This window comes from Actinomyces sp. HMSC075C01, from assembly GCF_001812965.1.
GTDB classification, from domain to species: Bacteria; Actinomycetota; Actinomycetes; order Actinomycetales; family Actinomycetaceae; genus Actinomyces; species Actinomyces acetigenes.
The window spans coordinates 77,936-122,136 of record NZ_KV810987.1; the positions used below are offsets into that span (position 1 = coordinate 77,936).

At 68.1% G+C, this 44,201-nt stretch carries 29 protein-coding genes; 12 read left to right on the forward strand and 17 right to left on the reverse strand.

All coding sequences use genetic code 11. The features are described from left to right. Nucleotides 1-198: 198 nt before the first annotated feature. The 5 genes from HMPREF2883_RS06010 to HMPREF2883_RS06030 form a co-directional block, all read right to left on the reverse strand. Complete coding sequence (locus tag HMPREF2883_RS06010; protein ID WP_070659693.1) at nucleotides 199-1,266, reverse strand: LLM class flavin-dependent oxidoreductase; 1,068 nt, start codon at nucleotides 1,264-1,266, stop codon at nucleotides 199-201. Between the two features lie 55 nt (nucleotides 1,267-1,321). Beyond that, complete coding sequence (locus HMPREF2883_RS06015; protein ID WP_070659695.1) at nucleotides 1,322-2,590, reverse strand: glycosyltransferase; 1,269 nt, start codon at nucleotides 2,588-2,590, stop codon at nucleotides 1,322-1,324. Nucleotides 2,591-2,708: 118 nt separating this feature from the next. Next, nucleotides 2,709-3,212 carry a methyltransferase family protein gene (locus HMPREF2883_RS06020; protein ID WP_070659922.1) on the reverse strand — a complete coding sequence of 168 codons (504 nt, stop codon included), beginning with the start codon at nucleotides 3,210-3,212 and terminating at the stop codon, nucleotides 2,709-2,711. Between the two features lie 19 nt (nucleotides 3,213-3,231). Further along, nucleotides 3,232-4,914: an MDR family MFS transporter gene (locus HMPREF2883_RS06025; RefSeq protein ID WP_070659697.1), complete on the reverse strand. Its 1,683-nt coding sequence runs from the start codon at nucleotides 4,912-4,914 to the stop codon at nucleotides 3,232-3,234. 49 nt (nucleotides 4,915-4,963) lie between these two features. Next, nucleotides 4,964-5,740 carry a TetR/AcrR family transcriptional regulator gene (locus HMPREF2883_RS06030; RefSeq protein WP_141759045.1) on the reverse strand — a complete coding sequence of 259 codons (777 nt, stop codon included), beginning with the start codon at nucleotides 5,738-5,740 and terminating at the stop codon, nucleotides 4,964-4,966. A 287-nt stretch (nucleotides 5,741-6,027) separates the two neighbouring features. On the opposite strand from HMPREF2883_RS06030, the gene HMPREF2883_RS06035 reads away from it, so the two are divergent. Beyond that, nucleotides 6,028-7,227: a Fic family protein gene (locus HMPREF2883_RS06035; RefSeq protein WP_081384615.1), complete on the forward strand. Its 1,200-nt coding sequence runs from the start codon at nucleotides 6,028-6,030 to the stop codon at nucleotides 7,225-7,227. Nucleotides 7,228-7,248: 21 nt separating this feature from the next. On the opposite strand, the gene HMPREF2883_RS06040 is transcribed toward HMPREF2883_RS06035, so the two are convergent. From HMPREF2883_RS06040 to HMPREF2883_RS06050, 3 genes are all read right to left on the reverse strand, one after another. Then, nucleotides 7,249-7,698 carry an RpiB/LacA/LacB family sugar-phosphate isomerase gene (locus HMPREF2883_RS06040; RefSeq protein ID WP_070659699.1) on the reverse strand — a complete coding sequence of 150 codons (450 nt, stop codon included), beginning with the start codon at nucleotides 7,696-7,698 and terminating at the stop codon, nucleotides 7,249-7,251. Nucleotides 7,699-7,859: 161 nt separating this feature from the next. Continuing rightward, a complete protein-coding gene (locus HMPREF2883_RS06045; protein ID WP_256277359.1) occupies nucleotides 7,860-8,231 on the reverse strand; it encodes a HigA family addiction module antitoxin in 372 nt (123 codons plus the stop codon). Further along, a complete protein-coding gene (locus HMPREF2883_RS06050; protein ID WP_070659704.1) occupies nucleotides 8,158-8,439 on the reverse strand; it encodes a type II toxin-antitoxin system RelE/ParE family toxin in 282 nt (93 codons plus the stop codon). The genes HMPREF2883_RS06045 and HMPREF2883_RS06050 overlap by 74 nt, the downstream gene beginning before the upstream one ends. Nucleotides 8,440-8,770: 331 nt before the next feature. Between HMPREF2883_RS06050 and HMPREF2883_RS06055 the strand changes: the two genes are divergently transcribed. Then, on the forward strand, nucleotides 8,771-9,841 hold the full coding sequence (locus HMPREF2883_RS06055; protein ID WP_070659705.1) for an alpha/beta hydrolase: 1,071 nt from the start codon (nucleotides 8,771-8,773) through the stop codon (nucleotides 9,839-9,841). 38 nt (nucleotides 9,842-9,879) lie between these two features. On the opposite strand, the gene HMPREF2883_RS06060 is transcribed toward HMPREF2883_RS06055, so the two are convergent. Beyond that, entirely contained in the window at nucleotides 9,880-11,826 is a 1,947-nt protein-coding gene (locus HMPREF2883_RS06060; protein ID WP_070659708.1) for a restriction system modified-DNA reader domain-containing protein, read from the reverse strand. A 411-nt stretch (nucleotides 11,827-12,237) separates the two neighbouring features. Between HMPREF2883_RS06060 and HMPREF2883_RS06065 the strand changes: the two genes are divergently transcribed. Then, the gene (locus HMPREF2883_RS06065) at nucleotides 12,238-14,784 is read left to right on the forward strand and encodes a bifunctional lysylphosphatidylglycerol flippase/synthetase MprF (protein ID WP_070659710.1); all 2,547 of its coding nucleotides are present in this window, start codon (nucleotides 12,238-12,240) and stop codon (nucleotides 14,782-14,784) included. Beyond that, nucleotides 14,777-16,255, forward strand: coding sequence for an alpha/beta hydrolase (locus HMPREF2883_RS06070; RefSeq protein WP_070659712.1), 1,479 nt, complete (start codon nucleotides 14,777-14,779; stop codon nucleotides 16,253-16,255). The genes HMPREF2883_RS06065 and HMPREF2883_RS06070 overlap by 8 nt, the downstream gene beginning before the upstream one ends. 58 nt (nucleotides 16,256-16,313) lie before the next feature. On the opposite strand, the gene ppdK is transcribed toward HMPREF2883_RS06070, so the two are convergent. The 8 genes from ppdK to HMPREF2883_RS06110 all read right to left on the reverse strand — a co-directional run bounded on the left by ppdK (nucleotide 16,314) and on the right by HMPREF2883_RS06110 (nucleotide 30,768). After that, nucleotides 16,314-19,019, reverse strand: a complete 2,706-nt coding sequence (gene ppdK / locus HMPREF2883_RS06075) for a pyruvate, phosphate dikinase (protein ID WP_070659714.1) — start codon at nucleotides 19,017-19,019, stop codon at nucleotides 16,314-16,316. A gap of 726 nt (nucleotides 19,020-19,745) precedes the next feature. Further along, the gene (locus tag HMPREF2883_RS06080; RefSeq protein ID WP_070659715.1) at nucleotides 19,746-20,201 is read right to left on the reverse strand and encodes a universal stress protein; all 456 of its coding nucleotides are present in this window, start codon (nucleotides 20,199-20,201) and stop codon (nucleotides 19,746-19,748) included. A 28-nt stretch (nucleotides 20,202-20,229) separates the two neighbouring features. Beyond that, nucleotides 20,230-21,642, reverse strand: coding sequence for an MFS transporter (locus HMPREF2883_RS06085; RefSeq protein ID WP_070659718.1), 1,413 nt, complete (start codon nucleotides 21,640-21,642; stop codon nucleotides 20,230-20,232). A gap of 202 nt (nucleotides 21,643-21,844) precedes the next feature. After that, nucleotides 21,845-22,954 carry a putative glycoside hydrolase gene (locus HMPREF2883_RS06090; protein ID WP_070659720.1) on the reverse strand — a complete coding sequence of 370 codons (1,110 nt, stop codon included), beginning with the start codon at nucleotides 22,952-22,954 and terminating at the stop codon, nucleotides 21,845-21,847. Next, complete coding sequence (gene pelF, locus HMPREF2883_RS06095) at nucleotides 22,951-25,335, reverse strand: GT4 family glycosyltransferase PelF (RefSeq protein WP_070659722.1); 2,385 nt, start codon at nucleotides 25,333-25,335, stop codon at nucleotides 22,951-22,953. The genes HMPREF2883_RS06090 and pelF overlap by 4 nt, the downstream gene beginning before the upstream one ends. Further along, nucleotides 25,332-26,705, reverse strand: a complete 1,374-nt coding sequence (locus HMPREF2883_RS06100) for a hypothetical protein (RefSeq protein WP_256277360.1) — start codon at nucleotides 26,703-26,705, stop codon at nucleotides 25,332-25,334. The genes pelF and HMPREF2883_RS06100 overlap by 4 nt, the downstream gene beginning before the upstream one ends. Before the next feature lie 651 nt (nucleotides 26,706-27,356). Next, nucleotides 27,357-29,957, reverse strand: coding sequence for an ATP-dependent Clp protease ATP-binding subunit (locus HMPREF2883_RS06105; protein ID WP_070659726.1), 2,601 nt, complete (start codon nucleotides 29,955-29,957; stop codon nucleotides 27,357-27,359). 178 nt (nucleotides 29,958-30,135) lie between these two features. After that, nucleotides 30,136-30,768 (reverse strand): SRPBCC family protein, encoded by a 633-nt coding sequence (locus HMPREF2883_RS06110; protein ID WP_070659929.1) that lies wholly within the window; start codon nucleotides 30,766-30,768, stop codon nucleotides 30,136-30,138. 253 nt (nucleotides 30,769-31,021) lie between these two features. Here HMPREF2883_RS06110 and HMPREF2883_RS06115 point away from each other — a divergent pair, with 253 nt between their 5' ends. The 8 genes from HMPREF2883_RS06115 (at nucleotide 31,022) to HMPREF2883_RS06150 (ending at nucleotide 44,062) form a co-directional block, all read left to right on the forward strand. Then, nucleotides 31,022-33,124, forward strand: coding sequence for a hypothetical protein (locus HMPREF2883_RS06115; RefSeq protein WP_070659728.1), 2,103 nt, complete (start codon nucleotides 31,022-31,024; stop codon nucleotides 33,122-33,124). 476 nt (nucleotides 33,125-33,600) lie between these two features. Next, nucleotides 33,601-34,293, forward strand: a complete 693-nt coding sequence (locus tag HMPREF2883_RS06120) for a hypothetical protein (RefSeq protein WP_081381350.1) — start codon at nucleotides 33,601-33,603, stop codon at nucleotides 34,291-34,293. 35 nt (nucleotides 34,294-34,328) lie between these two features. Continuing rightward, nucleotides 34,329-36,374, forward strand: a complete 2,046-nt coding sequence (locus tag HMPREF2883_RS06125) for a hypothetical protein (RefSeq protein WP_070659732.1) — start codon at nucleotides 34,329-34,331, stop codon at nucleotides 36,372-36,374. Between the two features lie 32 nt (nucleotides 36,375-36,406). Further along, complete coding sequence (locus HMPREF2883_RS06130) at nucleotides 36,407-37,549, forward strand: hypothetical protein (RefSeq protein ID WP_141759046.1); 1,143 nt, start codon at nucleotides 36,407-36,409, stop codon at nucleotides 37,547-37,549. 19 nt (nucleotides 37,550-37,568) lie between these two features. Beyond that, nucleotides 37,569-39,653: a hypothetical protein gene (locus HMPREF2883_RS06135; protein ID WP_070659734.1), complete on the forward strand. Its 2,085-nt coding sequence runs from the start codon at nucleotides 37,569-37,571 to the stop codon at nucleotides 39,651-39,653. Continuing rightward, the gene (locus HMPREF2883_RS06140; RefSeq protein WP_070659736.1) at nucleotides 39,650-40,603 is read left to right on the forward strand and encodes a YncE family protein; all 954 of its coding nucleotides are present in this window, start codon (nucleotides 39,650-39,652) and stop codon (nucleotides 40,601-40,603) included. The genes HMPREF2883_RS06135 and HMPREF2883_RS06140 overlap by 4 nt, the downstream gene beginning before the upstream one ends. A 97-nt stretch (nucleotides 40,604-40,700) precedes the next feature. Beyond that, nucleotides 40,701-42,833, forward strand: coding sequence for a PQQ-binding-like beta-propeller repeat protein (locus tag HMPREF2883_RS06145; protein ID WP_070659738.1), 2,133 nt, complete (start codon nucleotides 40,701-40,703; stop codon nucleotides 42,831-42,833). 443 nt (nucleotides 42,834-43,276) lie between these two features. Then, nucleotides 43,277-44,062, forward strand: a complete 786-nt coding sequence (locus HMPREF2883_RS06150) for a hypothetical protein (RefSeq protein WP_256277361.1) — start codon at nucleotides 43,277-43,279, stop codon at nucleotides 44,060-44,062. Nucleotides 44,063-44,201: the final 139 nt, after the last annotated feature.

Sequence of the window (44,201 nt, forward strand, 5' to 3'; positions counted from 1 at the left end):
AGTGCCTCAGAAGCCACGACACTCACATGTCTCACAAGCGAGGAGACAGCACCGGCCCTACTCCACGAGGGCGGGGTGCTCCTGAGTACGGCTCAACGCCCCGCCAGACCTCTCCCCCTCGGCCCGCCCTCGTAGAGCAGGTCGGCCCGAGGCGAGAGTCGGGCCGACCGCCGGATGGGGCCGCGGCCACTGCCGACGTCACGCCTCCAGGGAGTAGCCCGTCACCGGCCCGGCGGTGTTGGGCTGCCAGCCCAGCGCCGGGGCGACGTGCTCGGCGAAGGCCTGCAGGATGTGGAGGTTGAAGTCGACGCCGAGCTGGCTGGGGATGGTGAGCATGACGGTGTCGGCGGCATGGAGCGCCTCATCCTGAGTCAGCTGCTCGATGAGGACGTCGGGTTCGGCGGCGTAGGTGCGCCCGAAGGTCGACTGCAGGCCGTCGATGACGCCGATCTGATCGTGGGAGTCCTCGCCGCGCAGGGCGAAGAACCTGCGGTCGGTCTCGGAGACGATCGGGAAGATGGAGCGCGAGACGCTCACGCGCGGAGTCCAGTCGTGGCCGGCTTCCTTCCACGCCTCGCGGTAGCGGCGAATCTGCTCGGCCTGGAGGTGGGAGAAGCCCTCCCCGGTGGCCTCGGTCAGCAGGGTCGAGCTCATGAGGTTCAGGCCCTGGCGGGCGGTCCACTCGGCGGTCTCCCGAGAGCCCGCACCCCACCAGAGGCGGCGATCCACGCCGGGTGCGTGCGGCTCGATGCGCAGGCGGGAGCTCGCGCCGGGGGCCATACCGCCGCTGGTGTCGAGGTCCGCCTGCGGGACACCCCGGACGGCGTCGAGGAACTGGGCGGTGTGGGTGTGAGCGACGTCGGCTCCACGCGGGTCGGCGCCGCCGGCGTAGCCGAAGGTCTCCCAGCCGCGGCGGGCCTGCTCCGGTGAGCCTCGGGAGATGCCGATGGCGATGCGCTGGTCGGTGAGCAGGTCGAGGGCGGCGACCTCCTCGGCCAGGTAGAGCGGGTTCTCGTAGCGCATGTCGATGACGCCGGTGCCGACCTCGATGCGCTGGGTGCGGGCGCCGGCCGCGGAGAGCAGCGGGATGGGGGCCGCGGCCTGGCGGGCGTAGTGGTGAACGCGCCAGTAGGCGCCGTTGACGCCGATCTCGTCGGCGCCGACGGCGATCTCGACGGCGTCCTTGAGCGCCTGGCCGGCGTCGGGGTCGCCAGGGCCGCGACCGTGTCCGTAGTGTCCGAAGCTGAGGAACCCAAATGCTTTCATGCAACCTTCAACTACGAGAATAGTCGGATCATTCCGTCCGGCCACGCGAGCCACGTCACCTGGATCCGACCGATCCCCCTCGGCTCAGCACCTGGTTGATGCGGGCGATAGCGGCGGCGCAACCATCCTCGTCAGCCATCACCTCGCCCAGCGCTCCGGCGGTATCGGCCAGGGCGTCAGCGGCACGCAGCCTCTCAGCAAGAGCCTCTCCGGTGATGCGCATGAGTGGGCGCGGTGCCACGCCCAGCTCACGGAGGCGACCGGCCCAGAAGGGCTGATCACCGAAGAAGGGGCTGATGACCTGCGGAGTCCCCGAATGGAGTGCGGCGCCCACAGTTCCTACCCCACCGTGGTGGACGATGGCCGCGGCTCTCGGTAGGAGCCCGTCCAAGGGAGCCTCCTCGACGGCGAGAACGTCACCACCTCCCGACGCGCTCAGCCCTGACCATCCGGCCAGGAGGATCCCCCTGCGTCCCGCACGGCGCAGACCATCCATCACTTCTCGGGCGAGCCGCGTCGGGTCGTCGTGCCTCATACTTCCGAAGCCGATGACCACGGGTGGCGGCCCGGCAGCCAGGAAGCGTTCGACGTCCGGCGGAAGAGTCCTGGTGTCACGCGACCGCCAGAACCCGAGGGGGCTCTGGGAGGAACGCCACTCGGGCGGTGCCGCCAGCAGGCGGGGGCTCCAGGCACTGAGAATCCCCCGCGAGGCGACGATCCTGGAGAAGGGAATCGGACTCGTCTTGAGACCGAGACGCGCCGACCGCCACTGAGCCACCATTCTTCGCCATGGCGCCTCGGCCGCCCCGACCAGTAACCACGAGGCGCGGTACAGCAGCCGCGGCGTACCAACCGGGGCGAACGGAGCCCGGAAGGCGCTCGTCGGCGGCCCGGTGGGGATGAGCTGAGCGGGCAGTCCGGGGACCTTGAGCCTCTCCGCGACGCTCGCTCCACCCAGGGCCTTCTGGGTGAAGACGACAATATCGGCCCGGCCGGACTCCCCGTGCGCGAGCTCCGCGAGGTCATCCAGCCACCGCCGCATCAGCGGGCGTATGCGGCCCAGCGAGCGCACGGCACGAACCGGTCCCGCTCCCACGAGCTCGTCCTGGAGATCGAGGATGCTGTCGTCCAGGCCGATGAATTCCACACCGAAGCGCGCAGCCAGGTTGTCGAAGCGCCTCGGCGCCGCGACAACGGGACAAGCCCCGGCTTCGGCGAGGGCGTGGGCCAGCACCAGGAACGGCTGAACGTCGCCGCGACTCCCGGTGGTGATGAGCAGCGCTCTGCAGCCGGCGATCAACGAGGACGAGTCGGTCGTACTCATGAGGTCCCTCCTCACCGCAGGAGCCTAGCAGCTCAAGCCCCATCAACCAGGCCGATCATTAATGTTGGCGACCTCGTCCAGCAAATCGTTGCCATCATTGCCGAGGGGCTTCCCCTCGTTAGCAGCCCGCCCTCGGCTCGCGACTGCGGTCGCCCGGCGACGAGCCAGGGACGTTCAGCCAGCGGGGAACGGCCTCCTTGTAGTCGAGGTAGTCCTGCCCGAACCTCTCCTCCAGGGCCTTCTCCTCGGCCGGGATCTGGTGGTGGTCGATGAGCCAGACGAAGCCGGCCAGCGGGATCAGCGCGGACGGGCTCCTGCGCGCGATCGCGTGCGAGAGCAGCAGGCCTGTCAGGCCCAGGTACATGGGATTGCGCGTCAGCCGGTTGGGGCCGTCCGCAACGAGGTGCTGGGCGCGCTCGACTCTCACCGGGTCGACCGTGGTGCGGTGGCGAAGAAAGTTGCCCGCGCTTCCGGCCAGCAGGCACAGTGAGCCCCCGACAACGGGAGCGGCCGCCGCCATCGACGACGGTGTCACTGTCTGACCACGAGTCATGGCGCACTGCGCCGCCCCCGCCATCGCCAGCAGCACTGCCGGGGGCGGTCGCCTAATGATCTGTTCCATCACCGGGTCATCCTCTCACCTACTGCGCCTCACCCCTCAACGCCGTCGACTCGCTGACCTCGATCTCAGCCTCAGCCGCGCCCTCGGCCTCAGCCTCGGCCTCGGCGACCTGCTCCAGCGCGGTCTTCTGGGACAGGGGCACCTCGGGCAGGAAGAGGGCGACGACGGAGGTCGCGACGAACAGCGGGATCATCCAGCCGAAGATCGGCAGGAGGGCGTCGGCGTAGGAGCCGGCCACGGCGTCGTGCAGGGCGGTGGGCAGCTGGTTGACCAGGGCGGGCGTGAGCGAGGAGGTGTCGGCGTCCTTGAACTGGGCCAGCGCCCCCAGGACGGCCGGGTCCGCGCTGCGGGTCAGCGCGCCGATCCGATCGGTGAGGTGGGAGGTCAGGCCGGAGGAGAAGGCCGCGCCGATGAGCGAGGCGCCCAGGGACACGCCGACCTCACGGAAGAAGTTGTTGCCGCTGGTGGCCGTGCCCAGGTGCTTGGCCGGCAGCGCGTTCTGCACCACGGTGACCAGGAGCTGGAAGAACAGCCCGATGCCCGCCCCCATGAGGAAGGTGGCCGCGGAGATCTGCCAGACGGGCGACGTCGTCGACAGGCGGGAGAGCCAGAAGGCGGCGCCGGCGGCGATCAGGGGCCCCACGACCGGGTAGATCTTGTAGCGGTCGGTGCGCGAGACGAGCACGCCGGAGAGGATCGAGGAGGTGAGCATCCCGATGGTGATGGGCACCAGGAGCAGGCCGGAGGCGGTGGCCGAGTAGCCGTAGACCATCTGGAGGTAGGTGGGCAGGTAGCTCATGACGCCGATCATGCCGCCCATCGCGAGCATGCCGACGAGCGTGGAGACGAGGAAGGTGCGGCTGGTGAGGATCGTCCAGGGCAGGATGGGGTCGGTGGCTCGCGTCTCGACGAAGCCGAACAGCCCCCAGCAGACCAGGCCGACGACCCCCAGGCCGATGATGACCGGGCTGGTCCACGCGTACTGGTTGCCGCCCCAGGTGGCCATGAGGACGATGGCGACGGCACCTGCGTTCATGAGCGCGAGCCCCCACCAGTCGATGGGGCTGGTCAGGCGGCCGGCGGGCAGGCGCAGCACCAGGAGGATGGCAATGAAGGCCAGGACGCCCAGCGGCAGGTTGATCCAGAAGGTCCAGCGCCAGGAGACGGAGTCGGTGAGCCAGCCGCCGATGATGGGCCCCAGGATGGAGGCGACGCCGAACATGGCTCCCATGGGGGCCATGTAGGTGCCGCGCACGCGCGGCGGGATGAGGTCGCCGGTGATCGCCTGGGAGGAGATCATGAGGCCGCCGCCGCCCAGCCCCTGGATGAAGCGGTAGATGATGAGCTGGGTCATGGAGTCGGCGGTGCCGCACAGGGCCGAGCCGGTCAGGAACAGGCCGATGGCCACCAGGAAGAGGTTCTTGCGCCCCACGAGGTCACCGAGCTTGCCGTAGACCGGCATGGCCACGGTGATGGCCAGGGTGTAGGCGGTCAGGATCCAGGCCATGTGGGCGGCGCCGCCGAGGTCGCCCACGATGGTGGGCAGGGCCGTGCCGACGATCGTCTGGTCCATGGCGGACAGGAACATGACGATCAGGAGCGAGGCGTAGACCGCCCAGAAGCGGCGGTCGGGGCGGAACTCCGCCCCCGGTTCGTGGAGGGCGGTGCCGGCGGAGGCCGACGTCGAGGTGCGTTGAGTCATGAGTGTGGCCTTGTCGGTTGAGGGCGAAGGATGGACACGGTCGGTTCAGTCAGCTGCGAGAAGGACGGGCAGAGCCCCCGCGCGGCTTCCCCGGCGGGCTCGACGGCACCGGGTCGCCGGCAGCGGTGGGGGCCGCGGCGTCGGACCGAGGCGGGGAGACGACCTCGGAGATCGCCTCGACCATGGCGCGGACGGCGTCAACCAAGCTGGTCTGGGGGCACTGTCCTGAGACCTCGGGGTTCACGGGGCTCTCGGAGACCCCGGGGTTCTCTGGGCGCGCTGCGGCTTCACGGCGTTCCTCCCAAGGGTGGGAGCGCCCGCACCACAGGTCCAGGGAGCTGCGCTGGATGGCCATGGCCAGGGCGAGGACGGCGCGGGTGCGCGGGTCGTCGGGCTCGGCTCCCAGGCGGCGGCCGGCGGCCTCCGCCAAGGACTGGGCGACGATGCGCAGCCGCTCGTGGACGGCGCGCTCCACCTCGGGGTTGTCCCGCACGATCTCCGGGAAGGACAGGAGCCAGCCGCGCTCGGACTCGACGGCCTCGGCGCCGGAGGCGAGCAGGTCGCCGAGGTCCTCCAGGAGGCTTCCGGAGCCGTTGACGAAGGCCTCGACAACCTCGGGCGCCGGGGGCTCCGGGCCGACGACGAGGAGGTCGGCCTTGGAGGAGAAGTGGTTGAAGACGGTGCGCCGGGAGACTCCGGCCAGGGCGGCGACGTCATCGACCGTCATCGCGGCGTAGCCGCGCTCCCGGGTCAGGGTGAGTGCGGCGGCGCGGATGGCGGCGCGGGTGCGTCGCGCCTGGGTAGCGCGCAGGTCGGCTCGTGTCACATCACCAGGTTGCACTCAGTGCATGATTACACTCAATGCAGTTCAGTGCGAGGTTCCTCACGGCGGTGCCGGCTCATGCCGTCCGCTCCACCGGCGACCGCAAACCGGCCACCAACGTTGCACAAGCAAGCCGTTTGTGACACCTTAAGACTTAAGGTGTCATCGAGACCTCGGACATGACACGTTAAGGAGGATGAGTGGGGCAGTGGATCATTGGTCACAGGGATAACCCGCACAGCACCGGACTGAGCCGTCGTGACCGCCGCTCAGGCGAGTACCGGGCTTACGTGCCGGATCCACTCATCGGCTCCGGTCTGAGGCTCAGTCCTGACATCGAGGCGCTGGCGGCCCAGGCCGAGCAGCGAGTTCGTACGCTCACCATTTCTCCCGCCATGACTGCCGTCTCGAGGTTTCTCCTGCGCAGCGAGGCGATCGCCTCATCGCGGATCGAGGGGATCGCGCCGTCGGCCCACAAGGTCGCGCTGGCGGAGCTCGGCCAGCATGAGGAGGTCAAGGGGCTCAGCACCCAGGCACGCACCGTCGCCAACAACGTGACGCTGGTTCGCGCGGCCGTTGAGGAGCTGAATGACACGGCGCCGGTGGACGTTGACCGGCTACTGGCCCTGCATCGCAGCCTCCTACCCGATTCACCGGAGCATCATGGAATCCGAACGGTTCAGAACTGGCTGGGGGGATCCTCGTATCACCCCATTGAGGCGGACTTCGTGCCGCCTCCACCGGATCTGGTTCCTGGTCTGATCGAGGACCTGTTGCGGTACCTCAACGGCGCCACGCATGCTCCGCTCATTCAGGCGGCACTCGTCCACGCGCAGTTCGAGACGATTCACCCGTTCACGGACGGTAACGGCCGCGTGGGCCGGGCACTCATCCACACGGTACTGACTCGCCGGGGGCTGCTTCCCGGCATGGTGCTGCCGACGAGCCTGGTCCTGTCGACGCTGAGTCATCGGTATGTCGAGGCGCTCTCCGCCTATCGGGGAGAGGACGCCGCTGATGAGGCTGAAACCTCCCCCGGCCAGCACGCATGGATCGCCTTCTTCCTTGAAGCGGTCATACTGGCATGTGACCAGGCGGAACAGATCTCTTCCGAGCTCGACGACGTGCGCTCCGACTGGGCAAGCGCGCTTGAGGCGTGGGCCAGTCGGGAGGGCACCGGTCGCCGCCCGCGCAGCGACTCGGCGACGTCGCGCATCCTTGAGGGACTACCCGCTACCCCAGTCCTGACCATCTCGACGGCGTCGCAGGTCTACGGGATCTCGCGCACAGCGGCGACGCGAGGACTTGAGACGCTCCGGGCTGCCGGGATCCTCACGACGGAGTCGATCGGCGCAGGGCGCCGCGCGTACACGGCCCGCGCGGTGCTGGACACCATCACCTGGGCCGAGCGCCGCCTGGCCAGCACACGCTTCGACACCAGAGTCTCCGCACCGGCGCGCGCGGTTCCGGCGCGGCCCACACCTCGTTAGGCGGCTCGCGCGGGGCCGCCGTCAGGAGTGGAGGCGCGCCTCGTAGGCGGCGATCTCACCAACCTTCGGGCCGTAGCTGCTGGTGGGGTCATGGCGCAGGTCGAGCCAGATGTCGATGAGCGCCCAGGCGGCCGGGGCCGCGATGACGTTCTGCCCCATGCACAGGATCTGGGCGTCGTAGTTCTCCACCGAGCCGCGCACGGTGAGCAGGTCGTGCGCGGTCGCCGCACGCACCCGCGGCACCTTGTTGGCCGCGATGGCGGTTCCCACGCCGGTGCCGCAGATGAGAAGCCCGCGGTCGGCTCGCCCCTCGGCGACTGCCCGGGCGATCTGGAAGGAGACCTCCGGGTAGGTGATGTCCGGTGTGGACAGGTCGAGGACGTCGCTCACGCGCCCGTCCCCGGCCAGTCGTTCCTTGAGAACGTCCTTCAGGAGGGCTCCGTTGCCCGGGGCACCGATGGCGATTCGCATGCGCCCAGTCTCTCAGGCCTCGCCGCCCAAGGCGAGCCCTCAGGGGATTCATATGGTCTCACGGCTCTCGTCGACGCTACGAAAGGCGACAGGAGTACTGCGCGGCGAGCATAAACAGACGTTCTTCTTCCGGGGCCTTCAGTCGGCCGCCCTGCCGGCTATCAGGCCACTCGCAGAGGAGTGATGGCATCAATCTGCATCGAAAGACGGTCCTCCGCCACGTCAAGGTCATACTGGGTCTGCAGGTTCAACCAGAACTGCGCTGAAACCCCGAAGTACTTGCCGAGCCGCAGCGCCGTGTCCGCAGTCACCGCACGCTTGCCGTGCACGATCTCATTGATACGCCTCGGTGGCACACCGATAGCAACAGCCAGCTTGTTCTGGGTGATACCGAATCCCTCGATGAAGTCCTCCATGAGGACCTCCCCCGGATGAACAGGGGCGAGCTTGTTGTTCGTTTCAGTGGTAGTCAACGATCTCAACCTCCTCCGCTCCAGCGTCAGTCCATACGAAGCAGATCCGCCACTGGTCATTCACTCTGATGCTGTGCCGGCCGGCCCGATCACCTTTGAGCACCTCGAGTCGGTTCCCCGGCGGCACTCTCAGCTCATCAACAGACTGCACAGATGCGATCTGACGTAACTTACGCAAGGCAACTCGTTGTATGCGAGGGTCAATCGACGGAACTCGTTCTCGGTGCCACAACCGCTCAGTGTCCTTACTACCGAACGACCTGATCACACCTGCAGTGTATAACGTATGGCGTCATACAGGCCAGGCTGGTTTCCATGGCCCGCGGTTTCAGTGCGTCGACCCCCTCCCCTGGATCAGGTGGTCAGGAGGTCGTAGGCGGTGACGGCGCAGACGCCCAGGAGGAGGGAGGATGCCGAAGGCGGTCGTCAGGGTCGATGCTGAGGCCCGCTTCGTCAGCGGCCCGCCGAGGAGCCCACCCACCTCACTTCGACCGAAACTTCAGAAAAGACGCGGCTCCGGGTCGTTTGTGAAGTTTTGGTTGGTGAGTGAGAGAGGCGTCGCGGAGCCCCCGTCCGGAGAGCGGTGCCATCATGGGGTCGTGAACGCAACGACCGAGCACGCACCGGTGGACGCCTGGGGGCCGGACTTCCTGGGCCCGGGCTTCGAGGCCCGCACCCTGGAGCTGCTGCCCGACGACGAGGACGACGGCGCCGTCGCCACCCTGGTGCGCCACCTGCCGGCCCTCGACCCCGGCGCCCTGCCGGGCACCCCCACCACCCCCACCTTCATCTACCTCTACCTGCACGGCTGGAACGACTATTTCTTCCAGACCCACCTGGCCCGCGAGATCTCCCGCCTGGGCGGGGCCTTCTACGCCCTGGACCTGCGCCGCTACGGCCGTTCCTGGCGCGAGGGCCAGATGCTGGGCTGGTGCACCTCGCTGACCGACTACGACGAGGACCTGGGCCTGGCCCTGTCCGCCATTCGCGCCGACCAGGGCTGGGAGACCGAGGTCGTCCTGTCGGGTCACTCCACCGGCGGACTCATCGCCTCCCTGTGGGCCGACCGCCACCCGGGGGCCCTGCGCGCCCTGGTCCTCAACTCCGCCTGGCTCTCACTCCAGGGCTCCGAGCTCGTGCGCACCGTCGGCGATCCGGTGCTGCGCACCCTGGCGCTGCGCGACCCGCACATGTCGATCCTGGACGGCTGGGTCGACCCGGCGCGCGTCTTCTCCATCACCGACGGCTGGATCCCCGAGCGCGACGGCGAGCTGCCCGATCCCGCCTGGGCCGACGACCCCTACGTGACCGGCTGGAACATCAACCCCGCCTGGTCGATCAAGCCCTCGGCGCCCGTGCGTGTCGGCTGGCTCCAGGCCGTCATGGAAGGTCACAACCGCGTCGCCCAGGGCCTGGATATCCGCTGCCCGGTGCTGTCCATGGGCGCGGCCTCCACCCGGCTCGGAGTGACGTGGATGCCGGAGTCCAGGAGCGCGGACACGATCATCGACGCCGACGCCACCGCCCGCCGCGCCGTCATGCTCGGCAAGCTGGTGACCATCGCCCGTTTCCCCGGCGGGGTCCACGACCTCACCCTGTCCGAGCCGCCCGTGCGTGAGCAGGTCTTCTCCGCCCTGCGCCGCTGGATGTCCGCCTACGTGCTGCGCTGACCCGGTCCGACGACGGCCGGCGGCCCAGGCCAGGGGCTTCAGAAGCTGCGGTCGGCCAAGTTGTCGCGCAGGTCCCCCAGGTGAGGGCCGTGCACCCCCACGCGCCACACGCGCCAGCCGTCGGCGTCGGTGACTGCCTGGGCGGCGTTGGCGGCCGACGTCGGGTCGGTGAAGGAGCGCCCGTCGGACAGGGTGATGACGCCCTCCACCGACAGGATCGCCTCGTGGTAGATGCCTCGGCGCAGCCGCTGCCAGACGATCTGGGTCGGTTCGCCCAGCGAGGCCGCCACGGCCGCCAGCTCCGCGGTCTCCTGGACCTGGAGGGACTTCGAGGGATCCCCGCCCAGCGCCTCGGCCACCGGGTCGAGCGCGTCAGCCGACCCGCGCAGCGGCTCCCAGGACACGAGCGGCACCGCGCCAGTGGACGCCTCCGGGCGGGACTCGCTGGGGGCGACGGTGGACCAGGCCTGCGCGGCCGGCGCAGCCGAGGAGGCCTCCGCCTGAGAGCGCGCCGCCCGCGAGCGCCGCCCCATGCGGGTGCGCGAACCGGGCCGGCTCGGGGCATCGCCGATCTGCGGGGCTCCTGCGGTATCGCGCGTCTCATCGGCGGCGGCGAGCGGAACGGAGGAAGGCGCCGAGCCGGCCGACGCCGCTGAGCCGTTCCCCCCGGACAGGCTGCTCCCGCCGAGGATGTCCACGCCTCCGGCCAGGGCGGCGATGGCCCGCTGCCCGGCACTGGGGTCATCGGTGGAGTCGGGGCGGCCCGGGTGGTCGACGTCGTCGGCAGAGGGCTTGTCGCCGGGGTCGTGGTCGGAGTCGCCGGGGCGGTCCGCGGGCTCGGACGCGGCGGGAGCCTGAGGAGCGTCGTCGGAGCTCTCCGGGCCCGGCTCGGGCAGGCTCGCCGTGGCCTCGTGCTCGGCCTCGGCACCGCGGTCGGCATCGGTCGTGGTGTTATCGGGGGCGGCGTCAGCGGCGTCCTGGGTCGGGCCCTGCGCGGGGGTGGAGACGTGGGCGTCGTCGGCAGGGGCCTCGGCGGCGTCTTCATCCGGTTCGGGCGCGGCCTGTCCGGCAGGCTGGGCGTCGTCGGCCTCGGCGGGCTCCTCGGGCTGGGCCTCGTCCCCGCCCTGGGCGGAGGGGGCATGTACCTGGGGCTGCTCGGCGGTGACGGCCACCGGCTCGAACAGCTCGGAGAGCGCGTCGGCGGCACCCGTTGCGGCGAAGGCTCCCGCCGGAATGGCGGCGCCGGTGTCATCAGCGCCCTCAGCGTCGGGGGCGTGCGCCGGCTCGGTGGGGATGACGATCTCGATGGGGCCGGTGACCGGGCTCATGTGCTCGGCCTGCTCAGTGGCGTCAACGGCCCGCGAGCCACTCGAACCGGCGGAGGCGGAACCGGCCAGGGCCGGGCGGGGCGCACGGGCCACGAGCAGCGGTCCCCCGGCGGCCACATCCAGCCCGGAGATCTTCTCTACCACGACGACGATGCGCGACTCGTCCACGATGCGCACGTCCACCTCGTGGATCTCCAGCCCGGAGGAGGCCAGTACTCCCAGCCCTCCGACGACGTCGGGCTCCAGGGATGCGCTCAGGATCGTCAGCCGCGGTCCGGCCTCGGCCTGGGCGGGCATTGCCTCGCGGAACTCGTTCCAGTCCTGGCTGAATGCCCCCAGCCCGCCGGCGTACCTGCTGGCGATCTCGCGGCGGCCCGCGGTGGCGGCCTGGGTCAGGCGCGACATGGCGGCCAGCAGCCCCGTGGAGTCGATTCTCTCCAGGACCTCGACGACGACGACCTGCCCGGTGGCGTCCAGGGCGGTCAGGCTCGCTCCGGTCTCGAGCTCCTCCCATGACAGGGGGAAGAGCGGACGGCGCAGGACGTCGACGATCTGACGCTGGATGGCGACCAGACTGTGAGACAGGGTGATGGCGTCAGCGGAGCGACCCAGGCGCACGGGCAGGAGGTGGTTGCCGTCGAGCTCGTACATGGCCATGGATGGGGCCGCCTTTCCTCGTCGTCCTGCTCCGCGATGGCCCCCAGCACAGGTGAGCACGCACGTGGACAGCTCACAGTCGAGTCACCCACGAACACAGTGCCCAGCCATCCTGTCACGACCGCCAGCACACGGCAGACTATCTCATGACGGCAACGAGCAGTGGGCCGCCACCCCATCTCATCAGTCCGCGCACAGTGAGAAAACTGCAGCAGCACACCTTGATCGAGGTTATCTCCTAGGGTTGTCCCTGAATCTTGGAGAGACCGGTCTCATGGTCGCATCCGCCTCGAGGTGGATGAGGATGGCCGGGAAGTGGATAAGAATGTCGGCTGGTCGGCTCCCGACGGGGAGCCCCTCCACCCCTTTCGCACCACTAGCCTCTCATCACCTACCGCCTGAGGAGCGTTCATGCCGTCGGACTCGTCCACCACGACTCCCCCGGACGCACCCGAGCTCGCGCCCTCCCCGGCGCCCTCCTTTGCCCCATCACCGTCGTCCTCGCCTGCGGCCCCCGCATCGCGGCCCTCGCACCTGAGCGCCTACGCGCACCGAGCCTGGAGGGCCACGCGCACCTGGCTGGCCTCGGCGCCGGCCGCGACCACCTGCGCCGTGCTGACCCTGGTCATCAGCATCGCCCTGCTGCCCTGGGGGCTCCGGGGGCAGATCGCCCTGTCCGCCTACATTGACCAGCCCCAGCGGGTGTGGACCCTGCTGACCGCTTGGGCGGTCCCCGGCCACCTGCTGCCGGTGACCGGAAGCCTCATGCTGCTGTCCGTCGGCGTGCTGCTGGAGCGGCTCCTGGGCACGCGGCGGTGGCTGGCCACCGCCGCCGTCTCCTGCGCCGGCGGCATCGTCCTGGCCCAGGCGCTCTACCCCCTTATCGGCCGCGTGTGGGAGGCCTGGTCCCCCTACCTCGTCCACCCCCCGATCCAGGGCATCAGCCTGCCCACTGCCGGCCTGGTGGCGGCCTCCACCAGCGTCATGCGCCCGTCCTGGCGACGGCGCACGCGCCTGGCGACCTTCGCCGTCCTCATCGTCTCGGCCGCCGTGACCGGAACCGTGGGCGCGCTGGCCCGTCTGGGAGCCGGCGTCATCGGCCTCATCATGGGAATCGTCCTGGAACGCGGGCAGCAGACGGCCCCCTCCCAGGAGCTGCCCCGACGTGCGGAGCGCGAGCTCGTGGCCTTCCTGGTGGCCTGCTGGGCCGTGAGCTGCGCCCTGGCGGTGGTGAGTAACGCCGCCGGCCCCTTGGCCGACGCCCGCTACGGGCTGACCCCCGCCATCCTGCCCAAGGACGCCGTCATCTACCCCGTCGAGCAGCTCCTGATGTGCATGCCGGCGCTCCTGCAGCTGGTCCTGGCCGACGGCCTGCGCCGCGGGCGTCGATCAGCGGCCTACGGCACCATCGCCCTGCAGTTCTTCCTGGGGGTGTGCGCGGCCCTGTTCGCCCTGGTGGAGAAGATCGGCGAGCAGCTGCCCGAGGCCGGTCCCACCACGGCCCGGCTCCTGCACAGCTGGCTGCGCTCGGGGCACCTGCTGGTGCCGCTGCTGCTCAACATCGTGGTCATCAGCCTGGTGGTGTGGACCAGGAGGCGCTTCACCCTGGGGTCGCGCCCGGGCGTCATCCGCCGCGCCGTCGTCGCCTGGATCCTGACCCTCCTGGGTGGGGCGGTCCTGACCGTCGCCGGGGGCCTGCTCATGTCTCATGACTTCTCCCCCTACGCGACCTGGCCCGCCCTGCTGGAGACCTACGTGTCCTACCTGCTGCCCATCAGCACCGGCGGCATCATGAGCCTGATCGTCGCGCCCCTGACCCCTCTGGCCTACCTGCTCACCGCGTGGGTGCCGGTCCTGGTGTGGCTCCTGACGATCCTGTGGGTGTGGCTGGCCCAGTCCGCTCCCGCCCGCACCCGGGTCTCCGACCGCGAGGAGCTCGTCGACCTGGTGCGCAGCCGCGGCGCCGGGACCCTGGGGTGGATGCTCACCTGGCAGGGCAACGAGGCCTGGGTCAACGAGGCGGGCACGGCCGGTTTCTCCTACCGGCCCAGCCGCGACGTCGCCCTGACGGTCGGCGACCCCGCCGCCGACGACGCCGACGTGGCCCAGGCGGTGCGTGACTTCGCCGACTTCGCCACCGACGCCGGACTCATCCCGGCCCTGTACACGGTGCACGCCCCGGCGATGGAGGCCGCTCGCGCCATGGGCTGGACGATCCTGCAGGTGGCCGAGGAGGCCGTCCTGGACCTGCCGGACCTGGCCTTCCGTGGCAAGGCCTACCAGGACGTGCGCACCGCCTTCAACCACGCCAAAAAGGAGGGCGTTGAGGCGGTGTGGACCACTTTCCGCGACTGCCCGGCCGGCCGGCGCGACCAGATCCGGGCCATCTCCCAGGCCTGGGCCAGTGACAAGCCGTTGCCGGAGATGGGCTTCACCCTGGGTGGCCTGGCCGAGCTCGACGACGCCGAGACTCGCCTGCTGCTGGCCGTTGACGCCGACGGCACCGTCCAGGGCGTCACCTCCTGGCTGCCGGTCTACCGCGACGGGCGCGTCATCGGCCTGACCCTGGACTTCATGCGACGCCGCGAGGGCGGTTTCCGCCCCGTCATGGAGTACCTCATCGGGCGCGCCGCCCAGGACGCTCAGGCCGAGGGCCTGGAGATCCTGTCCCTGTCCGGGGCGCCGCTGTCCCGCTCCGCACCAGCCGACGGAGGATCCTCCTCACGCTTCGACCCGCTCCTGAACCTGCTGGCCTCCGTGCTGGAACCGGCCTACGGATTCAGCTCCCTGCACGCCTACAAGCGCAAGTTCAAGCCGCGCTCAGTGCCCATGTACCTGGCGGTTCCCGATCTGGTGGACCTGCCCACCGTGGGCATCGCCATCGCCCGGGCCTACCTACCCGGTCTCAAGCCCTCTCAGACGGCGCGCTTCGCCCAGGTGCTGATGAACCGTGACTGAGGTCGGCGGTGCTGGTGCGCCCACCGCTGATGCCGCCACTGCCGTCAACACTGCCGGCAGCACCGCCGACGTGCAGGCCTCGGGCGGCGTCGTGGGCGCCCTCAAGGCCGTCCACATCCTCCAGCCCTGGCTCGGGACGGCCTGCGCGGTCGTTGCCGCGGTAGTCATCGCCTGGCTGTGGTGGCGGCGCACCCGCTACCTGCCCTGGTCTCGCCAGCTCGTCGTACCCGGCGCCGCAGCGGCCAGCGCGGTGACCTCCTGGCTAGTCGTGGACGTCATCTGGCATCCCATCGCCGACGGCGTCGGCTGGTTCGTGTGGACCTGGGTGGGAGTCATCGGTCTCGTCATCGCCCAGCTGGTCACCGGCAACCGCACCGAGGGGCGTCACCAGGCGGTGCATTCACGCAACCGCCGCCTGGTACGCGCCACGGAGTCCGCCTCCAGCCTCGTAGCCGTGGTGGCCTCCTCGCTGCTGGCGATCAACACCTTCTTCGCCTCCTACCCGACCCTGGCATCGGTCCTGGGCTACGGGGTGGCGACCACACCACTCAACCGTCTGCAGGGCGCCGCGGCCCAGTCGCCGGCACCCGTGCGCGGCCACGGGACGCTGGAGGAGACCTGGAGGCCGCCGTCGGACATGCCCGCCCACGGTGAAGCGGTCACCGCCGACATCCCGGCCGGCGACCAGTCCGGGACGAAGGGTTTCACGCCGCGAGGGGCCTTCATCTACCTGCCGCCGGCCTACCTGAGCTCACAGCGCCCGGCCCTGCCGGTCCTCGTCCTGCTCACCGGGCAGCCGGGAAGCCCGTCGGACTGGTTCGAGCTCGGGAACCTGAAGGACACGATGGACGCCTACGCGGCCAACCACCACGGCCTGGCCCCGGTGGTCGTCGTCGCCGACCTCCTGGGCAGCCCGTACGCCAATCCCCTGTGCTCCGACACCGAGGCCGGCGGCAAGGTGGCCACCTACCTGGACAAGGACGTCCCGGCCTGGATCAGGGCGAACCTGCAGGTCGACGACGACCCCACCCACTGGGCGGTGGCCGGCCTGTCCAACGGGGGCACCTGCGCGATGCAGGTCGTCACCCGCTCACCGGGCGTCTACCGCACCTTCCTGGCTATCAGTGCCGAGGAGCACCCCACACTGGGCAGCGTGGAACGCACCATCTCCGAGGGCTTCGGCGGAGACCGTGCCGCCTACGAGGCCAACGATCCGATCTCCCTGATGTCCGCCGCCCCACCCGGCCGCTACGACGGCATCGCCGGCATCTTGTCGGTGGGCCGCCAGGACAAGGGCTACCGCGGGGCCGTGCCCGTCCTGGTCGAGGCCGCCACGAAGGCCGGAATGACCGTGAGCACCCGCCAGTACGACGGCGCCCACACCTGGGCCGTGTGGGGGCCAGCGCTAGCCGACCAGGTCGACTGGCTGGGCGGGCGCCTGGGCATCGCCTCGCCGTCGCCGGTCTCCTGATCCCCAGCCCGGCCCCACGGCACTACTGGTCTGCGAACCTCGTTACCCGGTTACTCGGTTACTCAGCCTTGTCCTTAACGGCGGCGCGCCCGGCCTCCAGGCGGGCCACCGGCACCCGGAAGGGCGAGCAGGAGACGTAGTCCAGACCCACCCGGTGGAAGAAGCCGATGGACTCGGGGTCCCCGCCGTGCTCACCGCACACGCCCATCTTCATCGTCGGCTTGGTGGACCGGCCGCCCTCGACACCCAGGCGCACCATGCCGCCCACGCCGTCGACGTCGACGGTCTCGAAGGGCGAGACCCCGAAGATGCCGTCATCGATGTAGCGGCCCACGAAGGAGCCCTCGACGTCGTCGCGCGAGAAGCCCCACGTGGTCTGGGTCAGGTCGTTGGTGCCGAAGGAGAAGAAGTCGGCCTCCTCGGCGATGTGGGCGGCGGTGACGGCCGCGCGCGGCAGCTCGATCATGCAGCCCACCGGGAAGTCGAGCGCGTAGCCGGAGGCCTGGGAGACCTCCTGCAGCACGTGCTCCACGCGCTCGCGCGCCAGCTGGAGCTCACGCACCGACCCGATGAGCGGGATCATGATCTCGGGGTGCGGGTCGCCGCCGGCCTTGAGGCGCTCGACGGCCGCCTCGGCGATGGCGCGCACCTGGAGCTCGATGAGTCCCGGCATGGTCAGCAGCAGGCGGACCCCGCGCAGGCCGAGCATCGGGTTGGCCTCGTGGCTCTTGCGCACCACGGCCAGGAGCTCCTCGTCGGCCGGGTCCAGCTCGCCGCGCTCACGGTCGACGGCCACCTTGATGCTCAGCTCGGTCAGGTCCGGCAGGAACTCGTGCAGCGGCGGGTCGATGAGGCGCACCGTCATGGGCTTGCCGTTCATCGTCTCGAACATCTGGATGAAGTCGCCCTTCTGAAGCGGCAAAAGGGCGGCCAGGGCGGCCTCGCGCTCAGCGTCGGAGGACGCCAGGATGAGGTTCTGAACGAGCTGCTTGCGCTCGCCCAGGAACATGTGCTCGGTGCGGCACAGGCCCACGCCCTGGGCGCCGCGGTGGATGGCGTGGCGGGCGTCGTCGGGGGTGTCGGCGTTGGCGCGCACCTGGAGGCGACGGACCTCATCGGCGTGACGCATGAGGCGGTCCACGGCGGTGACGAGCTCGCGGGTGTCGTCGTCTCCGGCCGCCTCGAGCGCCTCGTCCAGGCCACGACGCAGGTAGGTCATGACCGGGGAGTCGACGACGCCGACCTCACCGAGGAAGACCTCGCCGGTGGTGCCATCGATGGCGATGACGTCCTCACTGGTGAGGACCTCCTCGCGCCCCGCGATGCGCAGGGTCTTGCCGGCGGAGTCGACCTCGAGGGCCTCGGCGCCGCACACGCAGGTCTTGCCCATGCCGCGGGCGACGACGGCGGCGTGGCTGGTCTTGCCGCCGCGGGCCGTGAGCACGCCGGCGGCCGCGACCATGCCGGGCAGGTCGTCGGGGTTGGTCTCGCGGCGCACAAGGATGACGGAGTCGCCCTTCTCGGCACGGGAGACGGCCTCGTCGTTGTCGAAGGCGATGTAGCCCACGGCGGCGCCCGGGGAGGCGGCCATGGCGCGGGTGAGCAGGTCGCGGCTGGAGTCGTCATCGAACTGGGGGAACATCAGCTGGGTGAGCTGCTCGCCGGAGACGCGCGTGAGGGCCTCGTCCATGGTGATGAGCTTCTCGTCGACGAGCTGGGTGGCCACACGGAAGGCGGCCGCGGCGGTGCGCTTGCCCACGCGGGTCTGGAGCATCCACAGCTTGCCGCGCTCGATGGTGAACTCGATGTCGCACAGGTCTCGGTAGTGGGTCTCCAGGCGGCGCATGATGGAGCGCAGCTCGTCGTAGGAGGCCTTGTCCAGGCGCTCGAGGTCGGCCAGGGACAGGGTGTTGCGGATGCCGGCGACGACGTCCTCGCCCTGGGCGTTGACCAGGTAGTCGCCGTAGACGCCGGTGCGCCCGGTGGAGGGGTCACGGGTGAAGCACACGCCGGTGCCGGAGGTCTCCCCCATGTTGCCGAACACCATGGTGCACACGTTGACCGCGGTGCCCAGGTCGTGGGGGATCTTCTCGCGACGGCGGTAGATGTGGGCGCGCTCGGTGTTCCAGGAGCGGAAGACGGCCTCGGTGGCCATGTCCAGCTGAGAGCGGGGGTCCTGCGGGAAGTCGATGCCCGCGTGCTCCTTGACGATGGCCTTGTACTCCTCCACCAGCTCCTGGAGGGCGTCCACGGGAAGCTCGTAGTCCATGGACACGCCCCGCGCAGCCTTCTTGGCGTCCAGGGCGTCGGAGAAGTGGTCGCCGTCAATGTCCAGGACGGTCTTGCCGAACATCTGGATGAGGCGGCGGTAGGAGTCCCAGGCGAAGCGCTCGTCGGAGCTGGCGGCGGCCAGGCCCTTGACGGAGACGTCGTTGAGGCCGATGTTGAGGACGGTCTCCATCATGCCGGGCATGGAGAACTTGGCGCCGCTTCGCACCGAGACGAGCAGGGGGTCCTCGGCGGCGCCGAGCTCGCGCCCCAGCTCCTCCTCCACGCCGCGCAGGGCGGTGGTGACCTGGACCGCGAGCTCCTCGGGGACCTCACCACTGGCCAGGTAGGCGCGGCAGGCGTCGGTGGTGATGGTGAAGCCGGGGGGAACGGGCAGGCCCAGGCGGGTCATCTCCGCCAGGTTCGCTCCCTTGCCTCCCAGGAGATCCTTCTGGTCCTTGTCACCCTCGCTGAAGCGGTACACGTACTTGGGCATCGATGCCCCTTTCTGATTCGGGTCGTTCTCGGCTCTGCCTCAGATCGTCCTGATGCAGGCGTGACGCGGCGACGCGTCGTTCACGATATGACTCTAGTGTGACTTCAGTCCTAGACCAAACACGCCGACTCCAGCGCGCCTCCTCCCGGCGCGCCCGCCGACGCCGCGGGGCTCGGCGGCATGGGCGGCCGACGTCGAGGGGAGGAGATTCAGGGAACGCCGAGCGCCGCGTCCCGGAGCGGGTCGGGGCGCGGGGCCACCCGGGCAGACGCAGCGCCACCATGCGCCCAGCCCGGCCCCACGTATCACAGGAGTTACGACAACTGCTCAAAACGGGTTCTTCGTGTCGTGGGGATGGGGTTGTGCGGGGCTTTCCTCGTCGGGGTCTCGGGGTACGTGGTCGTACGCGATCCCACCCGGTCGTACGTAAAACCGCGTGGTCGTACCCCCAGCGCACGCGGTCGTACGTAAAACCGCGCGGTCGTACCTTAGAGCCCCTCTAAGGTACGACCGCGCGCCGCCGGGTACGACCACGCGACGCCGAGTACGACCGCGCAGGACCCCGAGACGCCGAACCACCGGCACCCGCTCACCCCGACCACGCCCTCACACACGAAGAACCTCAAAACATAGCGGCGGATGCCCGCCACACTTCCGCGTGGCGGGCATCCGCCGCCGGTCCGATCGCGCAGGATCCGACGCGTGCGTCCGACGTCTATCCGGCGACTAGGAAACGACGACGAGGACGTCGCACTTCGACTTGCGGAGCACCTGGACGGAGACGGCTCCGAAGATGCGGCCGAACAGCGAATCGACGCCTTTGGATCCGACGATGACGAGGTCCGCCTCGGTCTCCAAGGCGACGAGGGTGACGGCATCGACCGCCGTGCCCTCGACGACGACGCCCTGGGCGAGGGCGACGCCGCGCTCAACGGCGGTATCACGCGCCTTCTCGACGACGGCGTAGGCCTGGTCCTCGGTGAGCCGAGCCTCGACGACCCGCACATCGGCGACGGTGGCGGACTCGTTGATGCGAGCCTTGTCCCGCGCCGAGACGGGGTCGAAGCCGGCGACGAGGAGAAGAGCGGCGTCGCACAGGCGAGCCATCTCGCAGGCGCGATCGATGACGTGGGTGTTCGCCTCGACATCGCCGACTCCGGCGACAATGGTGGTATAGGTCACGGATGACATCCTTTCGTGGGGCACCCGGTCAGGCCACGGCAGTCTCAGTGGCGGACACGGCGGCGGCGCGCACCCGCGGGTCCGCGTCCTTGACGGTGTCGATCCACTCGATGAGCAGACCGGCGATGATGAGGAAGACTGCGACGAAGAGCAGGGCGTTGACCGGGTGATCGCCGAGCAGGTGCTTGTAAATGGGACCGAAGGTGAGGGTCTGGATGAACTGGGGGATGACGATCATCATATTGATAACGCCCATGTAGACGCCTCGGCGCTCCTTGCGGATCATCTCAATGGCCATGATGTAGGGTACGCCCGTAATAGAGGCCCAGGCCACACCAATGCCGATCATGGGCAGGTAGAGGACCGCGGTGTGGCCGGGGCTGCCGATGCGGGTGAGCAGGACCAGGCAGACGGCGGCGAGGCACAGCGCCGCGGTGTGGACGTGCTTGGGGCCGATGCGGTTGGCCAGTCGCGCCAGGAAGAGGGCGACGACCGTGCAGGAGACGTAGTAGACGACCATGAGCCCGGTGGCGAAGCCGGAGGCGTTGTTGAAGGCCTCGGTCTTGGCGTACCCCGGGTCGGACAGGTTCACGCCGAAGTAGGTGACGGCGCACATGAGGCCCAGGTACTGCCAGAAGACGTTCATGGCGTACCACTGGAAGAGGTAGACCAGGGCCATCTTCTTCAGGCCGCGGGGCATCTCGACGATGGCGACGCCGATGTCCTTGACGAAGCCGAAGGGGCCCTCCTCCCGCTTCTTGCGCTCGAGCTCGACCAAGCCCTCCGGCGTGGGCGGCAGCTCCTTGGTGGAGAGCACCGAGATGAGCACCGAGCCGATGGAGCACACCGAGCCCACCATGAAGGCGCCGAAGACCCAGTAGGGGATGCCGGCGGCGGTGGCGCCCGCCAGGGTCTTCTCCAGAACGACGAGGGTCCCGGCGGCCAGGGCCGAGCCGGCGCCGATGAACAGGGACTGGGCGAGGAAGCCCTTGGCGAGCTGCTTGGAGGGCAGGCGGTCGCCGATGAAGGCCCGGTAGGGCTCCATGGCCGTGTTGTTCGAGACGTCCAGCAGCCACAGGCACAGCACCGCCATCCACACGGCGGTGACGAAGGGCATGAGGAACAGGAACACGGAGCAGCCGACGGCCCCGATCAGGAAGAAGGGCTTACGGCGTCCCCACTTCTCGCTCCAGGTCCGGTCCGAGAGCGCCCCGATGAGCGGTTGGATGAGCAGGCCGGTGACGGGTCCGGCCAGATTGAGGATGGGGATCTCGTCAGCGGAAGCCCCGAGGAACTGGTAGATGGGCGACATGGCGTTCTGCTGCATGCCGAAGGAGTACTGGATGCCGAAGAATCCGACGTTCATCAGCAGGATCTGAGCAGTGCTCATCATGGGCTTGTGCGCGATGTCCGCCGCGCTATTCTGGGAAGTCTGTGCCATAGGTCATCCTTGTCCTGGGCCCTGTGGAACTCTGTCGACGCCGCCCGAGACGGACGCCGCGCTTCCTGCCCGAGAGAACGCTGTACGGGACGGCGGGGATCTCAGGAAGTCAAGCAGGTCAATGATCCACCCAACATGACTAACGTTTGACAGGTCTTTAGTCGCATTATCGGATCTCGCACAAGCCGGACCGGGTCATGACTCAGGCACGCAGGGCGATCATCCCACGATGCGCGCTGAGGGGCAACTCCAGAGCCAGCGCCTCACCGTCCGGGTCCCCGGTGGGCCCCGGTGACCTGAGGCCCGCCGGGAGACGCACGGTGCCGCCTCCCTCCTCGCCGAGCGCGACGGCGGCCACTCCGCCCTCGAACTCGCGCACCCAGGCGCCCGAGGTCCTCCGGGGCCGTCCCAGCGGGCGCCCCAGGTCGGCGTCGAGGGCGGGGAACCAGGGAGTGCGCGAGTAGTCGTCGTGACCGGTGGCCGTGTAGGCGCCCTCCCCTCCCCCGAAGACCCAGAAGGCCGCCAGCCCGTAGAGGCCGGGGGACGTGCGGGCACCGGACATGGAGCCGCCGCCCCCGCCGTCGGGCGTGCGCACGATGGACAGGCCCGGCCCTCGCAGCTCGTGAATCTGGGCCAGGGCCGTGGCCTCATCGAAGAGGTGATGGTCCCCCCAGCCCAGCCAGCACTCGTCGAAGCCACCACCCCAGGCCGAGTGGCGCTCCCAGCGGCCGGGTTCCCGGCGGGCCTCGGCCACGTTGGGGATGAGGATCTTGCCGACGCCGTTGAGGCCGGCACCGGCCTGGTCCACGAAGATGTTCAGCTCGGCGCGCAGGGCGGCGGTGTCGGCGATTCCGTCCAGGGGGAGGTCCAGGCCGTAGTAGTCGTCGAAGACGTCGTTGTCCGCCATGACGCCGTCGAAGGCGGTCTCAGCGGTGGCCTGGCAGACCTCCTCCACCCAGCGGGCGCGGTAGTCGGGGTCCCACACACGGGCCTGGAAGTGGCCGGGGTAGGTGTTCCACTCGACCAGGTCGCCGTTGTCACGCCTGGCGAGCCAACCGCGGCGGAGGGCCTCGCGGTAGGACAGCCCGGAGGCGCGCATGGAGTCCGGCTCGAAGTCTCGCGTGGAGGACAGGCACCGGTAGGCCAGGACCGTCATGTCCGGTCGCGCCTCCTTGAGGCGGGCTGCTGCCTCGGTCTCCCAGGGCTGGAGGATCGCGGCCCGGTAGTGGGCGATCGCGAAGTCCAGCTCCCCGGGCTCGAGCGGGTTTCCGTAACGGATCCAGGCTCCGACGCCGCCGGTGCTGCTCCTCATGCTCCTCCTTGGTCGGCGCGGGCGCCGGCCTGCTCACCGGCGCCGCCCTGACGGTAGATCTTGTTGTAGGAGGCGTTGACCTTGACCAGGTCGTAGGCCGCCTCCACGCGGCCGCGGGCGTTGAGGCTGAGGCGCTCGTAGAGCTCGACGTCGCTGATGACCTCCTGAACCTTGTCCGCCATGACGGCGGGGTCACCGGGTTCGATGATGATGCCGCAGGGGTCCCAGGTCTGTCCGTCGTCGGTGACGATCAAGTCCTCCACGACGGAGCGCACGGCGCCGACGTCGGTGCTCACCGTGGGGATGCCGGCCCCCATGGTCTCCAGGGAGACGACCGGCAGGCCCTCGTTGTAGCTGGGCAGGACGAACAGGTCGAACTCGGGCAGGAGCTCGCGGACCTTGACGGTGCCGCGCACGGTGATGACGCTCTCCAGTCCCTGCTCGACGATGCGGGTCAGGCACTGCTCGAAGTAGGAGGGCATGTGCTCGGTGGGCCCGCACACGTCCAGGTGGATGTTCAGGCCCCGGTCCACCATGAGGCGCACCGAGTCGATCATGTCCAGCAGCCCCTTGATGGGCACGACGCGGGCGATGTACACCAGCTTCCACAGGTGCTTGTCCGCCCCCTCCTTCTTGATCTCCTCGATGGCGGCCAGGCGCGCGGCGTAGGAGGCGTCGAACTCCGAGGTGACGATGCCGTTGGGGATGACGATGGCGCGCCCGGAGTCTCCGCCGAGCTCATTGGCCTCGGTGATGGCCCGCGGGTAGAGGTAGGTGGAGGCGTAGGCGTAGGGGTAGCACAGGCGCCCCATCTCCAGCCACCAGGCCATCCACATGCGCTCGCGGCCGGTGACGTCGAAGGTGCGGTAGTCGGTGAGCCTGACGTTGAGGTCCAGCCTGCGTTCCAGGAGGGTGTTGACGGTGTCGCGCACGTAGAGGTTGTGCTCGGTCAGCAGCACCTTGGTGCCGTGCTCGCGGGCGGCGTTGACGCCCAGCAGCATGGCGTAGCCGGTGGTGTGGGCGTGGTAGACCTGGGCGCGCGGGACCGGCTCGGCCAGGACCGCGTAGGCCAGGGAGAAGAAGTCGCGCAGGCACCAGAAGATGTCGGTCATCGACATCCCCAGGTCCGGCATCATGTCGTGGTAGGCCTCCATGAACTCGCGCGTGCCCAGGATCGCCCAGACCGGGTAGCGGCGTGAGGCGCTCAGGCCCTCGCTGATGAGGTCCCACAGCGGCTCGGTCTGGCCATCCTGGGCCAGGGAGAGCAGGGCGCCCAGGATGCGCCGGGACAGCTCACGGCGCTGGCGGCGGTTCATGTGCAGGTCGCGCGGGCGGGCGCGCAGGAAGTCCTCCTGGTGCTCCTCCATGGACAGGTAGAGGACCTTCACCCAGGCGATGTTGTCCGGCATGCCGTAGAGGTCCTTGCGCGGGGAGTGGGAGTCCCAGGTGATGTGGATGATCCCGAAGGTGAGGTCCGGGTTGCCGGTGATGATGTCGTGGACCACTGCGGAGACCCCGCCCTTGAGATAGGGGTAGGTGGACTCCATGACGATGGCGACGTCGACGTCGACGTACACGCCGTCCTCGGGGACGCCGTCGGGCAGCTCCTGGTCATCGGTCTCCGGCTCGGGCTCCTCGGGGAGCTGGGGCAGCTCGCTCCCACCGGCGGGGGTCTCCTCGTCCTCTGGCTCCTCCTGGGCGGCCTGCTGGGACAGGGGGATGGCGGCGGCGTCGGAGGCGGCCGAGGCCACGGACTCCCAGGCGATGGCCGTGGGGGCCGGGGACTCGCCGTGCGCCGGGGGCTCAGAGGGCTCAGAGGGCACCGACGCTGCCGTGGCGTCAGGGGCTTCAACGTCATCGGGAGCCGGTGACGCGGCGGAGCGGGGGGCGGCCGGCTCCACCGGCGAGGACGCCGAGGCGCCCGAGGCCGCCGAGCTCACGGCACCGAAGATCGGGGAGTCCAGGACGTCGGGGCTCTGCGGGGAGGCCGACTTCGGGCTCTTGGGGCGCGGCTGGACCACGCCGTAGCCGGCAGGCGCCGGGGCCTGGACCACACCGTAGATCGGTGCGGCCGGGATCTCAGGAGTGGAGGCCGACGCCGCGGCCGGCTGCGCAGCCGGTTCAGTAGCGGGCGGGACGGTGGGTGAGCCGGCGGAGGGGGTGGCGGCCGAGGGGCCGCTCGGGGCGCTGGCGCCGCCAGTAGTGACGACGACGCCGTAGCCGTCGGGGCCGACCTTGATCCTGGGGCCGGTCTCCTCGCCCCGGTCCCCGATGCCGGGGGCGTCGTCGGGGCTGGGCATCGGGGCGTAGCCGCCGGCGGGAGCCGAGTAGCGCAGCGGGAGGCTCTCCAGGCGGGCGCGGAAGGAGGATGACGAGCTCACCAGGACATGGCCTTTCCCCAGAAGAAGGAGTACTCGGGTGCGGCCCACCGTTTGCGGTAGAGCAGCAGCCCCAGCGCGCACAGCACCAGGTCGACACCGGCCAGCGGCAGGTAGGCGGCGGCGTCGGCCACCTTGAGCAGCAGGGCAGCGGCGATCGCCACGTGGATGCCGGACAGGAGCAGGGCGGTGGTCGAGTCTCCGATGTGGTCGATCTCGTAGCTCAGGAGCGTCAGCACCGTGAACAGGATCGAGGACAGGCACACCTCGAGGACCAGCGGGACCTGCTCGGAGGATATGAGCGCCATGGAGCACACGACGACGATGACGCCGGCGGCCCCCACGATGCAGGCGCGGATGAGGCTGGCGTCCAGCAGCCGGCGCAGCGCGCGCCCGCGCTCGCGCAGGCTGGTCATGCCCTCACGCTTGAGAACCGTCTGGAACAGGGCGATCTCGGTGTTGACCCGCGGCGCGGTGACCGCGAAGTAGTAGCAGTAAGCGACGACGGCGGGCTGGAGGCACAGGTAGACCAGCGCCACGTCGAAGTCGCGACCGGCGCCCAGGAAGAGGAAGAACTTGTCTGACCACAGCACTCCCCCCAGGATCGCGCCGCGGAGCATGTCCTGCACGAGGATGCCGGTGGCAACCCCGCGGGGCCGCAGGATCCTGCCCAGGGAGCGTCCCATGGACAGGAGCTGGCTGAGAGCTCCCATCAGCGGGGGCAGGTACCACCAGGTGGGCTCGGCGACGAGCGCGACGGCGTAGCAGAGCCAGCCCACCGACCACAGACGGCGTCGTCCGGCGACGTCGGCGACGATGAGTGACTGCACGAAGATGACGTGCAGGAGGAGCAGGGCGGTGTGGACGCCCAGGACGTGCGGGTTCCAGCCGGTCACGGCGGCCACGACGAGGATCTCCAGCGCCGTGGGCAGGAGCGCCCACAGGAACAGTGCCGGCCAGATGGAGCAGTAGCGCTCCAGGACCGCCCGCGGACCGCGGCCGATGGAGTCGCCCAGGAGCCGGTAAACGGGGGTGCCGATGATCTGGCTGAGCCAGGGCACCGCCACCGACACGCTCAGGACGATGACCGGCAGGCCCGTGCCACTCACCGTGCTGGCAGCCATCTTCTGGGACACGACGGGGAAGCTCAGACCCAGCAGGATCGCCGGGGACATGCCCAGGAGCATCGCCGCGCCCCAGTGCCAACGAGCACCCGGGGCGATGCCGCCGCGCTTGAGCGCCCGGGTGGGCGGCGCCGTCACCAGCCCCAGCCCGATGAGGACGGTGAGGACCAGGACACCGACAGTGACCTGCTTCGGCCAGCCGATCCAGGGCAGTACCGCCGCCACCACGCCGAGGACGCTCAGGGTCACAGCAGCGTTAGCGGTCCGCAGTCGCGGAAAACGATGCTGGTGGAAATGTCGCGGTTCGTATCTGAGTTGGGTCATGGGAGTAGCGGCACCAAGAATGCGTGAGCACGCACGGGCGATCCGAGCCGGACATTCCGGCGCCGCGATCGAGGAGCGTCGCGGCAGTCTGAATGAGGGCGGACAGGTACGGACAGTGAGGACGAGTAGGGGCAAAGACGTTTGAGACGGCCCCGCACAAGGCGGGGTGACGACACCGATCGACCATGTCAGAGGGACGACTTTCGACGGATCGTCACTCCACTGTATCCGGCAGAGGACAGACATGAGACAGTCAGGCCAAACTCTCAGAATATTCTCTTGCTTCGTTCAGATTTCATTCAATTTTCATTTCCATGCTTTGCGGCGACACCGAGCCCGAATTCCGTGCATATTCATAACTGTGAACCGCATCCCGCACACTCATGCGTCCAAGTTCATGGGAGCCACCTGGAAAAATGGAGGCGGGAGCAAGGCGGCCCCACCGCCTCCCCTGCAGTTCACGCCAACGCGTCTTGCAGACCGAGGGCCCCGCTGTGCAGCGACGACGATGGGCCGCAACCCAGTGAGGTTGCGGCCCATCGTATGGAACTGATAAGGGGACTGGACCCGGTGAGGTCAGCGCCCGGGCTCGGCAGCAGGTGAGGCGCCGCCGCCACGACTGATGGGCGTCGAGGAGATGCGCAGCGGGCTGGAGGCCCCTGTCCCACCGCTGGCCGCGGCATTCTCAGCCTCACGCAGTGCGGCGACCTCGGCCTCGCCCTGCTCCCAGGGCTCGCCGCGGAAGATGAACTCACCCAGGATGGACTCACCCTCGGCGTCGACGATGACCTTCTGGCCCCGCTCGATCTCCCCGAAGAGGATCTTCTCGCTCAGGGCGTCCTCGATGTCGCGCTGGATGGCGCGGCGCAGCGGGCGGGCGCCGAGCACCGGGTCGAAGCCGCGCTCGGCCAGGAGCTCCTTAGCGGCCTCGGTCAGCTCGATGGTCATCTGCTGCTCGGCCAGGCGCCTGTCGAGGCGCGCGATCATGAGGTCGACGATCTGGCGCACCTCCTCCTTGGTCAGCTGCGGGAAGACGATGAGGTCGTCGACGCGGTTGAGGAACTCGGGCCGGAACTGCTGCTTGAGCTCGCGGTTGACGTGAGCCTTCATCTCCTCGTAGTCCATGGCGCCGGACTCGGTCGACTGGAAGCCGGTGGCTACCGACTTGCCGATGTCCTTGGAGCCGAGGTTGGTGGTCATGATGATGACGGTGTTCTTGAAGTCGACCACGCGGCCCTGGGCGTCGGAGAGGTGCCCGTCCTCCAGGATCTGCAGCAAGGAGTTGAAGATGTCCGGGTGGGCCTTCTCGACCTCGTCGAACAGGACCACGGAGAAGGGCCGGCGGCGCACCTTCTCGGTGAGCTGGCCGCCCTCGTCGTAGCCGACGTAGCCGGGAGGGGCGCCGAAGAGCCGCGAGACCGTGTGCTTCTCGGCGAACTCGGACATGTCGAGCTGGATGAGGGCGTCCTCGTCGTCGAACAGGAACTCCGCCAGGGCCTTGGCCAGCTCGGTCTTTCCGACGCCCGTGGGGCCGGCGAAGATGAAGGAGCCACCGGGGCGCTTGGGGTCCTTCAGGCCGGCACGGGTGCGGCGGATCGACTTCGACAGGGCCTCGATGGCCTTGTCCTGACCGATGATGCGCTTGTGGAGCTCGGCCTCCATGTTGAGGAGCTTGGCGGACTCGGCCTCGGTCAGCTTGACCACCGGGATGCCGGTGGACATGGCCAGGACCTCGGCGATGAGCGCCTCGTCGACCTCGGCGACCTGGTCGAGGTCGCCGGACTTCCAGGCCTTCTCCTTGGCGGCGCGCTCGTCGGCCAGGCGACGCTCGTCGTCGCGCAGGGAGGCGGCGCGCTCGAAGTCCTGGTCGTCGATGGCCGACTCCTTCTCCCGCTTGACCTCGGCGATCTTCTCGTCGATCTCGCGCAGCTCGGGCGGGGCGGTCATGCGGCGGATGCGCAGGCGGGCACCGGCCTCATCGACCAGGTCGATGGCCTTGTCCGGCAGGAAGCGGTCGTTGATGTAGCGGTCGGCGAGCTTGGCGGCGGCCTCGATGGCCTCGTCGGTGATGACGATGCGGTGGAAGGCCTCGTAGCGGTCGCGCAGGCCGGTGAGGATCCCGATGGTCTCCTCGATGCTGGGCTGGTCGACGGTCACCGGCTGGAAGCGGCGCTCCAGGGCGGCGTCCTTCTCGATCTTGCGGTACTCGTCCAGGGTGGTGGCCCCGATGGTCTGGAGCTCGCCGCGGGCCAGCATGGGCTTGAGGATGGAGGCGGCGTCGACGGCGCCCTCGGCAGCGCCGGCACCGACGAGGGTGTGGATCTCGTCAATGAACAGGACGATGTCGCCGCGGGTGCGCACCTCCTTGAGGACCTTCTTGAGGCGCTCCTCGAAGTCACCACGGTAGCGCGAGCCAGCCACGAGCGAGCCCATGTCCAGGGAGTAGAGCTGCTTGTCGCGCAGGGTCTCGGGGACGTCACCGTGGACGATGGCCTGACTCAGGCCCTCGACGACGGCGGTCTTGCCCACGCCGGGCTCCCCGATGAGGACGGGGTTGTTCTTGGTGCGCCGGGAGAGGACCTGCATGACCCTCTCCATCTCCTTCTTGCGGCCGATGACCGGGTCCAGCTTGCCCTCGCGGGCGGCGGCGGTGAGGTTGCGGCCGAACTGGTCCAGGATGGCGCTGCCCGAGGGCGTGCCCTCCTTGGAGGGGCCGCCGGCGTTGACGGTCTCCTTGCCCTCGTAGCCCGAGAGCATCTGCATGACGGTCTGGCGCACGCTGGACAGGTCCCCGCCGAGGTTGGTCAGGACCTGGGCGGCCACGCCCTCACCCTCGCGCAGCAGGCCGAGCAGAAGGTGCTCGGTGCCGATGTAGTTGTGGCCGAGCTGGAGGGCCTCACGCATGGAGAGCTCGAAGACCTTCTTGCCGCGCGGCGTGAAGGGGATGTGACCGGTGGGGGCGGACTGCCCCTCGCCGATGATCTCAATGACCTGGCTGCGCACGGCGTCCAGGGAGATATCCATGGACTCCAGCGCCTTGGCGGCCACCCCCTCGCCCTCGTGAATGAGGCCGAGAAGGAGGTGCTCGGTGCCAATGTAGTTGTGGTTCAGGGCCCGCGCCTCGTCCTGCGCGAGCACGACGACGCGACGGGCGCGGTCGGTAAAGCGTTCAAACATCAGTAATTCCTCCTCGGCACGCGCTCAGTGCAGGACCGCTCGTCCGGTGGTGGCGAGGGATGTCGCAGCGCCGCGGAGAGATGGCGCTGAGAGCACGTGCTGACAAGGCTAACCAGGCCGACGCCTGGGCCATGCCCCTGTTCGCGGTAGGCGTGAGTAAGCCTTGAGCCGGGTCGACTCAGCCCTGGGCGCGCCTGCGCAGGCCCCACATCATCCCCCGGGTCATGAACCTGGCGACGGGACGCACCGCCCACACCACCGCCGTCGTTGCGCTCCGGTGGGGTAGGTAGCGCTCCCGGATCCGCAAACGGCAGCGACCGGAGCGGGGAGCGTCAAGCTCGTCGAGCACGAAGGCCCAGGAGAAGTCGAAGTCCATGCCCGCCCCGGGCGGCGCGGCGCCGCCGTCGGAGGACAGGACGAGGCAGCGCCCGGGGTCGAGACGCGCGACGGTCAGGGCGGCGTCGGCGGCCAGATACACCCGGTCACCGACGGCGAGGTCCTGCCACCGCGGCTCGACGCGTCGGGCGTTGGTGATGCCCACACCCGCCAGACGCTCGAGCAGATCGAAGCTGTAGAAGCCGCCGCGCTCGTACCCCAGCTGCACCAGCCAGGGCCAGACCGCGGCTACCGGGGCGTCGATGTCGATCTGGTGGGTCTCGATCATGGTTGCCTCGGGCACCAGGTCGTCGCCGGGCAGCGGGAGCGAGTCGTCCCCGCGTGGACGGGCGGCGCAGGCGGCCAGCACCAGCGCTCCACAGAGGCCGGCACCGGTGGTTGTCAGGAGGGCCAGACGATGGTGCGAGCAGTTCATGAGGCCATGATCCCCGTCCATCGTCGTCTTCGCAGGCTCAGCCTCCGCCTGGCGCCCCGCCCCACCGGTCGCGTTCGTAGGGTAGGTCTCGCGTTCGTACCCTTAACCCCCGAACGCGAGGCCCAAGGCACGAATGCGAGACTCAAGGTACGACCGCGATGGCAGGGACGGCGTCGGTGTATTCACGCAGCGCAGGACGAACCGCCTCACGAATTCTGCCGCACGATCCGGAGCGGCCCACCACAATGGGGCTATGCCTCCCGTGACTCCTCCAGCCGACGCCGATCATAACGACACGGCGCCGACTGACACCTCCGACACGTCCACCGGTCAGGCCGCTGACACCGAAGTGCGGGAGGCCAGGCGAGGGGCCGCGGATATCGCGCAACGCCTCCTGCCCGCCCTGCCGGCGCTGAGAACCGGGGCGCTGCTCAGCGTCATCGGAGCCGTCGTGCTCTTCTTCGCCTGGCCGAGTGGCGTTCGCACCGCCCCCCTGTGGGGAATGCCCCCTGCCGTGATCGGCGCCCTCTGGATGGCGACCGTCATTGTCCGTCCTCGGCCCTCGAGGTTCCGCGACCCCGTCCACGGCTCCCCCATTGCCGTCATACGCACCGCGGTCGCCGTCCTGGCAATGAGTGGAATCGCAGTGTTCGCCGCCTGGATGATACGGGAGTGCCTGTCGACGTGGTCCTCCGTGCTCTCCCGCACCGGGATCAACACCGTGGACCTCATTGCCATCGCTGCGGGAACGACGGGACTGACACTCCTGAGCATCACCGACATTCTTATTCGCATGCTCCGGGCCGCCGTGCTGCCTCCGGAGCTCTACCGGCGGAAATGGTGGACACGCCTCCGGCGGTCCAGAAAGCCGGTTCAGCGCCCCGAGGACCCGCGACGTCGGACGCTCGTACGTGCCGCTCTGGTGCTGACCCCCTCCGTCCTCCTTGCCGGGGCGGCCGCCATCCCACTGAACCGACGCAATGAGGCCGCCCAGAAGCTGGCTCTACCATCAGTCGCCACGACTCTTCCCGCCTACCCCGCCTCCTTGGCCAGCGAGCCGGCCTGGATCAAGGACATCGACAACGTCCTCGACATTGTGGCGGGGGCCGCCGGCCCCGTCATCCACACTGCCGACGGCGTCACAGGAATTAACCCCCTTGACGGAAGCACCTTATGGAGCTACGCGAGAAAGGGTGCCACATACGAGACATTCCTCGACCCCATAGGTGAACAAGCGGGGAACAAATACGCTCGCACGCTCGTAGTCAGCCCCAACCGCCGGTACATCGCCTTTCGCATCTCCGGCCCCGGTAAGGTGAAGCACCTTCCAGTCACCGACCAGACAACGATGACAATCGTCTTGGACGCGATCACCGGCCAAGTGGTCAATGACCATCTCTCCGACGGCGGAGTCCTTCAGATCACCGACTCTGCGATCCTGGACGGAAGTAAGATCTACGCCTTCGGCAGCAAGATCGAGAAATGGGATCTGAAGAAGCTTGGCGTCAGCATCGAAGACGGAGGGCGAGAAAAGTATTTCGGGACAGCCGGACACTCAACATTCATCGTGGGACACTCCGAAGACCGCGTGGATGGCGCAGGCATCCTGCAATACGGGAGCCTGTCCCTTGTCTCCCAGGATGACCCCAGCCGGGTTCACACCACTCCCCCAGTCCCACTCATGGCAAATGCGGCACTACCATTGGTGATCGATGGGTGGACGGCCATCTTCAGTGACGGTACCCCCACAACCGCTAACGGCTCCGACGACCTGGGGTGGCAGGTGCATGTCGCCGACCTCGACTCGCTTGCGAAGCCAGGTAGCACCGGCACACCCACTCATCATGTCGGCCGAAGCGCCGGCATCAATGCCCCAGCATCCCTAACCACCGGGAAAATCGTCATGCTCCCGGCAACGCTACCCTCGCCGGCACGTAGCATTGGCGACCATCAGAAATTTCCCGAGTGGGACGAGTCCACCACTATCTCAACGATTTTCGACCCCTCAACACAGAAAACGCTGTCGGCCAGTCAAACATCAGGCCTCATTCGAGCAGTCGGACTCTCATCTGCGACCACGGGAGATTCCGCCGGCGCCAAGATAAGAATGTCCTCCATGGGCAACGACACCGAAATCTCCTTCACTATCTCGCCAGGCAGCATCTTCTACCCCCCAGGATATCCTACATACAACCCTGACATGAAGGACATGGCCATCACCCTCAGCAACTTCGCAAACATCTTTGCGCTTCACACACCAGGAGCGAACATCATCATCCTCAACCCCACCGCGCGCCCCAGTTTTGAGAGCTGCCCCTATCGCCTCTACGGGATCACGGAGGCCACACAGCAATGAGAGTCGCCGACAACGTCCTCTGCTCGAGCAAGCAACACTCGAGCCACCTTCTGCGCATCACCGGCGCGCTGATGTCACTTTCCCTCGGGATGGCATCACTAGCAGCATGCTCCTTCATGACCAGCAACCCCTCCAAGGCGTCGACCCCCTCAGCTTCTTCACTCAGTACCGGCGAAGCCAAGAACGTCGAACTGGGAGACTACTTCAGCCACTCCAGCGTTGCCCCACTTCCGACCAATAGTGGCCCACTCAGCATGTATGACACCCACAACGGTCAGACAACATTAGTAAAACACAATACGGAGGGAGGTATTGTGTGGTCAACTACAATCACTCCTTCTGTTGCTGACATGCTCTTGGGGAAGACAACGACACCTCAGATGGCCGCCGAAGGTCAGCTTCTCGAGTCGACATCCGGATACGCAGTCGTCAGTCCTGACGGACGTCACGCGTCTCTCCTTCTACGACCCGCTGACATGCTCGATCCCTACGAGGCACGGGAGGAAAATCGGGACTTCACCGTCGCAGACCAGCGTGCTTACGTCCTCGTCATCGAGACCGAGACCGGAAGGACTGTCCGCACTGAGGAGGTCAAGGGGCTGATCCTGGGCCAGGTGCTCACCAATGACACCCTGGCCGTGGAGACCTCCCAGGCCTACTACCCCGGCGGCAACGGACACGGGACCATCACCACGTACTCCCTGGCCAAGCCGACGGCCAAGGCGGCCACGATCCCCACGGACAAGTGGCTCGTCGGAGCCACCCAGGACTCCCTGCTGCTGGCGCCGTCCAACATGAGCCAAGGGCACTTCGGCTCTCAGCCGCTGACCCGCCTGAGCAAGGGCGGCGACGTCGTCGGAACAATCGCCGGAGTGACCGACGTCTACCGGGGCGGATGGGTCGGACGAATCAAGGACAGCAGCGAGAACACGGATCAGGCCACCCCCACAGAGCTGGTCCACCTCGACTCCGGCGTCACCACCGACGTCGCGGGCCTCAAGGTGAAGGAGGTCGCGTTGCCGACTGCTGCAAGGCTCCTCGTCTCCCGGGAGACCTCCACCGGCGAGGGCCAGAACCGCGAGACCACCTCCACCCCACAGTTCTGGCTCAGCGCCGCCGACGACGGCCACCCCCACACCGAGAACCTCGAACAGTTCTCCACCAAGTAGTACCCAAGCCTCCCCGCGACGAAGGACCGCACACCATGCCACCTGCCGCCGAGTCCCCATCCGATGCCGACACTGGCGCCGCCGCAGCGTCCCCCGCTCACCAGCGCCGCCGCGGATGGTCCAAGCGCCTCACCAGCATCCTGAGCGCGCTTCGGGTCGGTTTCCTGCTCGCATCCGCTACCGCCGTCGGGCTGTACTTCCTGTGGGGTATTGGCCTGTCCCACCTGTTCACTCCGCTGCGCAAGCAGTGCCAGTATCCGGTTGTCATCGCCGTCGGGTTCTGGGCCGCCTGCGCCGTCATCTGCACCAAGAGCTTCAGTGCGTGGGCGGAGCAGAACGTGGGCACCCCCAAGCCGCCGAAGATCCCCCTCATCCTCCTGCCGGCGGGCATCGCGGGCTGTGCGGGCTACACCGTCTGGCGGGTCATCCTGCTGTGGCGTGAGGCCCTGGACGCCGGCTTTCATGTCGACGAGCTGCTGGCCGTGGCCCTCGGTCTGGCCGCCGCTGGATTGTTGGCGACATGCGACGCCGTTCTCCGGGGGATCCGAGCATGTCGCCCTCGTGAATCAGTCCCCACCAAACGAGGCCGTGGCCGGCACCCTTGGGTCCCGACGCTCAGGCCCGCGACGCTCAGCCGGCGTACGGTTGCCGCAACAGGCGCTCTGATCCTTCTGCCGTCTGTTGTCCTGACGGGCATTGCCGCGGTGCCGCACTACCGTTGGACTCCCCTCGTGCACCACACGACCGCAGCCGCTATCGACGACTCGCAACTGCCATCAGCCCCGTCTTCTCTCGGCTCACAAGCCGCCTGGAGCAAGGACGTCGACGGAATGCTCGACGTCGTCGGGGGCGCCGCCGGCCCCGTGATCCTCACCACGACCGGCCTCATGGGGTTCAACCCGCAGGACGGCTCCGTTCGCTGGACGTACCAGCGTGACGGAGCGGTGTACTCCGCACTGGTTTCGGATCGTGCCACGCAATCCTTGGGCGACACCTACCTCATCACCAGCCCCGACCACCGCCATATCGCCCTGCGCCTGAGCGGCCCAGGTTTCATCATCAACGGCGGGAAACAGAATGGCGGCAGCCCGGACCGCCAGGACGTCCAGTCTTACGTCTCCCTGGTGCTCGACTCCGTCACCGGCAAGGTGACTCATGAGCACGTCAGCGCAGGAGGGGCACTCCAGCTCACGGACAGCGCCCTGCTCGATGACACAACCGTCTACTCGCTGGACAAGGACACCAAGCTCTGGGACTTCCAGAGCGCCGGGCTTCAGGTGCCACCCCTCGGACCAGGCGCCTATATCGGTACGGCCGGGCATGCATCCTTTCTCATCGAGACCGGCAAGGACCTGCATCTGTCCCTCATCCCGCAGGCACACCCAGACCAGATCACTCCAGCTCCCAACCTGCTCGAGAACTATCTAGGGCGGGTGGTGGTCATCGACGGATGGGTCGCTTCCTTCGACAACGATGCGTGGTCACGGGCCACCACCCTGACTGAGACCGGCCATGCCTACGCGGCGAACCTTGACGGCCTGGCCGGCGTGCCAGGTGCCGACACCCAGACCTACGACCTGGGCGTCACGTTGGGCGTCAATGCCGTGGCGTCCTACGCATCAGGAACGCTGGCGATGCTGCCATCGAGTCCACCACCCAGCAACGCCGACAGGTTTCCTGACTTCAGAGAGTTCTGGGACGGGGTGCCGTCGGTCGGGCAGGTCTTCGACCCACACAGCAAGGCAGTGAAACCCGCTCGTGAGTCGGCAGGAATCTCTGGTATCGCCGTCGGTATCACCTCCCGGGCAACAGAGACGAACCCTGGTGGCCAGATCACCGCCCGCACCCCTGACGGTCACTCCGCGTCCCTGCCCATCGCCCCCGGGACAACGTTCTACGCGCCGGGGACCGGCGACCCCTCCAACGCGAAACTCAACGACTTGGCGGTCGCGCACGCCGGCGGTTCCTACCTGTCGGCAGTGAACACCCCTGGCGTCACACTCGTCACTCTGAACGCCGCACCTCCAGGAGATGGGGCATCACAATACGTCAGGATCTACGGCATCACGGGAGGGAAATAATGGGCAAGCACCCTCACAACGCACTTACTTTCATGCCTCCTGCCAGCGCCACACCACACACGTTCTTCATCGCACTGTGCACCATCGCCGTCACCCTGACGCTTTCCTTGGGCGCCTGCAGCCATCCCACCTCGCTCCCCCGTCCCAGGCGTCTCGAGGTCACCTCGCGCACCCTGAAGAACATCGATGAGCTCGATACGCCATCCACCCCCACTAACGGCGGGGCATTCGTGTCAACAGGCCTGAAGAACAACATCCTCACTGTCGCGAGCAGCACCTCCAGACAGGACGCACCTCGGTGGGCCATCGACATCAGCCTGGCCGACAGTCCCCTCAACAGCATCTCGTGGCCGAACTATTCAGACCACGATCTGACAGGGCGACTGATGTCGACAGCTGTTGGCGCACTCGTTGTGAGCCCCAATGGGAACTACGTCTCCATCCTCATACAGGCGTATCAGAAGCACGGAGACGAGTCGCAGCCAGCAGATCAGTCGAGCACCGTGGAACTGGCCTCCCAGCAGCGCGGTTACGTCGTCGTTCTCGATGCCAGGACCGGGAAGACCGTCCTCACCCGGGAGTTCTCCGGTTTCATCCTGGCGCAGGCCCTCACCAACGATCACCTCGCCGTCGAGACCGCTCGCGCCTACTTTCCCGCTGGGGAGGGCAAAGGCACCATCACCGCCTTCCCACTTGATGGAACCTCCTCTCCCACCACGGCTCCCACCGATCAGTGGCTTGTGGGAGCCGGTCAGGACTCACTGCTCCTGTCACCGCAGCCGGTGCACCACAAGATGTGCAGCGACCCCTGCGGCCCCTTCGCCCTGACGCGCATCAGCACCGGCGGCCAGAAACTCGGCACCATCACGCATGCAGACAGGGTCTACCGCGGCGGCTGGGTCGAGAGATACAAGGAGCCCGCCCCAGACGGCGAGGACGGCGAGGCGTCTGCGCAGGCAGCACGGGAGGTGGTCGATGTCGACACCGGTGCCGCCACCGACCTCAACGGCGACCAGGCCGAGGAGACAGGACTGTCCACTGGTCCGGGGCTTCTCGTGACGAGGAGAACCGATCCCGACAAGCAGAGCTCGCCGTCGGTGCCGGTTGCCTGGCTCAGCGCCGACGACGACGGCCACCCGCACACCGAGAACCTCGAGCAGTTCACCAGCAAGTAGCGGCACGGAAGACAGCACGATGACCGATCGGCACAGCGACCAGTCCCAGAACACCGAGTCCCCTGCACCCGCCGGCTCCGCCGAGTCCGCGGAGGCCGCCGAGTCCGCCGGCTCCGCTGAGTCCGCCGAGGCCACCGAGGCCGCGGAGACCGCTGGATCCGTTGGCGCCTCAGACAGTTCGGTGCCCGATCCTCCGCGGCGCATCCTCACGATGCTGCGGGCTCTGCGGGCCCTGCGCCTCGGCTGGCTCCTGGCGGTCGGGTCGATGGCCGTGCTGTTCCTCGTCTACCAGAGCGGGCTGGGGGATCTCGGTCACGCGATGAAGGCGGTCGGGGGCTTCGTCGGTGGCCTGGCCGCGCTCATATGGATCGCCGGCTACTTCAAGTGGAGAGAAACCGCGCGTTTTGCCTTGAAGAGCTATCCCGCCTCACCGCGAGCGCTCATCAGGAAGACGGTCCTCTTCCAACCGCTGTGCTTCCTGGTGTTCTCGGGCGGCTTCGCCATCGTCCTTCTTCGCCTGTGGCACGCCCAGCTGCGCAGTACCTCGGTCAGTATCGACCAGCTGCTGACGCTGGCGGTGGGGGCGCTGGGTCTGGGCCTGCTGGCGGCGACCGATCTCCTGGTTCGTGCCACCCGGGCCACCTATTTCCCGCCGCCGCAGAAGCAGAACCTGAGGGCACGGCTGGGAGGCCTGCGGAGGATTCGGCTGCCCCGGCCCTCGTGGCGCACCGTCCTCTGCGCGGTCGTTCTCATCGTCGTTCCGCCGCTCGCCCTCGGGGCAGCGGCCACGGTCCCACACCTGATCGCGAGCCGGGTCACGCCGTCGACCGCTGCGAGCATGGACACCTCTGCGCTTCCGGCACTGCCTCGGTCCTTCGCCTCGACGGCGGCCTGGTCGCAGGACATCCACGGCATGATGGACGTGGTAGCCGGTGCTGCCGGGCCGGTCGTCCTGAGCAGCGACGGCGTCGTCGGCCTCAATCCCGCCGACGGCTCGACCCGGTGGACCTATTCGCGCAAGCACGCGCGCTTCATCCGCTGCTACTCGAGCCCGGACCGCCGTCACCTCGCGGTGACCCTCGATTCCACCGACGGCGAAGAGCCAGAGGGTATGAGCATCGAATCCCTGGTGGTGGTTCTCGATACGGTGACCGGACGCGTCACCTATGAGGGCTTCATGCAGGGAGACGTCCTCCAGCTCACCGACTCCGTCCTGCTCAACGGCGCCACCGGCTACTCGCTCACCGACGGCTCCCGACTGTGGTCCATCGACAAAGAGGATGTCTCCGTCTCACCTGATACCTGGCCCTACTCGGGAACGGCCGGTCATTCCACCTTCCTCCTCGGGGGTGTGCCGCGCAGTCCCGAGGGACAACCAGACCGGCACGGGCCGCATGTGGCCTACACACTCATGGCGGACACCTCCCCCGTCACGCGCCGTGAGAGCGCCCCACTGGTCTCCAACGGTCAGGGGGAGCCGGTCATCAGCGGCGGGTGGGTGGCCGCCTTCACGCAGACACCCACGCCGATCGACTTCCAGACCTCCCCCACGGGCTGGGCGGCGCAGGCCGTCAACCTTGACGCCATGGCCGGCGTCGCCGGAGCCGACACCAGTACCTACGACCTGGGCCTGACCTCCGGAACCAACAGCGCAGCCTCCCGCGCCACGGGCACGCTGACGACTCTGCCTCGACGGGCACAGGGCGACTCGGTACTCGATGCGCCGCAGTCCCCCAAGGACTTCGAGGGCAACACAGCCGTCGCCGCGATCTTCGACCCGCAGACCCGGACCGTCTCCCACTCGGCGCAGGAGGCCGGGATCCTGTCCTACGCCGGCCTCACCCGCGCCGAGTCCGGTGGTGGCGGCGTCCTGAGCGTCAGCAGCGGGGAGCGCACCCCGACGACGGTGGACGTGCCCGCGGGCTCCACCTACTACGCGCCCGGAACTCGGCACGTGTGGACCATCGAGGATCCGTCGCCGTCGTCGAATCCACTGCTCACCACCCTGAGCACGCCGGGAACAACCCTCGTCATCATGGCCACCGGCCCGGACAAGGGCTCCCACTCCTTCCGCATCTTCGGCATCTCAGGAGCCTCATCATGACCAGCACACGCCCTCACCTCCGTCGCCGGCGCCTCACCGGCTCAGCCCTGGCTGCGGGAATCCTGTTCGCGGGGGCCATGAGCGCCTGCAGCCCGAACCCCTCGCAGCTGCAGCAGGTGGAGTCCACCGCCCTGAGCGCCTCACAGGTCAAGGAGCGCGTCTCGGAGACTCCCACCAGCACCGACTACTACTCCACACCCATCGGCAAGGACTTCCTCCACGTCTCAGCTCAGGAACTGACGGAGAAGGAGAAGGCGCAACGCGGCAGACAGGACCGGTCGGGGGCGAACAGCTCCATCGTCGCCAGGTACCGCGGCGCAGACGGCTCGGTGCTGTGGGCGCGTGAGATCAAGCCGGCCGTCGTCGACTGGCTCGACGACGACGGCAGCTCTGCCCAGGACGTTGCCCACGACCTCCTCGCGTGGCGGCCAGCCGGCTACGCCGTCGTCAGCCCCGATGGCCGCTACGTCTCCCTCGTCCTGCGTCCACCGCAGATGAGGCCCGTGCTTCACGACTCGGACGACGACCACAACCCGCTCGACGTCGCCGCTCAGCGCACCCACGTCCTCGTGCTCAATGCCGCCACCGGGGAGACGGTCCGCACCGTGGAGGTCTCGGGGCTCATCCTGGGGCAGGTGCTGACCAACGACGCCCTGGCCGTGGAGACCGCCCGGACCTACTACCCGGCCGGGGACGGGAAGGGGACGGTCACCGTCTACTCCCTGACCGACACGTCCGCCGCTCCAGCATCCTTCGCCACCGACCAGTGGCTCACCGGGATCGACGACGGCGCCCTGCTCCTGTCCCCACAGTCGCCGGCCACCGGATGGCGCAGCGAGATGCCGGTGACGCTCACCCGCGTCGATGCCCGGGGACGAAAGCTCGGCACCATTGAAGGCGTCACCGCACCCGACCTGAAGCACTGGGAGCGACCGAAGCAACAACAGTAGCCCCGCCCTCCGGAGCGCTCCTTCCCTTGTCCGTTCGACCGAGTGGTGGCCTCGCAAACGCCTGACATCGTCACGGATGGGTCACCACAATAGGCTCATGCCTCCCACGCCCGACGCCGACACCGACGACAACGGCACCGATCAGCCCGGCACCAATCCCAGCACCCAGCCAGGAGCTGCCGGCTCCGGCGATGCACCCTCGTCGGAGCCGGACACGGGGGAGGCCGAGGACAGCGCCGACCGGGACGCCACTGAGGCCGACCAGGCCGCGACTGCCGACAGCGAGGACGAGCCCTTCCCGCCGCACGGCGCCCTCACCCTGCGCGCCCTGCGCTGGGGCGGACTCATCGGCGCCGTCGTGTTCGCAGTGACCACGCTGGTACTGCTCCGGGGCTTGGTGGACGCCCGCAACCTCATCCCGGACAAGGTCTCAGCACTGACGACTTGCATGATCGTCGCAGGGCTACTGGCCTGGCCGTTCCTCAACTTAAGGGACAAGAAACGCCCCGTCCTGGCGACGACCATGACCACGATCATGGCGGCCCTGGGGGTGACGGCCTCAGCATCCCTGGCACTGGCGTGGTGGGACACCTACCAGGAGACTGGGTTCTCCGTCCTGTTCCTCCTGGCCCTGGCCGGAGCGGCGCTCTCAGCCACGCTCTTCCTGAGCACCGGCCCACTGCTGCACTACCTGCGCAGTACCGCGGTAGGTCTCGGCGATGACGATGACCCGAGCCGCTGGGGCCACCTCGGGCGCAGGACCGGTGAGAAGACCGATAAGGGACGCCCCCGATACGAGCGCATTCGGGTACCTCACCGTACCCGTGCCTGCCTCGCTGCCCTGGTCATTGCCCCGGCGCTGACGCTCGGTTCCGCCATTGCTGGAACATGGGCACTGGTCAACCCGGTCCACCACGTCATGGCCGCGAGCCCCGCCGACACCTCGCTGGCACCACCCACGTCGCTGGCACCAACAGCCACGTGGACCAAGGAGATCTCCTCCACCAAGCTGACCACCGTCGCAGGCGCCGGCGGCCCCATCCTCCTCACCGACGACGGCATCATGGCGCTCAACCCCAAGGACGGCAACGTCCTGTGGAGCTACGAGCGCAAGCACGCAAACTTCAATCACAACTTTCTTGCCTTCACCAACGCCACCGCACCACTGGTCACCAGCCCGAACGGGAAGTACGTCGCACTGAGAGTCCTGTCACCCAAGTTCGTACAATCCACCGGCGACACCTTGGTTTTCGATGCTCTGACCGGCAGGATCGTCTTCAAGAATCTGAGCACCGGCGGCCCACTTCAGCTGACAGACTCCGCGGTCCTCGACGGCAACAGCGCCTTCTCCCTGACCGATGGGAAGAAGCTCTGGACTCTTTCTGATGGTGACCGTGTCGATTACTCCGGTACTGCTGGGCACTCGTCGTTCATTCTGGACCAGTACAGCGAGGATCGACGTCATGAAAATTCCCCCCAGTCCTACAAGTCAACGATCATCCTCCGCGTCACTCCACAGGAGGACCTCTCGGCTGCCGTAGAGGTCGATGATGTGCTTGCCAATCCTCCCGATCACCCCGATGACCCCACCAACCTAGTCAATTTCATTCGAGGGTGGGCTGCACGCTACACCGGCGAGTTCGATTCGTCGGGTAACCCCGTGGCCGAGGCGATCAGCCTGGACGCACTGGCCAAGGTCGACGGCGCCGACACGAGGACCTCCCCCCTGGGGGCCACCTCAGGGATCAACACCGCTGCATCCTTGAGGTCCGGAAGCATCGTCACCTACTCCCCTATCAGATTGGACAACGGTCCGCGAGATTTCCCGCCAGAGCCACGCACGGAGAAGGTATTCGACCCATCCACCCTCACTGTCACCCCTATCACCCAGTACCCAGGCTTCACCGGCTCGCCATCGAAGATCGTTGAGATACCAGCAGACGATGGTTCACTGTCGGCTGCCATCACTGTTCGTCCCGGAGACGGCTCCACCGGAACCACGATCCCCATCACTCCCGGCTCCACCGACCTTCCTCCGACCCTTCTGGCGAGCAGCACTCCAGGCGGCACCGCCGAACGAGCACAAGCGATGAGAACTCCTGGAGCTGTCATTGCCATCTTTAAGGCCACCGGCGACACCGAAAGTGACTGCACCTGCGGGAAGTACGACCAGAGCGAACGATGCCCGCACACTTATCGGATATACGGAATCACGGGGGAGCACAAATGAGAATCTCACTCACTCCAGGGCGTCGTGACCACACTCCGTATCGCCGCATGCTGGCGGTGACCGCATCCGTCTCCTTGGCCCTCTCGATAGCCTCATGCAACATCAGCGCATACGGTCAAGAGCCGGCGCTCACGTCTCTCTCCTCCCAGTCCGTGGAGGACCTCAAGGAAGGTGTTTCAGCGCAGGAACTGCATGACGCTTCGCTGACGACACTGTCGACCAAAGCAGGGAGACTCTTCATCAGCACCAGCTACAGCACTGGCACAGCCACCAAAAAACCGGATGCGGACGTCACCAGGATCGTCAGCAGAGATCCCTCAACCGATCAGTTCCAGTGGGCGGTGTCCATTAAGCCATCAGCAGCCAATCACCAGATGCCGAACAGCATCTCGGATTCAAATAGCGGATACGCCCAGACAGCGAGCCAGTCACATGATGGCGACATGATCGTCAGCCCCGACGGCCGTTACCTGTCTCTGGTTCTGACACCTGATGAGTCGCAAAGAGGAGTGCCGGCGACCGACCGACACACGCACGTCGTCGTCCTCGACACGCAGACCGGCAAGGCTGTCCGAACCGCCGAGGTCCCCGGGATCATCCTGGGGCAGGCCCTCACCAACAGCAGCCTCGCCGTCGAGACCGCCCAGAACTACTTCCCGGCCGGCTCCGGCAAGGGAACCATCCGGGTGTTCTCGATCACGAGCTCCGACGCTCAGCCATCCTCGTTCTCCACCGATCAGTGGCTCATCGGCGCCTCGGGGAAGGACCTCCTTCTGGCTCCGGACGTACCGCCCTACGAGTGCACGTTGTATTGCGCCCCGTACACCGTGACGCGGCGCAGTACCGATGGGCACACTATCGCCACCCTGCCCGGAGTCACGGCCGTTCATCCCGGAGGATGGGTGAGCCAGTACCTGGACCCGAAAGCGGCCGCCAGTCTTGTCCACACAATGCATGCGTCTCCGGACAACAATGACGCAACTGAGGACGCACGCCAGAAGCTCCGGAAGCTCCCGAAGCAGCTCGTCCACATCGACACCGGCCAGACCACGGACACCACCGACATGACCGTGGACGAACGCAGCGTGCCGAGCGGCCTCGGACTGGTCGTCTACCAGGACGTCACCACCGGGGAGTACTCAGGGGAGCGCAAGCCCGTCTTCTGGCTCAGCGCCGCCGACGACGGCCACCGCCACACCGAGGACCTCGAGCAGTTCACGAACAACTGAGGCGCGGGCCAGGGCACGCCGACCGGAAGCACTGGGAACGACCGAAGCAACGCTCGACCGCCCCCTGGGGCGCTTTCCCTTGTCCGTTCAACCGGGCAACTACCGCGCAAACACCTGACATAGTCACGGATGGGTCACC

What these genes read in the sequence shown, in the direction of transcription:
- HMPREF2883_RS06010 (WP_070659693.1), bottom strand. Translation starts at nt 1,266, where the DNA reads ATGAAAGCATTTGGGTTCCTCAGCTTCGGACACTACGGACACGGTCGC.
- HMPREF2883_RS06015 (WP_070659695.1), bottom strand. Translation starts at nt 2,590, where the DNA reads ATGAGTACGACCGACTCGTCCTCGTTGATCGCCGGCTGCAGAGCGCTG.
- HMPREF2883_RS06020 (WP_070659922.1), bottom strand. Translation starts at nt 3,212, where the DNA reads ATGGAACAGATCATTAGGCGACCGCCCCCGGCAGTGCTGCTGGCGATG.
- HMPREF2883_RS06025 (WP_070659697.1), bottom strand. Translation starts at nt 4,914, where the DNA reads ATGACTCAACGCACCTCGACGTCGGCCTCCGCCGGCACCGCCCTCCAC.
- HMPREF2883_RS06040 (WP_070659699.1), bottom strand. Translation starts at nt 7,698, where the DNA reads ATGCGAATCGCCATCGGTGCCCCGGGCAACGGAGCCCTCCTGAAGGAC.
- HMPREF2883_RS06045 (WP_256277359.1), bottom strand. Translation starts at nt 8,231, where the DNA reads ATGACCAGTGGCGGATCTGCTTCGTATGGACTGACGCTGGAGCGGAGG.
- HMPREF2883_RS06060 (WP_070659708.1), bottom strand. Translation starts at nt 11,826, where the DNA reads ATGGCCATGTACGAGCTCGACGGCAACCACCTCCTGCCCGTGCGCCTG.
- HMPREF2883_RS06065 (WP_070659710.1), top strand. Translation starts at nt 12,238, where the DNA reads ATGCCGTCGGACTCGTCCACCACGACTCCCCCGGACGCACCCGAGCTC.
- ppdK (WP_070659714.1), bottom strand. Translation starts at nt 19,019, where the DNA reads ATGCCCAAGTACGTGTACCGCTTCAGCGAGGGTGACAAGGACCAGAAG.
- HMPREF2883_RS06085 (WP_070659718.1), bottom strand. Translation starts at nt 21,642, where the DNA reads ATGGCACAGACTTCCCAGAATAGCGCGGCGGACATCGCGCACAAGCCC.
- HMPREF2883_RS06090 (WP_070659720.1), bottom strand. Translation starts at nt 22,954, where the DNA reads ATGAGGAGCAGCACCGGCGGCGTCGGAGCCTGGATCCGTTACGGAAAC.
- HMPREF2883_RS06105 (WP_070659726.1), bottom strand. Translation starts at nt 29,957, where the DNA reads ATGTTTGAACGCTTTACCGACCGCGCCCGTCGCGTCGTCGTGCTCGCG.
- HMPREF2883_RS06110 (WP_070659929.1), bottom strand. Translation starts at nt 30,768, where the DNA reads ATGAACTGCTCGCACCATCGTCTGGCCCTCCTGACAACCACCGGTGCC.
- HMPREF2883_RS06115 (WP_070659728.1), top strand. Translation starts at nt 31,022, where the DNA reads ATGCCTCCCGTGACTCCTCCAGCCGACGCCGATCATAACGACACGGCG.
- HMPREF2883_RS06120 (WP_081381350.1), top strand. Translation starts at nt 33,601, where the DNA reads ATGCTCGATCCCTACGAGGCACGGGAGGAAAATCGGGACTTCACCGTC.
- HMPREF2883_RS06125 (WP_070659732.1), top strand. Translation starts at nt 34,329, where the DNA reads ATGCCACCTGCCGCCGAGTCCCCATCCGATGCCGACACTGGCGCCGCC.
- HMPREF2883_RS06130 (WP_141759046.1), top strand. Translation starts at nt 36,407, where the DNA reads ATGCCTCCTGCCAGCGCCACACCACACACGTTCTTCATCGCACTGTGC.
- HMPREF2883_RS06135 (WP_070659734.1), top strand. Translation starts at nt 37,569, where the DNA reads ATGACCGATCGGCACAGCGACCAGTCCCAGAACACCGAGTCCCCTGCA.
- HMPREF2883_RS06140 (WP_070659736.1), top strand. Translation starts at nt 39,650, where the DNA reads ATGACCAGCACACGCCCTCACCTCCGTCGCCGGCGCCTCACCGGCTCA.
- HMPREF2883_RS06145 (WP_070659738.1), top strand. Translation starts at nt 40,701, where the DNA reads ATGCCTCCCACGCCCGACGCCGACACCGACGACAACGGCACCGATCAG.
- HMPREF2883_RS06150 (WP_256277361.1), top strand. Translation starts at nt 43,277, where the DNA reads ATGATCGTCAGCCCCGACGGCCGTTACCTGTCTCTGGTTCTGACACCT.